Origin of the sequence: Streptomyces naganishii JCM 4654 (assembly GCF_014650575.1) — a bacterium.
GTDB classification, from domain to species: domain Bacteria; phylum Actinomycetota; class Actinomycetes; order Streptomycetales; family Streptomycetaceae; genus Streptomyces; species Streptomyces naganishii.
Genome location: NZ_BMVF01000011.1, coordinates 173015 through 229362, shown reverse-complemented (window position 1 = coordinate 229362; position 56348 = coordinate 173015). Strand labels below are relative to the sequence as shown.

48 protein-coding genes and 2 pseudogenes (2 of these 50 running past the window's edge) are annotated in these 56348 nt (G+C 72.9%); 21 read left to right on the top strand and 29 right to left on the bottom strand.

Annotated elements, in window-relative coordinates; all coding sequences use genetic code 11:
* Window positions 1-999, bottom strand: the 5' portion of a protein-coding gene (locus IE217_RS21585; protein WP_190179542.1) for an acetyl-CoA C-acetyltransferase. Its footprint begins 216 nt before the window's first position; the window shows 999 of its 1215 coding nt (coding positions 1-999); its start codon is at window positions 997-999; its stop codon lies off the left edge, out of view.
* 11 nt (window positions 1000-1010) lie between these two features.
* Entirely contained in the window at window positions 1011-2156 is a 1146-nt protein-coding gene (locus IE217_RS21580; protein ID WP_190179541.1) for a CaiB/BaiF CoA transferase family protein, read from the bottom strand.
* Window positions 2157-2340: 184 nt separating this feature from the next.
* Between IE217_RS21580 and IE217_RS21575 the strand changes: the two genes are divergently transcribed.
* Window positions 2341-3519, top strand: a complete 1179-nt coding sequence (locus tag IE217_RS21575; RefSeq protein ID WP_190179540.1) for a saccharopine dehydrogenase family protein — start codon at window positions 2341-2343, stop codon at window positions 3517-3519.
* A gap of 71 nt (window positions 3520-3590) precedes the next feature.
* On the opposite strand, the gene mmpA is transcribed toward IE217_RS21575, so the two are convergent.
* The 4 genes from mmpA to IE217_RS21555 all read right to left on the bottom strand — a co-directional run bounded on the left by mmpA (window position 3591) and on the right by IE217_RS21555 (window position 6144).
* Complete coding sequence (gene mmpA, locus IE217_RS21570) at window positions 3591-3740, bottom strand: morphogenic membrane protein MmpA (protein WP_190179539.1); 150 nt, start codon at window positions 3738-3740, stop codon at window positions 3591-3593.
* A gap of 68 nt (window positions 3741-3808) precedes the next feature.
* Window positions 3809-4519 (bottom strand): endonuclease V, encoded by a 711-nt coding sequence (locus tag IE217_RS21565; RefSeq protein WP_190179538.1) that lies wholly within the window; start codon window positions 4517-4519, stop codon window positions 3809-3811.
* A gap of 97 nt (window positions 4520-4616) precedes the next feature.
* Window positions 4617-4943, bottom strand: a complete 327-nt coding sequence (locus IE217_RS21560) for a plasmid stabilization protein (protein WP_190179537.1) — start codon at window positions 4941-4943, stop codon at window positions 4617-4619.
* Between the two features lie 70 nt (window positions 4944-5013).
* The gene (locus tag IE217_RS21555) at window positions 5014-6144 is read right to left on the bottom strand and encodes a WD40/YVTN/BNR-like repeat-containing protein (protein WP_190179536.1); all 1131 of its coding nucleotides are present in this window, start codon (window positions 6142-6144) and stop codon (window positions 5014-5016) included.
* A 332-nt stretch (window positions 6145-6476) separates the two neighbouring features.
* Between IE217_RS21555 and ssgD the strand changes: the two genes are divergently transcribed.
* Window positions 6477-6893: a spore wall synthesis regulator SsgD gene (gene ssgD, locus IE217_RS21550; protein ID WP_190179535.1), complete on the top strand. Its 417-nt coding sequence runs from the start codon at window positions 6477-6479 to the stop codon at window positions 6891-6893.
* A gap of 125 nt (window positions 6894-7018) precedes the next feature.
* Here ssgD and IE217_RS21545 read toward each other — a convergent pair whose 3' ends face one another.
* Window positions 7019-7687: a GOLPH3/VPS74 family protein gene (locus tag IE217_RS21545; protein WP_190179534.1), complete on the bottom strand. Its 669-nt coding sequence runs from the start codon at window positions 7685-7687 to the stop codon at window positions 7019-7021.
* 337 nt (window positions 7688-8024) lie between these two features.
* On the opposite strand from IE217_RS21545, the gene IE217_RS21540 reads away from it, so the two are divergent.
* From IE217_RS21540 to IE217_RS21530, 3 genes are all read left to right on the top strand, one after another.
* Complete coding sequence (locus tag IE217_RS21540; RefSeq protein ID WP_190179533.1) at window positions 8025-9650, top strand: ABC-F family ATP-binding cassette domain-containing protein; 1626 nt, start codon at window positions 8025-8027, stop codon at window positions 9648-9650.
* Between the two features lie 158 nt (window positions 9651-9808).
* Window positions 9809-10585, top strand: coding sequence for a dimethylargininase (gene ddaH / locus IE217_RS21535; protein ID WP_190179532.1), 777 nt, complete (start codon window positions 9809-9811; stop codon window positions 10583-10585).
* A 226-nt stretch (window positions 10586-10811) separates the two neighbouring features.
* On the top strand, window positions 10812-11786 hold the full coding sequence (locus IE217_RS21530; protein WP_190179531.1) for an acyl-ACP desaturase: 975 nt from the start codon (window positions 10812-10814) through the stop codon (window positions 11784-11786).
* 17 nt (window positions 11787-11803) lie between these two features.
* On the opposite strand, the gene IE217_RS21525 is transcribed toward IE217_RS21530, so the two are convergent.
* Complete coding sequence (locus IE217_RS21525; RefSeq protein WP_190179530.1) at window positions 11804-12049, bottom strand: WhiB family transcriptional regulator; 246 nt, start codon at window positions 12047-12049, stop codon at window positions 11804-11806.
* Window positions 12050-12253: 204 nt separating this feature from the next.
* Here IE217_RS21525 and IE217_RS21520 point away from each other — a divergent pair, with 204 nt between their 5' ends.
* A complete protein-coding gene (locus IE217_RS21520; RefSeq protein WP_190179529.1) occupies window positions 12254-13045 on the top strand; it encodes a VOC family protein in 792 nt (263 codons plus the stop codon).
* A gap of 6 nt (window positions 13046-13051) precedes the next feature.
* Here IE217_RS21520 and IE217_RS21515 read toward each other — a convergent pair whose 3' ends face one another.
* Window positions 13052-14107 (bottom strand): LacI family DNA-binding transcriptional regulator, encoded by a 1056-nt coding sequence (locus tag IE217_RS21515; protein ID WP_190179528.1) that lies wholly within the window; start codon window positions 14105-14107, stop codon window positions 13052-13054.
* 85 nt (window positions 14108-14192) lie between these two features.
* On the bottom strand, window positions 14193-15206 hold the full coding sequence (ligD, locus tag IE217_RS21510; RefSeq protein ID WP_190179527.1) for a non-homologous end-joining DNA ligase: 1014 nt from the start codon (window positions 15204-15206) through the stop codon (window positions 14193-14195).
* 86 nt (window positions 15207-15292) lie between these two features.
* Between ligD and IE217_RS21505 the strand changes: the two genes are divergently transcribed.
* Entirely contained in the window at window positions 15293-16363 is a 1071-nt protein-coding gene (locus IE217_RS21505) for an ATP-dependent DNA ligase (protein WP_190179526.1), read from the top strand.
* Window positions 16364-16420: 57 nt separating this feature from the next.
* Here the strand turns inward: IE217_RS21505 and IE217_RS21500 are convergent, their stop codons facing one another.
* The gene (locus tag IE217_RS21500; RefSeq protein ID WP_190179525.1) at window positions 16421-17611 is read right to left on the bottom strand and encodes a zinc-dependent alcohol dehydrogenase; all 1191 of its coding nucleotides are present in this window, start codon (window positions 17609-17611) and stop codon (window positions 16421-16423) included.
* Between the two features lie 196 nt (window positions 17612-17807).
* On the opposite strand from IE217_RS21500, the gene IE217_RS21495 reads away from it, so the two are divergent.
* A complete protein-coding gene (locus IE217_RS21495; protein WP_190179524.1) occupies window positions 17808-18842 on the top strand; it encodes a DUF3048 domain-containing protein in 1035 nt (344 codons plus the stop codon).
* 6 nt (window positions 18843-18848) lie between these two features.
* On the opposite strand, the pseudogene IE217_RS21490 reads toward IE217_RS21495, so the two are convergent.
* A pseudogene (locus tag IE217_RS21490) lies at window positions 18849-21527 on the bottom strand (ATP-binding protein).
* Between the two features lie 272 nt (window positions 21528-21799).
* Here IE217_RS21490 and IE217_RS21485 point away from each other — a divergent pair.
* A complete protein-coding gene (locus tag IE217_RS21485; protein WP_190179523.1) occupies window positions 21800-22999 on the top strand; it encodes a DUF2510 domain-containing protein in 1200 nt (399 codons plus the stop codon).
* 145 nt (window positions 23000-23144) lie between these two features.
* On the opposite strand, the gene IE217_RS21480 is transcribed toward IE217_RS21485, so the two are convergent.
* Entirely contained in the window at window positions 23145-23759 is a 615-nt protein-coding gene (locus tag IE217_RS21480; protein ID WP_190179522.1) for a TetR/AcrR family transcriptional regulator, read from the bottom strand.
* Window positions 23760-23953: 194 nt separating this feature from the next.
* On the opposite strand from IE217_RS21480, the gene IE217_RS21475 reads away from it, so the two are divergent.
* Window positions 23954-24751, top strand: coding sequence for a phosphatase PAP2 family protein (locus IE217_RS21475; protein WP_190179521.1), 798 nt, complete (start codon window positions 23954-23956; stop codon window positions 24749-24751).
* Window positions 24748-25695, top strand: a complete 948-nt coding sequence (locus IE217_RS21470; protein WP_190179520.1) for a DMT family protein — start codon at window positions 24748-24750, stop codon at window positions 25693-25695. Before IE217_RS21475 ends, IE217_RS21470 begins: the two co-directional genes overlap by 4 nt.
* A gap of 39 nt (window positions 25696-25734) precedes the next feature.
* Here the strand turns inward: IE217_RS21470 and IE217_RS21465 are convergent, their stop codons facing one another.
* The 12 genes from IE217_RS21465 to IE217_RS21410 form a co-directional block, all read right to left on the bottom strand.
* Entirely contained in the window at window positions 25735-26568 is an 834-nt protein-coding gene (locus IE217_RS21465; protein ID WP_190179519.1) for an LURP-one-related family protein, read from the bottom strand.
* Window positions 26569-26620: 52 nt separating this feature from the next.
* Entirely contained in the window at window positions 26621-28675 is a 2055-nt protein-coding gene (locus tag IE217_RS21460) for a phosphocholine-specific phospholipase C (RefSeq protein WP_190179518.1), read from the bottom strand.
* Between the two features lie 244 nt (window positions 28676-28919).
* Window positions 28920-31118, bottom strand: coding sequence for a discoidin domain-containing protein (locus IE217_RS21455; protein ID WP_190179517.1), 2199 nt, complete (start codon window positions 31116-31118; stop codon window positions 28920-28922).
* A 68-nt stretch (window positions 31119-31186) separates the two neighbouring features.
* Window positions 31187-32803 carry a glycoside hydrolase family 13 protein gene (locus IE217_RS21450; protein WP_190179516.1) on the bottom strand — a complete coding sequence of 539 codons (1617 nt, stop codon included), beginning with the start codon at window positions 32801-32803 and terminating at the stop codon, window positions 31187-31189.
* A gap of 61 nt (window positions 32804-32864) precedes the next feature.
* Complete coding sequence (locus IE217_RS21445; RefSeq protein ID WP_190179515.1) at window positions 32865-33743, bottom strand: carbohydrate ABC transporter permease; 879 nt, start codon at window positions 33741-33743, stop codon at window positions 32865-32867.
* Window positions 33740-34702: a carbohydrate ABC transporter permease gene (locus tag IE217_RS21440; RefSeq protein ID WP_190179514.1), complete on the bottom strand. Its 963-nt coding sequence runs from the start codon at window positions 34700-34702 to the stop codon at window positions 33740-33742. The genes IE217_RS21445 and IE217_RS21440 overlap by 4 nt, the downstream gene beginning before the upstream one ends.
* Before the next feature lie 6 nt (window positions 34703-34708).
* Window positions 34709-36058: an ABC transporter substrate-binding protein gene (locus IE217_RS21435; protein ID WP_190179513.1), complete on the bottom strand. Its 1350-nt coding sequence runs from the start codon at window positions 36056-36058 to the stop codon at window positions 34709-34711.
* A gap of 132 nt (window positions 36059-36190) precedes the next feature.
* Window positions 36191-37192: a LacI family DNA-binding transcriptional regulator gene (locus IE217_RS21430; RefSeq protein ID WP_190179512.1), complete on the bottom strand. Its 1002-nt coding sequence runs from the start codon at window positions 37190-37192 to the stop codon at window positions 36191-36193.
* An 83-nt stretch (window positions 37193-37275) separates the two neighbouring features.
* Window positions 37276-38091 carry an ABC transporter permease gene (locus IE217_RS21425; protein WP_190179511.1) on the bottom strand — a complete coding sequence of 272 codons (816 nt, stop codon included), beginning with the start codon at window positions 38089-38091 and terminating at the stop codon, window positions 37276-37278.
* Between the two features lie 30 nt (window positions 38092-38121).
* On the bottom strand, window positions 38122-39021 hold the full coding sequence (locus IE217_RS21420; protein WP_190179510.1) for an ABC transporter permease: 900 nt from the start codon (window positions 39019-39021) through the stop codon (window positions 38122-38124).
* A 7-nt stretch (window positions 39022-39028) separates the two neighbouring features.
* A complete protein-coding gene (locus tag IE217_RS21415; RefSeq protein ID WP_190179509.1) occupies window positions 39029-40240 on the bottom strand; it encodes an ABC transporter substrate-binding protein in 1212 nt (403 codons plus the stop codon).
* A 22-nt stretch (window positions 40241-40262) separates the two neighbouring features.
* Entirely contained in the window at window positions 40263-41300 is a 1038-nt protein-coding gene (locus tag IE217_RS21410) for an ABC transporter ATP-binding protein (protein WP_190179508.1), read from the bottom strand.
* 111 nt (window positions 41301-41411) lie between these two features.
* On the opposite strand from IE217_RS21410, the gene IE217_RS21405 reads away from it, so the two are divergent.
* Complete coding sequence (locus IE217_RS21405) at window positions 41412-42188, top strand: FadR/GntR family transcriptional regulator (RefSeq protein ID WP_190179507.1); 777 nt, start codon at window positions 41412-41414, stop codon at window positions 42186-42188.
* Window positions 42189-42220: 32 nt separating this feature from the next.
* Window positions 42221-43078 carry a cache domain-containing protein gene (locus tag IE217_RS21400; RefSeq protein WP_229865479.1) on the top strand — a complete coding sequence of 286 codons (858 nt, stop codon included), beginning with the start codon at window positions 42221-42223 and terminating at the stop codon, window positions 43076-43078.
* A 58-nt stretch (window positions 43079-43136) separates the two neighbouring features.
* On the opposite strand, the gene IE217_RS21395 is transcribed toward IE217_RS21400, so the two are convergent.
* Entirely contained in the window at window positions 43137-43808 is a 672-nt protein-coding gene (locus IE217_RS21395) for an MmyB family transcriptional regulator (protein ID WP_190179506.1), read from the bottom strand.
* Window positions 43809-44042: 234 nt separating this feature from the next.
* Between IE217_RS21395 and IE217_RS21390 the strand changes: the two are divergent.
* The 3 genes and pseudogenes from IE217_RS21390 (at window position 44043) to IE217_RS21380 (ending at window position 45683) form a co-directional block, all read left to right on the top strand.
* Window positions 44043-44698, top strand: a pseudogene (locus tag IE217_RS21390) (helix-turn-helix domain-containing protein).
* Between the two features lie 32 nt (window positions 44699-44730).
* Entirely contained in the window at window positions 44731-45291 is a 561-nt protein-coding gene (locus IE217_RS21385; RefSeq protein ID WP_190179587.1) for a toxin-antitoxin system, toxin component, read from the top strand.
* A 164-nt stretch (window positions 45292-45455) separates the two neighbouring features.
* Window positions 45456-45683 carry a hypothetical protein gene (locus tag IE217_RS21380; RefSeq protein WP_190179505.1) on the top strand — a complete coding sequence of 76 codons (228 nt, stop codon included), beginning with the start codon at window positions 45456-45458 and terminating at the stop codon, window positions 45681-45683.
* Between the two features lie 48 nt (window positions 45684-45731).
* On the opposite strand, the gene IE217_RS21375 is transcribed toward IE217_RS21380, so the two are convergent.
* Window positions 45732-46409 carry a 4'-phosphopantetheinyl transferase family protein gene (locus IE217_RS21375; RefSeq protein WP_190179586.1) on the bottom strand — a complete coding sequence of 226 codons (678 nt, stop codon included), beginning with the start codon at window positions 46407-46409 and terminating at the stop codon, window positions 45732-45734.
* A gap of 253 nt (window positions 46410-46662) precedes the next feature.
* Here IE217_RS21375 and IE217_RS21370 point away from each other — a divergent pair, with 253 nt between their 5' ends.
* Together IE217_RS21370 and IE217_RS21365 are read left to right on the top strand one after the other, a co-directional pair.
* A complete protein-coding gene (locus IE217_RS21370) occupies window positions 46663-47790 on the top strand; it encodes an ATP-grasp domain-containing protein (RefSeq protein ID WP_190179504.1) in 1128 nt (375 codons plus the stop codon).
* Between the two features lie 174 nt (window positions 47791-47964).
* Window positions 47965-49656 (top strand): carbohydrate binding domain-containing protein, encoded by a 1692-nt coding sequence (locus IE217_RS21365; RefSeq protein WP_190179503.1) that lies wholly within the window; start codon window positions 47965-47967, stop codon window positions 49654-49656.
* A 300-nt stretch (window positions 49657-49956) separates the two neighbouring features.
* On the opposite strand, the gene IE217_RS21360 is transcribed toward IE217_RS21365, so the two are convergent.
* On the bottom strand, window positions 49957-51303 hold the full coding sequence (locus IE217_RS21360) for a 6-phospho-beta-glucosidase (protein WP_190179502.1): 1347 nt from the start codon (window positions 51301-51303) through the stop codon (window positions 49957-49959).
* Between the two features lie 365 nt (window positions 51304-51668).
* Between IE217_RS21360 and IE217_RS21355 the strand changes: the two genes are divergently transcribed.
* Entirely contained in the window at window positions 51669-53099 is a 1431-nt protein-coding gene (locus tag IE217_RS21355) for a glycoside hydrolase family 16 protein (protein ID WP_190179501.1), read from the top strand.
* A 63-nt stretch (window positions 53100-53162) separates the two neighbouring features.
* Here the strand turns inward: IE217_RS21355 and IE217_RS21350 are convergent, their stop codons facing one another.
* Window positions 53163-54089, bottom strand: a complete 927-nt coding sequence (locus IE217_RS21350; protein WP_190179500.1) for a helix-turn-helix domain-containing protein — start codon at window positions 54087-54089, stop codon at window positions 53163-53165.
* Window positions 54090-54244: 155 nt separating this feature from the next.
* Here IE217_RS21350 and tkt point away from each other — a divergent pair, with 155 nt between their 5' ends.
* Window positions 54245-56320: a transketolase gene (tkt, locus tag IE217_RS21345; RefSeq protein ID WP_190179499.1), complete on the top strand. Its 2076-nt coding sequence runs from the start codon at window positions 54245-54247 to the stop codon at window positions 56318-56320.
* 19 nt (window positions 56321-56339) lie between these two features.
* A protein-coding gene (gene tal / locus IE217_RS21340; protein ID WP_190179498.1) for a transaldolase crosses the window boundary here: on the top strand, window positions 56340-56348 show its 5' end (the start). 1161 nt of this gene lie beyond the right edge of the window; the window shows 9 of its 1170 coding nt (coding positions 1-9); the start codon lies at window positions 56340-56342; its stop codon lies beyond the right edge, outside the window.

Genomic DNA, 56348 nt, shown 5'->3' with positions numbered 1-56348 from the left:
CGCGGCGAACGCCTCGTTGATCTCGACGAGGTCGATGTCGTCGATGGTCAGTCCGGCCTTGGCGAGCGCCTTGCGGGTGGCGGGGGCGGGCCCGGTGAGCATGATGGTGGGCTCGGAGCCGGAGACGGCGGCGGAGACGATCCGCGCGCGCGGCCGCATCCCGTGGCGCTCGCCGGCCTCCTTGGAGCCGATGGCGACGAGCGAGGCGCCGTCGACGATGCCGGAGGAGTTGCCCGCGTGGTGGACGTGGTCGATCTTCTCCACCCAGTGGTACTTCTGGAGGGCGACGGCGTCGAAGCCGCCGAGTTCGCCGATGTCCGCGAAGGACGGCTTGAGCTTGCCGAGGGAGTCGGCGGTGGTGCCGGGGCGCGGGTGCTCGTCGTGGTCGAGGACGACCAGTCCGCTGCGGTCCCTGACCGGGACGACGGAGCGCTCGAAGCGGCCCTCCTTCCAGGCGGTGGCCGCGCGCTCCTGGGACAGGGCTGCGTACTCGTCGACGTCGCGCCGGGTGAAGCCCTCGATGGTGGCGATCAGGTCGGCACCGATGCCCTGGGGCACGAAGTTGACGGCGAGGTTGGTCATCGGGTCGTTGAACCAGGCGCCGCCGTCGGAGGCCATCGGCACGCGGGACATCGACTCGACGCCGCCCGCGAGGACCAGGTCCTCCCAGCCGGAGCGCACCTTGGCGGCGGCCATGTTGACGGCCTCGAGGCCCGAGGCACAGAAGCGGTTCTCCTGCACGCCCGCGACCGTGTCCGGCAGTCCGGCCGCGACGGCGGCGATGCGGGCGATGTCGGAGCCCTGGTCGCCGACCGGGCCGACGACCCCGAGCACGATGTCGTCGATCGCCGCGGGGTCGAGGTCCGGGAAGCGGTCGCGGATCTCGTGGATGAGGCCGACGACGAGGTCGATGGGCTTGGTGCCGTGCAGGGCGCCGCTGGCCTTGCCGCGCCCGCGCGGGGTGCGGATCGCGTCGTAGACGTACGCTTCGGTGCTCACTGACAAGCCTTTCACTGAGGGTTTTCGGGGCGGAGGGCGGGCAGGTCCCAGTCGCGGGCGACGTCGGCCGTGTCCGCGCCGGGCAGGGCCGGTGCGGTGCGCACGGCGGTGGGGGTGGCGGAGAACCGGGGCGCGGGGGCGGGCTGGGTGAGTCCGGCGTGGTCGGCGAAGGTGGCGCGGGCCGCTAGGTGTGGGTGGTGCGGGGCCTCGCGCAGGGACAGCACGGGCGCCACGCAGGCGTCGGAGCCGTCGAAGACGGCCGTCCACTCGTCCCGGGTGCGGGACTTGAAGCGGGCGGCGACCGCCTCGCGCAGTTCACCCCATCGGGTGACGTCCGTACGGGCGTCCGCGTACTGCCCGTCCAGGCCGAGCAGGGTCAGGAACTCGTCGTAGAACTGCGGCTCGAGGGCGCCGACCGCCATGTGGCCGCCGTCGGCCGTCTCGTACGTCCCGTAGTACGGGCAGCCGCCGTCCAGGAGGTTGGCGCCGCGGCGGTCCTGCCAGGCGCCGGCGGCGAGCATGCCGTGGATCATCGCGGAGAGGTGGGCGGTGCCGTCGACGATGGCGGCGTCCACGACCTGGCCGGTGCCGGTCCCGCGCGCGTGATGGAGGGCGGCGAGGACGCCGACGACGAGGTAGAGCGAGCCGCCCGCGTAGTCGCCGAGGAGGTTGGCGGGGACGGCCGGGGGCTCGTCGGGCCGGCCGATCAGGCCGAGGGTGCCGGTGACGGCGATGTAGGCGATGTCGTGTCCCGCGCGGGGCGCGAGGGGGCCGTCCTGCCCCCAGCCGGTCATCCGGCCGTAGACCAGGCGGGGGTTGCGGGCCAGGCAGTCGCCGGGGCCGACCCCGAGGCGCTCGGCGACGCCGGGGCGGTAGCCCTCGATCAGGATGTCGGCGCGCTCGGCGAGGTCGAGGACGCGGGCCGCGCCGTCCGGGGACTTCAGGTCCACGACCACCGAGCGCTTGTTGCGGTTGGTGATGTCGCGGCCGGGGTCGATGCCGAGCGCGGAGCCGCCGGGACGGTCCACGCGCACCACGTCCGCGCCGAGGTCGGCCAGCAGCATGGCGGCGAACGGGCCGGGCCCGATGCCGGCCAGCTCCACCACGCGCACGCCGGTCAGCGGGCCGTGCCCACCGGTCGCCCTGGCCGCTGTCATCCAGACCCCTCGCTGTGACACAACTGATGTAACACCGACGATGCTAAGAACGTGTTCCAGCGGACACAAGCCCTGGACGAGCAAGCGCTTAGCCAAGTGTGCGCACCCTGCGCACGGGCCGCCGCACCTCTCACGCTAGCCTCGGCCACCGACAGCGGCGCGGACTGACGAGGCGAGGGGTGTCATGAGCAGGCTGAAAAGGACGGACCGTCCCTACGACGTCGTGCTCTTCGGAGCCACCGGGTTCGTGGGCACGCTCACCGCGGAGTACCTCGCCACGCACGCTCCCGAGGGGCTGCGCTGGGCGATCGCCGGCCGCGGCGAGGCCCGGCTGCGGGAGCTGCGCGAGCGCCTGCCGGGCGGCGAGTCGGCCGGGGTGCTGCTGGCCGACGTGGCCGACCCGGCCTCCCTGCGCGAGCTCGCCCGGCAGACGCGTGTGCTGGCCACCACCGTGGGGCCCTACGTGACGTACGGGGAGGAGCTCGTCGCCGCCTGCGCGGACAACGGCACCGACTACCTCGACCTGACCGGCGAGCCCGAGTTCGTCGACCTGGTCTACGTGCGGCACGACGCACGCGCGCGGGAGACCGGGGCGCGGCTGCTGCACGCCTGCGGGTTCGACTCCGTGCCGCACGACCTGGGTGCGTACTTCACCGTGCGGCAGCTGCCCGAGGGCGTGCCGCTGAGCGTGGACGGGTTCGTGCGGGTGGACGCGGCCTTCTCCGGCGGCACGTTCGCCTCGGCGCTCAACCAGTTCGCGCGCCCGCTGAGCATGCGGGCGGCCGCGCGGGAGCGCGCCCGGCACGAGCCGCGGCTGATGGGGCGGCGGGCGTCCGCGCCGGTGGGCGCCCCCCGGTTCGCCGGGGAGGTCGGCGCCTGGGCGCTGCCGCTGCCCACGATCGACCCGCAGATCGTGGTGCGCTCCGCGCGCGCCCTGGAGCGTTACGGCCCCGACTTCCGTTACCGCCACTACGCGGCCGTGGAGCGCCTGCCCGTCGCGGTGGGCGGGGTGGCGGCCGTGGGCGCGCTGGCCGCGGCGGCCCAAGTGCCGCCCGCGCGGCGGTGGTTGTCGGGCCGGCTGCAGCCCGGTCAGGGGCCGAGCGCGGGGCGGCGGGCCCGGAGCTGGTTCTCGGTGCGCTTCGTGGGCGAGGGCGGCGGCCGGCGGGTGCTGACGGAGGTGTCCGGCGGCGATCCGGGGTACGGCGAGACGGCGAAGATGTTCGCCGAGTCGGCCCTGTGCCTGGCCCTGGACGACCTGCCGCCCACGGCCGGCCAGGTGACGACGGCCGTCGCCATGGGCGACACGCTCCTCGACCGCCTGAACGCGGCCGGTATCACCTTCAGAGTGGCCGCCCGCCGCTGAGCCGCCCGAACCGGACCAGACCGGACCAGACCGAACCGGACCGGTCCGGACCGCGAAGCCTGCCGCCGGGGCTACCGCGACCAGCCGGTCACCGTGTAGATCATCGCGCCTATCCAGCCGAGCCCGGTCAGCAGGGCGAGGATCAGGGTCGCGTTCACGGCGCGCTCGACCGGGCGGTTCGGGTCGGCCAGCGGCTTCGGGGAGCGGTGCGTCGTCGTCATGCGGCACAGCCTGCCGAGGGCGCCGCGCCCGTCACATCCGTACGGCTACTCAGAACCCGTACGGATACTCAGACGGCGTACTCATCCGCCCCCGTGGCCTCCTTGAGTGCGCGGCGGCACAGCGCGTCGGCCCTGCGGGTGGTCTCGGGCAGGCGGTGGGCCGGGGTGAGGGCGAGGGTGTGGGCGCAGGCGTTGTCCAGGCTCACCCGGTGGCCGACCGAGACGAAGACCGGCTTGACGCCGTCGCGGGTGCGAAGGGCACGGCCGACCTCCTCGGCGCCCGCGAGCAGCGGGGAGGTGCTCCCGCGCGGGGCGGCCGGCTCGTCGTGGGTGAAGGTGAAAGGCTTCTTGGCGACGCCGATGGCGGGCAGTCCGGTGAGGACGCCGAGGTGGGCGGCGAGGCCGAAGCGGCGCGGGTGGGCGAGGCCGTAGCCGTCGCAGACCACCAGGCCGGGCGGGCAGGACAGGTCGCCGAGCGCGGCGAGGACGGCGGGGATCTCGCGGAAGGCCAGCAGCCCGGGGACGTAGGGGAAGGAGATCCGTCCCACGGCGGTTGCCTCGGCGACCACTTCGAGGGTGGCCGCGTCGAGGACGACGGCCGCCGCGGCCACGAGATCGCGGTCGTCGTCGTAGGCCACGTCGACGCCGGTGACGTGGCCCGTGCCGGGCGGCGGTCCGGTCTCGTCGAGCACCACCTGACCGCGCAACTCGTCCTGGACGGCGCGGGCCCGGTCCTCGGTGGCGGGCCAGTCGTCGGGGATGCGCACGGTCGTCGTCATGGTGACCACGAGCGTACGCCCGGTGCGGCGGGCGCCGTTCGGGGTGCGGGCTCGCGGCCGCGTCGAGACGCGGGCCCGCCCCTCCCGGTGGGCCGGGTCAGCCCTTGCCCAGCGCCTGCTGCAACTGCTGCTTGTTCATGTCCGAGCGGCCGTGGATGTTGCGCTTCTTGGCCTCCTCGTAGAGCTGGTCGTAGGTCGGCCCGCCGGAGCCGCCGCCGGAGCGCTGTCCGCCCCGCTTGCCGGAGGACATGTCCTGCGTGGACGTGCGGCTGGCGGTCTTCGACTCGCCGGAGCGGGCGCGCTCCTTGTTCACCGTGCGCGCGGCGATCTCCTTGGCGCGGTCGGTGCTCTCACCCCGGTCCTGCGCGCTGCTCTTGATGTGCTCGTACTGGCGCTCCCGTTTGGAGCTGGAACCGCGTGGCATGCCGTTCACTTCCTCTCTGTCAAGGAACGGATACCCGCATCCTGGAACAGTTCGTCACATCAGGCGATATTCAATCCTCCAGTCGAGCGACGCGGCCCTTCTCACCGGATGCCCAGCAGCCCAGGTCCGACGCGCAGTCGACGGTGTCGTACGAACCGGTGTCGACGGTCCGCCAGGTGCGGCCGGCGTCGAGGGTGAGGTCCGTTCCGGTGGGGCCGACGGCGAGGGCCGCCGCGCGGGTGTGCGGGAGCCAGGTCACGCCGGAGCGGTAGGCGGGCGGCGGCGCGGCGGAGGGCCGCCAGGTGCGGCCGCCGTCCGGCGTCGTGGCGGACGCGCGGGGTGACGACTGGTCGGGCCGGTAGTCGCCGCCGACCGCGATGCCGTGGGCGCGGTCCCGGAAGGCCAGCGCGAAGACGCCTCTGGCCGGATCGCCCGCGGGGACCGGCGTGTCGGCGGCCGTCCAGGTCAGTCCGCGGTCGGCGGAGTGCAGCACGCGCGCGCGTGCGCCTCCCCCGGTGGCCAGCCAGACGTCCCCCGGCCCCGAGGTCACCAGGCACTGGCCGCTCGCCGCGAACCCGGCCTCGCCGTCGAGGGCCTGGGGCATGCCCTGGTCGGGCAGCACCTTCCAGGAGCGGCCGCCGTCACCGGTGGACAGGATGCGGAACCGGCCGTCCACCGGGTCGCTCACCGCCAGCCCGTGCCGGTGGTCGAAGAAGGCCAGGCAGTCGTAGAAGGCGCGCGCGTCGGTGTTGCGGAAGGACTCGGTCCAGGTCGCCCCGCCGTCGTCGGTCCGGTAGATGCGGGAGTCCTCGCCCTCGCCGATGGCGAGCACCACCGCCCGCCGCGCGTCGAACGCCTCGATGTCGCGGAACTGGAGCGCGGACGCGCCCGGCGGCGAGACGTCGCGCCAGTGCGCCCCGCCGTCGGTGGTGCGCAGCACGGTGCCGCCGGTTCCGGCCACCCAGGCGGTGGCGCGGCTGACCGCGGACAGTCCGCGGAAGCGCACGTCCGGCGTGCCGGTGTCCTTCAACTGCCAGTGCGGCGCCGGCGTCCGGTGCTCCCGCGCGTGCGCGCGGTCCGCGCCGGCGGCGGGGCCGGCCGCCAGGGCGGGCGCGGCCGTCGGCACGGCCAGACCCGCCACGGCGGCCAATGCCGTCAGGACGGCCCGCACCGTACGAGCCGCCGATGCCGTGCGGGTCACCGGTGCCGTATGAGTCTCGGATGCCGTCCGGCCCGTTCCCGCCGGCACCTTCCGTCGCGTACTCCCCAAGCGCCTCATGGCGGGGGAAGCTAGCCCACGGCCCCGGCGCCGTCCAGACGGCCTCCGGTCCCAACACGCCCGCCGTGCACGGCACATGGAACCGCGCGTACACGGAGGAACAACGGGAAATGGAATACGTCACGGGTGCGAATGAACGCGGTGACAGAGGTCACTCGTTCCTCGTGTGCACGGATTGGCTGATTCCGTCGTCTCTTCCAGTGCCCCGCCCGTCCGCCCGGATGTTCGTCCAGCCGTCCCAAGGGAGCAAGGTTTTGTCCACCCTCATCGAGCAGCCCGTGGAGGCGCGCCTGGTCGCCGCGGCCCCCCGGATGCCCAGCATCCCCGCCACACTGCGCTACGACCGGAGCGACCCGTTCGCCGTGCGCATGACCTTCCCCGCGCCGGCCACTCTGGAGGGCGTCGAGGTCTGCTGGACCTTCGCGCGCGAGCTGCTCACCGAGGGGCTCAGCGAACCGCGGGGCCACGGCGACGTTCGCGTGCGGCCGTACGGCTACGACCGTACGGTCCTGGAGTTCCACGCCCCCGAGGGCACCGCCGTGGTGCATGTGCGCAGCGGCGAGATCCGCACGTTCCTCCAGGCCACGAGCGAGCTGGTGCCGGTGGGGCTGGAGCACCTGCAACTCGACCTGGACCACGACCTGGCCGAGCTGATGCGGGACGCCTACTGAGCCTTCCGCCCCCCGCCGCGCGCCCCGGGTCGACGGCCCCGGGACACGCGGCAGCCACGCGCCGAGCCGGGCGGCGGCGCAGCCGGGCGTGGCCGAGGGTGACCGGGCCCGGCCGGGCGGCGGGCTCAGCCGGCCGGGGCGGAGGCCGCGGTGGCGGCCACGACGACGGCGGTGCGGACCTCGCGGACGACCCGGCGCAGGGCGGGCGCGGCCGCTCCGCTGCGCTCGGTCAGCTCCTCGATGCGCCGCCGGTGGCGTCTTCGGTCCTTGCCCGGCACCAGCGTCCGCAGTTCTGCGGCGGCCGCGAGCGCCACGACGGCCGCGTCGCGCTCGGACACCTCGACGGCCGGGCGGTCGCCCTCCAGCACCCCGCGCGCCTCCCGCTGCAGCGCGTCCACGGCGGCGACGCGCTGGAGGGCGTGCTCCACGGAGGGGAAGATCCCAAGGACGCGCCGCTTCTCCGCCCGCAGATACCCCTCGGCGGCGAGTTGCTCCCGCACGGCCACGAGCGTGTACCGGGCCCGCAGGGTCACCCAGGCGCGCCAGCGGCGCGGGCGTGACTCCCGTACGAGTTCCAGCAGGCCGTCCAGGACCGGGTCGCCGGTGTGGGCGTCCAGGTCGACCGGCGTGGTGATGCCGTCGTCGTCGACGAGCAGCCCGCGCTGGGCGAGTTCGGTGAGGGCGCCGGCCCTCACCAGGTGGTGCAGGTGCGCGGTGCCGGTGAGTCGCGGGCGCTCGGTGTCCCAGGCGAGCAGGTACAGCCGGGCCGGCAGCGAGAGCGATCCGTCGGACACGGTGCCTCCTTGGTGCCGCGGGCCGCTCGGCCCACGTCTCGTTCCATGGGTTGCTCTTAATTCCTTTGACAGCCGCTTGGCCGCCTCGTAGCGTCTGGAGCGGTCCTGTTGCCGCCGATTGGAGAAGGACGTTGCTCGTCTGAGGTCCTGAGACACCGCCGCACACCCGTCCGGGTGTGTGTGCCGCGTGCGACCTCGGCGTCCGAGCCGTCCTGAAGGAAGTCCGGCCCAGGGCTCTTCTGATGCCCCGTGCCCTCCCGCCTACACGGACCGTCGCCCCCCGCGGTGTCTCGACACGCGTTTGCCCTGACCGCACCAAGCAACCGCGAGGCCGCCCATGTCCGCATCCGTCACCTGCACCTCCCTGTCCTTCGCCTGGCCGGACGGCACCTCCGTCCTCACCGGCCTCGACATCGCCTTCGGCCCCGGCCGCACCGGGCTCGTCGGCGTCAACGGATCGGGGAAGTCCACTCTGCTGAAACTCGTCGCCGGGGAGCTGACCCCCTCCGACGGCACCGTCCGGGTCACGGGCGGGGTCGGCCTGCTGCCGCAGAACGTCACCCTGGACACCTCCCTGCGCGTCGACGAGGCGCTCGGGATCGCCGCGCGCCGGGCCGCGCTGCACGCCATCGAGTCCGGCGAGGTGTCCGAGGAGCACTTCGAGACCCTGGGCGACGACTGGGACGTGGAGGAGCGCGCCCTGGCCACCCTGGGCGAGCTCGGCCTCGGCCACATCGGCCTGGACCGCACGGTCGGCGAGGTCTCGGGCGGCGAGTCGGTGCTGCTGCGGCTGGCCGCGCTGCTGCTGCGCCGGCCCGACGTGCTGCTGCTGGACGAGCCGACCAACAACCTCGACCTGTACGCGCGCCGGCGGCTGTACGCGGCCGTCGCGGCCTGGCCGGGCGTGCTGGTGGTGGTCAGCCACGACCGGGAACTGCTCGAACTGGTCGACCGGATCGCGGACCTGCGCTCCGGGGAGGTCACCTGGTACGGCGGCAACTTCTCGGCGTACGAGGAGGCCCTGGCCACCGAGCAGGACGCGGCCGAGCGCATGGTCCGCGTCGCCGAGGCCGACCTGCGCAGGCAGAAGCGCGAGCTCGCCGACGCGCAGGTGAAGCTGGCCCGCCGCAAGCGGTACGGGCAGAAGATGTGGGACAGCAAGCGCGAGCCGAAGATCGTCATGGGCGCCCGCAAGCGCGCGGCCCAGGAGTCCGCGGGCAAGCACCGCGTCATGCACGAGGAGCGGCTCGCCGAGGCGCGGGAACGGCTCGACGAGGCGGTGGAGGCCGTACGGGACGACGAGGAGATCCGCGTCGACCTGCCGTACACGGCCGTACCGCCCGGGCGCGGTGTCCTCACCCTGGAGAACCTGGAACTCGCGTACGGCACGCGCGTCCCGGGCACGCACGAGCTGCGCGGCCCGGAGCGGGTCGCGCTGGTCGGCCGCAACGGCTCGGGCAAGACGACGCTGCTGCGTACGATCACCGGCGAGCTGGAGCCGGTGTCGGGGCACGTGACGGCGCACGTGCCGCTGCGGTTCCTGCCGCAGCGGCTCGACGTGCTCGACGGGGAGCTGACCGTCGCGGAGAACGTGGCACGGCACGCGCCGGGCGCCACGAACAACCGGATCCGGGCGCGGCTGGCCCGCTTCCTGTTCCGGGGCGGACGGGCCGACCGCAAGGCGGCCACGCTGTCCGGCGGCGAGCGGTTCCGGGCGGCGCTGGCCGCGCTGCTGCTCGCCGAGCCCGCGCCGCAGCTGCTCATGCTCGACGAGCCGACCAACAACCTGGACATGGCGAGCGTGCGCCAGCTGACGACGGCGCTCGAGTCCTACCAGGGCGCACTGATCGTGGCGAGCCACGACCTGCCGTTCCTGGAGTCCGTCGGCATCACCCGCTGGCTGGTCGTGGAGGAGGGAGAACTCAGGGAGACCACCCGGGAGGCGGTCATGGACCCGGCGTAGGCCGCGACCGCCCCTCCTGAGATCCGCGCACGGGTCTCAGGAGGGGCACAGGGCGGCAACGAGGGTTTTGTGGGCGGGGACGATTGGCGCATGATGGCCAACCGGTGCGGACACGCCCGCACCGGTCAGAACCGCCCCGCCGATCCGGAAGGTCACTCGTGCCCAGCCAGAAGGCCCTCGTCCGCCGCCCCGGCCCCCGCCTCGCCGAAGGGCTGGTCACGCACATCGAGCGGGAGCCGGTCGACGTCGAGGTGGCGCTGCGGCAGTGGGAGGAGTACGTCGAGGCGCTGCGCACCCACGGCTGGGAGACGATCGAGGTCGAGGAGGCCGGCGACTGCCCGGACTCGGTGTTCGTCGAGGACACCGTCGTCATGTACCGGAACGTGGCCCTGATCACCCGGCCCGGCGCGGAGTCCCGGCGCGCGGAGACCGCGGGCGTCGAGGAGGCCGTGGCGCGGCTCGGCTGCTCGGTCAACTGGGTCTGGGAGCCCGGCACCCTGGACGGCGGGGACGTGCTGAAGGTCGGCGACACGATCTACGTGGGCCGGGGCGGGCGCACCAACGCGGCCGGGGTCCAGCAGCTGCGCGCCGCGTTCGAGCCGCTCGGGGCGCGGGTCGTGGCCGTGCCCGTGAGCAAGGTGCTGCATCTGAAGTCGGCGGTGACCGCGCTGCCGGACGGCACCGTCATCGGCCACATCCCGAAGGTCGACACGCCGTCGCTCTACCCGCGCTTCCTGCCGGTGCCCGAGGAGTCCGGCGGGCACGTGGTGCTGCTCGGCGGCGGCAAGCTGCTGATGGCGGCGAGCGCGCCGAAGACCGCCGAACTCCTCGGCGATCTGGGCTTCGAGCCGGTCCTGGTGGACATCGGCGAGTTCGAGAAGCTCGAGGGCTGTGTGACGTGCCTCTCCGTCCGACTGCGGGAGCTGTATGCCTGATTGGGTGATCCGCTCACCTCCTCAGCCCCTGGACCTGCGGGTCCCGGGGCTGTACGGCGTCCGCTTCAACTCCCCCGCGGACACGCGCTGATCAGCGATCTTTACAGCGTTCTTAACCTACGGCTTCGTAACCTACGGATTCGTAGCCTACGATCCCGTAAGTTCCCGGCACCGCTCGCCGGGTCCTGCCCCGCCCCGCACGTCCGCGCGTCCCCCTGGAGTCACCGTGACGATCACTTCTCCTCACCTCGGCAGCACGTCAGTCTGGACCGACGCGCGGCTGCTGTACGCCCTGGAGGAAGTGGTCGAGAAGGAGCTGAACCGGCATCTGCAGGTCGCCAAGGACTGGATGCCGCACGAGTACGTGCCCTGGAGCGACGGCCGCAACTTCCCCGGGCAGTTCGCGGACGGCGAGGCCTGGGACAAGGAGCAGTCCAAGGTCACCGAGGTCGGCCGGACCGCCCTCGTCGTCAACCTGCTGACCGAGGACAACCTTCCGAGCTACCACCACGAGATCGCCACGCTCTTCGGCCGTGACGGCGCCTGGGGCACCTGGGTGCACCGCTGGACGGCCGAGGAGGGCCGGCACGGCATCGTCATGCGCGACTACCTGCTCGCCTCGCGCGCGGTGGACCCGGACAAGCTGGAGCGTTTCCGGATGGCGCACATGAGCGAGGGCTTCGAGTCGGACAACCGGCACTCGATGCTGCACTCCGTGGCCTACGTGGCCTTCCAGGAGCTCGCCACCCGCATCTCGCACCGCAACACCGGGCACCAGTCCGGCGACCCGGTCTGCGACCGCATGCTGGCGCGGATCGCGACCGACGAGAACCTGCACATGGTCTTCTACCGCAACCTGCTCAAGGCGGCCTTCGAGCTCGCGCCCGACCTCACCATGCGGGCGGTGCGGGACGTGGTGGTCGACTTCCGGATGCCCGGGCACGGCATCCCCGGTTTCGAGCGGGCGGCGGCCCAGATGGCCATCGGCGAGGTCTACAACCTGCGCATCCACCACGACGACGTGCTCCAGCCGGTGCTGCGGTTCCTGAAGGTCATGGAGATCGGCGGGCTGGGCCCGGAGGGGCTGAAGGCGCAGGAGGAACTGGGGCTGTTCCTGCACGGCCTGGACGCGGAGGCCGCGAAGTTCGACGAGAAGCTGGCCGCGCGCAAGGCGCGGATGGCGGCCCGCGCGAGCGGCTGACCGGCGCTGGGCCGCGCCTAGGGGGTGACCTTCCTGAGGGCCAGCCGCTCCTTCTCGGACAGGCCGCCCCAGACGCCGAAGCGTTCGTCGTTGGCCAGGGCGTACTCCAGGCAGGCCGGGCGCATCTCGCACATCCCGCAGATGCGCTTGGCCTCGCGCACCGAGCTGCCCGGCTCGGGAAAGAAGAAGTCGGCCCCGGTCTGGGCGCACAGGGCCCGGTCCTGCCAGGCGGTGTCGGCCGGGGTGATCGTCTCGGAGTGCATGCGCGAGATCCTGCCGCGCGGCGAAAAACGTTCGATCAACGCCGCATCAACGCGAGCCCTGGGCCCCCGGCCACCCCATGATGGCCGGGGTACGGCGGCCACCGCACGGCGGCTCGCCGCGGCCGCGGTCGGGGCGCGGTTGTCAGTGGGGGGTGCCAGACTCGGCTGTGCGGACCATCTGGTTCCCTTCGAAGGAGGGCAAGGATGCTCACCACCCGTTTCGTCAACGGCGCCCCGAACTGGATCGACGTAAGTACTTCCGACCTCGACGGCGCCCGCTCCTTCTACCGGGGGCTCTTCGGCTGGGAGTTCCGGTCGGCGGGCCCCGAGGCCGGCGGTTACGGCTTCTTCCAGCTGGACGGCCGGACGGTAGCCGGCGGCATGCAGACCACGGCCGGGCAGGGGCCGCCCTCCTGGACCGTGTACTTCCAGAGCGCCGACGCCGAGGCCACCGCCAAGGCGGCCGAGCAGGCGCACGGCGGTGTGCTGGCGCAGCCCATGGACGTGATGGGCCAGGGCCGCATGGCGGTCCTCTCCGACAAGGCCGGCGTGCCCTTCGGCATCTGGCAGCCCGGGCAGACCAAGGGCGTCGACGTGGCGGGCGACCCCGGTTCGCTGTGCTGGGTGGAGCTCTACACCCCGGACATCGCCGCGGCCGCCGCGTTCTACAACAAGGTGCTGGGCCTGGAGACTTCGGCCGTGCCCTTCCCCGGCGGCACCTACACCTGCGTGAACCCCGCCGAGGTCGGGGAGGACGCCATGTTCGGCGGCATCGTGCCGCTCTCCGACGACCCCGTCGAGGCGGAGGGCGGCCCGCACTGGCTGCCGTACTTCGAGGTGACCGACGCCGACGCCACGGCCGCCAAGGCGGAGCAACTGGGCGGCACGGTCCGCAAGCCCGCCGCCGACGTCCCCGGAGTCGGCCGGATCGCCCGCCTCACGGACCCCTCCGGCGCCCGCTTCGCAGTGATCAGGAGCGCCGCGCCGCAGACGTAGGTCTGCTTACGCGGAGGCGCGTCGGATCAGTGTCGTCGGCAGGACCACGCTGCGCGGTGCGCCTCCCACCGCGGCCTCGCCGGACTGGCCCGTCCCGCCGTCCCCCCGGTCGAGGCCGCGCAGGAGCAGGCGGGTCATCAGGCGGCCCATCTCCTCTATGTCCTGGCGGACCGTTGTCAGTGGGGGGTCGGTCTGCTCGGCCACGGGGAGCATGTCGTCGAAGCCGACGACGGCGACGTCCTCCGGCACCCGCAGCCCACGCTCGCGCAGCACCCGCAGCGCGCCGGACGCGGTGAGATCGTTGGCGGCGAACACCGCGTCGAGGTCCGGGCAGCGGTCGAGGAGTTCGCGCATGGCGCGCTCGCCGTCGGCGGGAGTGAAGTCGCTCTCCACGAGGAGCCGGGGATCGGCGTCCACCATGACGTCCCGGTAACCGTCCAGCCGGTCCACCGCCGAGGTCTGGTCGAGCGGTCCGGTGATGTGCCCGATCCGGCGGCGGCCGAGCCCGGCCAGGTGCCGTACGGCCTCGCGGGCCCCGCCCCGGTTGTCGCTGTCGACGTACACCACCCGCCGCGAACCGTCGCTCCAGCCGGGCCGTCCGCCGAACACGGTCGGCACTCCGGCGCGCTGGATCAGCCCGGGCAGCGGGTCGTCGAGGTGGAGGGAGAAGACGAGCGCGCCGTCGACATGGCCGCCCGCCAGGTAGCGCCCCACCCGGGCGTGGTCGTCGCGGCCCTCGGTCAGCAGCAGCACGAGCTGGGCGTCATGTGCCGTCAGCTCCTTGCTGATTCCGCGCAGTTGCAGCGCGAAGAAGGGGTCGGCGAAGACCCGGGTCTCCGGTTCGGCGATGACGACGGCGACGGCGTCGTGCCGTTTGGTCACCAGGCTGCGGGCCGCCTGGTTGGGCACGTACCCGAGTTCCTCCACGGCCCGCCGGACCCGCTCGGCCAGTGCCTCCCTGACCCCGTCGGCACCGTTGACCACACGGGACACGGTGGCCCGCGAGACCCCCGCCCGGGCGGCCACGGCCTCCAGCGTGGGACGCGACACTGCCTCGGACACTTCGGCACTCCTCACCGGCGGTTGCGGATCAGGATAACCGCGAAGCCGCGCCCCGGCGGGGGCGGATGGTCCGGCCCCGTGCCCGCTACGCGTCCTTCCTGGCCCTGCTCGGCTGCACCCGCTTCGGCTCACCCGGCATCTTCGGGTACTCCGGCGGATAGGGCAGGTCCGCGAGGCCGTGGTCGCGCTCGTCCCGCGCCGCGAGCTCCAGCAGCGCCTCCAGGGAGTACGCGTGCTCGTCCATGTCCGCGTGGACGTCCCCGAGTTCGGCGAACCGCGCCGGCATGGTCGCCAGGTCGAAGTCCTCGGGCTGGGCGTCGCCCACCTCCTCCCAGCGCAGCGGCGCCGAGACGGGGGCGTGCGGGCGGGGCCGTACCGAGTAGGCGGAGGCGATGGTGCGGTCGCGCGCCGTCTGGTTGTAGTCGACGAAGATGCGGGCGCCGCGCTCCTCCTTCCACCACTTGATCGTGACCCGCTCGGGCATCCGCCGCTCCATCTCGCGCCCCACCGCGATGGCCGCGCGCCGCACCTGGGTGAAGGTCCAGCGCGGTTCGATGGGCACGAACACGTGCAGGCCGCGCCCGCCGGAGGTCTTGGGCCAGCCGCGCAGCCCGCCGAACTCCTCCAGCACGGCGCGCAGTTCGTGGGCGGCCCGGACCGCGTCGGCGTAGTCGGTGCCGGGCTGGGGGTCCAGGTCGACGCGCAGTTCGTCGGGGTGGTCGACGTCGCCGCGCCGTACCGGCCAGGGGTGGAAGGTGAGCGTGCCGTACTGCGCGGCCCACACCACGGCGGCCTCCTCGGTGGGACACATCTCGTCGGCGCTGCGTCCGCTGGGGAAGGTGATGTGCGCGGTCGGGATCCAGTCGGGCATGCCCTTGGGCGCCCGCTTCTGGAAGAACCACTCGCCGGTGATGCCGTCCGGGTAGCGCTCCAGGGTGGTGGGGCGGTCGCGCAGGGCGCGCAGGATGCCCGGGGCCACGGACTGGTAGTAGCGGGCCACGTCCAGCTTGGTGAAGCCGCGCTCCGGGAAGAACACCTTGTCCGGGCTGGACAGCCGTACGGTCCGGCCGGCCACCTCCAGTTCCACCGCATCGCCCATGCGAGCCACGGTAGGCGTACCGCGCACGCCTCGCACACCGGGCGCGGGCGGCCCGGTGCGCGCAGAATCGGTGCCATGGAGGTGCCATGGACCTGCCGGTGATGCCGCCCGTGAAGCCGATGCTCGCCAAGTCGGTGGCCAGGATCCCGCCGGACATGCAGTACGAGGCGAAGTGGGACGGCTTCCGGGCGATCGTGTTCCGCGACGGGGACGAGGTCGAGCTGGGCAGCCGTACCGGCAGGCCCCTGACCCGGTACTTCCCCGAGCTGGTGGAGGCGCTCAAGGAGCGGGTGCCCGAGCGGTGCGTGCTGGACGGGGAGATCGTGATCGCCCGTGAGGGGCGGCTGGACTTCGACGCGCTCACCGAGCGGATCCATCCGGCCGACTCGCGGGTGCGGATGCTGGCGGAGCGGACCCCGTCCTCCTTCGTGGCGTTCGACCTGCTCGCGCTGGACGGCGAGTCGCTGCTCGACGTGCCGCTGTCCGACCGGCGGCCGCTGCTGGTCAGAGCGCTGGAGTGGGCGACGGCGCCGGTGCATGTGGCGCCCGCGACCACCGACATCGAGGTGGCGCGGCAGTGGTTCGAGCAGTACGAGGGGGCCGGTCTCGACGGTGTGGTCGCCAAGCCGCTCGGGCTTCGCTACCTCCAGGACGAGCGGGCCATGTTCAAGGTCAAGCACGAGCGCACCGCGGACGTGGTCGTGGCCGGCTACCGGCACCACAAGAGCGGTCCCGTCGTGGGCTCCCTGCTGCTGGGGCTCTACGACGACCGGGGCGCCCTCCAGCACGTCGGCGTGTCGGCCGCCTTCCCGATGAAGCGGCGCGCGGAGCTGATCGACGAACTCGAGCCGCTGCGGATGGACGACGTGACCGGGCACCCGTGGGCGGCCTGGTCCGAGGAGGCGGCCCACGAGTCGGCCCGGCTGCCGGGCGCGCCGAGCCGCTGGTCGGGCAAGAAGGACCTGTCCTGGGTGCCGCTCAGACCGGAGCGGGTGGCCGAGGTGGCGTACGACCACATGGAGAACGGGGCGCGGTTCCGGCACACCGCGCGTTTCCGCCGCTGGCGCCCGGACCGCACCCCGGAGAGCTGCACCTACGCCCAGTTGGAGGAACCGGTCCGCTACGACCTGTCGGAGATCCTCGGCTCCGGGGCCTGAGCCGGCCCCCGCCTCAGTGTCGCGTGCTCAGGGCCTCAGAGCCGCCTGCTCAGTGCCTCATGGCCGCATGACCACCTTGACCGCGCCGTCCTGCTTGCGCTGGAACATCTCGTACGCGTGCGGCGCGTCGGACAGCGGCACGTGGTGCGTGGCGAACTCGTCGACGCCCAGCGGGTCCTCGTCGGTCAGGTAGGGCATGATCGCGTCGCTCCAGCGGCGGACGTTGGCCTGTCCCATGCGCATCTGGATCTGCTTGTCGAACAGGGTGAGCATCGGCAGGGGGTCCGCCATGCCGCCGTAGACGCCGGACAGGGAGATCGTGCCGCCGCGGCGCACGAGTTCGATGGCGGTGTGCAGGGCGGCCAGCCGGTCCACGCTGAAGCGTTCGGCGATCGGCCCGCTGAGCACGCGCGGCATCACGGCGGCGGCCTGCTGGACCATGCGGGCGGCGGCGCTGCCGTGCGCCTCGGTGCCGACGGCGTCGATGACCGCGTCGGGGCCGCGGCCGTCGGTCTCGTCCCGGATCGCGGCGACGAGTTCCTTCTCGCTGTCGAAGCTGCGCAGGTCGAACGTCTCCACGCCCCGGCCGCGCGCCCGGGCCAGCCGCTCGGTGACCAGGTCCACGCCGAACACCCGCTCGGCGCCGCGCGCCCGCGCGATCCGGCAGGCCATGTCGCCGATCGGCCCGAGGCCCAGCACGGCCACGGTGCCGCCCCGCGGCACGTCGGCGTAGGCGACGGCCTGCCAGGCGGTGGGCAGCACGTCGGAGAGGTAGAGGAAGCGGTCGTCGGAGGGGCCCTCGGGAATCTTCATCGGGCCGTACTGCGCCTGCGGGACCCGCAGGTACTCGGCCTGGGCGCCCGGGACCGCGCCGTACAGACGGGTGTAGCCGAACAGGGGGGCGCCCATGCCCTCGCTGGTGACCTGGGTGGTCTCGCACTGCGTCTGCAGGCCCGCGGAGCACATGAAGCAGTGGCCGCAGGAGATCTGGAAGGGGACGACCACGCGGTCGCCGGGCCGGAGGTTGGTGACCTCCGCGCCGACCTCCTCGACGATGCCCATCGGCTCGTGGCCCAGGATGTCGCCGGGCGTCATGAACGGCGTGAGCACCTCGTACAGGTGAAGGTCGGAGCCGCACAGGCCGCTCGAGGTGATCCGGATGATCGCGTCCGTCGGTTCCTGGATCTTCGGATCGGGGACCTCTTCCACTCGAACGTCCCGCTTGCCCTGCCAGGTAACTGCCTTCATCGCGGCGCGCTCCCTCCGTCGCCTTTGTCACCGTCTGCGCCGCCGGGTACCCGGGGCCCGGTCACCGAACCGGAACGGCCGGATCGGAAGTGAGCGTCTATCGCCATGAATGAACATTCAAACGCACAATCGCAGGACTTGGACGGACACGCGTCCCGAGCGTGCCCGGCATACGCGAAGACGGGGGCTTGAGGCCATGGCGACGACCGAGGGCGGGACGGCGGGCATATGGCCGGGCGCGGAACCGGGCCCGGGACGAAGAGCGCGGACACGGCGGGCGGTGACCGCGGCCGCCCTGCTGGCCGCCGTGGCGGCCCTGTCCCTGGCGGCGGGCTGCTCCTCGGGGCGCGGCGGCCCCGGCGATGTGCCGGGGCACTCCGCCGGGCGGTCCCCGTCCCCCACCGCGAGCCCGCGGCACACCGGCCCGGTGCTCGCGGTCAAGATCGACAATGTGGTCCCGGCCCGCCCGCAGACGGGCCTGAACGCCGCCGACATCGTGTACGCGGAGCAGGTCGAGGGAGGGCTGAGCCGGCTGATGGCCGTGTACGCCACCAAGCTGCCCCCGGTCGTCGGGCCGGTGCGCAGCGCCCGCGAGTCCGACCTCGAACTGCTGCGCCAGTTCGACCACCCCGTCCTCGCCTTCTCCGGCGCCCAGTCCAAGCTGCTGCCGCTGATCGACGCGGCCCCCGTCAAGGCCGAGTCGGCCGACAGCGACCCCGGCGCGTACTTCCGCGGCGGCGACAAGGTGCCCCCGCACGACCTCTTCCTGCGCCCCGCCCGCCTCCTCGCCTCCCCGCCGGGCGCCGAGGCGCTGACCACCGGCTTCCGCTACGGTCCGGCCCCGGCGGGCGGCCGCGCCGAGACCTCGCGCACGGTGCGCTACCCGTCGGCCCGGTTCACCTTCACCTGGTCGGCGCAGCGGCACGGCTGGCAGGTGGCCATGGACGGCACGCCCACGGTGACCACCGACGGCGGCCGCGTGACCCCGGCGACCGTGGTGGTGCAGCACGTGAAGGTGCGCAGGTCGAGCCTGCACGACGTGCTCGGCAACTACACGCCGTACACCGAGACCGTGGGGTCGGGGAAGGCGGAGGTGCTGCGCGACGGACGGGTCTACGACGTCACCTGGAAGCGCCCCGGGGCGGCGGACGGCACCTCGCTCACCGCCGCGAACGGCACGCCCGTGAACCTGGCGCGCGGCCAGGTGTGGGTGGTCCTCACGGGCGACTAGTGCGGGCTAACGCAGGCCGCGGCCCGACTCCAGCACCTGCCGGGCCTGGGCCACCAGGCCGTCGGCGCCGCAGGAGCGGGCCAGGGTCAGGCCCCGGTCGAGTTCGGCGACCGAGCGGGACAGGATGCCGTACTCGACGCGGGCGGCCGCGTGCTCGTACTGGCACGGCGAGGCCTCGAGGTAGGTGACGGCCTGGGCGGCCAGGCGTACCGCGCGCTGGCCGGTCTCCAGCGCCGCCGCGCACCGCAGGGCCTCCCCTATGGCCGTGTCGGTGCCGAACCGCTCGGCCTGGCGGCGCACGTCGGCGGCGAGCCGGGCGGCTCTGGCCGGGTCCTCGGTGGCCAGGGCGTGGGCCAGGTCGGCGGCCCACGGCACCATCACGGGGTTGTGGTGGCCGCGGACGGCGGCGGCCTTCTCGGCGGCCTCCAGTTCGTTGACGCCCTCCTTGGTGCGGCCCACGGCGAGCAGCAGCCGGCCGCGCACGGAGCGCGGGTCGGGGATGACGATGGTGGACGGGTAGGGCGGTGCGAAGCCGTAGCGCTCGGCGACCTCCCAGGCCTCCCCGACGTGGCCGCGGGCGAGCAGGGTGTCGACGAGGTTGCAGGAGGCGGTCCAGTACAACGGCAGTCCGCGGCCCACCCGTTCGGCCAGGCGCAGGGACTCGCGCAGGGAGGTCTCGGCCTCTCTGAGCCGGCCGCGCCTGCGCTGGCCGAGCCCGACATAGGCGTGCGCGAGGGCGAGGTGGCCGCCGCTCCAGCCGGCGCTCTCGTAGGCGCGCAGCCCCTCGGCGTAGAGGGCCTCGGCGCGGTCGAGGCGGTCGCTGTAGGCGTAGGCCCCGGCGAGCATCAGCAGCAGTTCGATGCCCCACTCGGGATCGGTCCAGCCGAGGCCCGGGGCGAGGCGGCCGTTGACCAGGGCGCGGTCGCACACCTCGACGACCTCCTCGGCGTTCTCGCCCCGGGTCATGGCGTCGAAGCCGCGCAGGATCAGCAGGGCGCGCTCGGAGTTGTCGCGGCCGGTGCAGCCGGCGGCGAGCGCGGCGAGCCGTTCGGAGCGGTCCGGGGAGCCGGTCTCGCCCGCGTACAGGCCCTCCCACATGTACTGCACGGCCTGGAGTCGCAGCCGTACGGGACCGGGTTCGTGGCGGGCGGCCTCCGCCTCGACGGTGCGGACGGCCTCCTCGAGCTGGTTGTTGTGCAGCAGGGCCTGGGAGAGCCGGCACACGGCGTCCACGCGGGCGGCGCCGTCGAGGCCGCGCATGCCCAGGGCGCTTCGCAGGTGCTCGACGGTGGTGGCGGGCGCGGTCAGCAGTGTGGCGCAGCCCAGTTCTTACAGGACGCGGGCGTGCACCTCGGGGGCGGGCGGCTCCAGCAGGGCGCGCTCCAGACAGCGGCGGGCCGCGTCCGGGGCGCCGACGGCGAGGTGTTCGCGGGCGGCGGCGCGCAGCTGTTCGACGAGTTCATCGTCGTCGTCCGGGTGGACCTGGAGCAGGTGCCGGGAGGCCGCGGCGGCGCCGAGGCCGGAGTCGGTGACGACCTGGGCGGCGATGCCGTGCATGGCGGTGCGCAGGGCGTCGGGTATGGAGTCGTAGACGGCGGTGGCGATGAGCGGGTGCACGAACTCCAGGTCGCCGTCGCCGCCGCGCCCGGTGGCCGGGTCGGGGTCGGTCAGGATGCGGGCGCCGCGCAGCAGTTCGGCGCAGCTCACGGCGTCCTCGCGGCCCATGGTGGCCAACCGCGCCACCAGGTCTACGGAGATGTCGGTGCCCAGGATGGCGGCGGCCCAGGCGAACCGGGTGGCGTCGATGCCGAGTTCCTCCAGGCGGGCGACGAGTCCGCCGCCGCGGGCCGAGCGGTTCAGGGCGCGCAGTTCACCGGCGTGGGCCTCGGCCGGTTCGAGTTCGCTGTCCTGAACCTTGGCGAGGAGTTCGACGGTCTCGTACGGGTTGCCGCCGGTGACCGCCCACACCTCGCGGCAGAACGCGGCGTCGGCCTGCGGGCCGAGCGTGGCGCGGGTGAGCCCGGCGGTGGCGTCGGGGGTGAGGGCGCTCAGGTCGCTGACGCCGGCCGCGGCGGCGACCGCGTCCAGGCAGCGGGCGCTGTCGCCGTCGGACTCGCCGGGCCTGCGGGCGACGGCGACCAGCACGGAGAGGTCGTCGAGGCGTTCGACGAAGGCGGCGAGCCAGCGCAGGGTCTCCTCGTCGGCCCAGTGGGCGTCGTCGATGAGCAGCACCAGCGGCCACTCGCGCCCGGCGAGCCTGCGCACCGCGGCGACCAGCCCGTCGCACACGCCCTGCGGGTCGGCCTGCCGGTCGCCGGGCTCGGCGATGCCGAGGGCTGGGCCGGCGATGTCGTACCAGTCGCCGAGGTACTCGCGGGCCTCCTCGGGCCTCATGGACACCAGCGCGGGCTGGAGCAACTGCCGTACCACGTTGAACGGTACGGAGCGCAGGGTCTCGCCGCCGCGCGCCGACCACACGGTGCAGCCGCGCTGCCGGGCCAGGCGCCGGGTCTCGGCCAGGAGCGCGGTCTTGCCGAGTCCCGCGTCGCCCTGGAAGACCAGCAGGCCTCCGGAGGACGAGCGGTCGGCGCACAGCGTCTCCACCGCGTCCGAGACGGCGGTGATCTCCTCGTCGCGCTCCCACAGGGAGGCCGAGGCGGCCGCACCCGGCCGTACCTCCGTCATCCCGCTACCTCCCCAAGTCGCCCGAACGACGTACGGAACCCGAGCGTAGTCCCCGTGCCCGCGAAGTGGAGCAGGGTCCGGTCACCTGTTGCCGCGACGGGTGAAACCGGTCGCGCGCGGGCGACGCCGGACGCCCGCGACCTGCGCCGGTGACGGGAGTGACGTGTCAACTCCCGGTCAAGGAAGGCCCGGTGACCGGTCAAGGGCACCGGGATCGCCGGCCGGGCGGGGTCTCTCATCCGGCTTTCACCGACGCCTCATACGGTGGGGGCATGACGCAGGTGACTCCACCCGGGTGGTACCCCGACCCCGGGCAGACAAGTGACGGTCCCGCCACCGAGCGCTGGTGGGACGGCAAGGCATGGACGGACCGGACCCGCCCCCTCGGTTCGCCCGCCGCGTGGGGTCCCCCGGCGCAGCCGTCCGCCGGGGAGACGGGACTCCAGGATCAGCCCGGGTCCGCAGGGCAGTTCGGATCCCCGGGGCAGTTCGGGGTTCCCGGCCAGCCCGGGTCCCAGGCTCAGCCCGGGTTTCCGGGTCAGCCCGAGATTCCGGGTCAGCCCGGGATCGCGGCTCAGCCCGGTTACTACGGGCACCCCGGCTGGCCGGGGTATCCGGCGCCGCCGCCGGCCGCTCCGCGGCGCGGGCTGCGCACGGGCATCGCGGTCGCGGTGGCCGCCGCGGTGCTGGCGAGCATCGGGGCCGGCGTGTACGCGCTGGCCGGGGACGGCTCGGGAAGCCGGGACCGCGCCGGGTCGCAGGGGCCGGCCGGGCGCGGCGGTTCCGGCGGGCAGGAAGGTTCCGGCGGCCTCGGCGGGCCGTTCGGCGGCGGCCCCGGCGGCAACGGCGGAAGTGGCGGGAACGGCGGCCCGGGTGGTTCGGGGGGCTCCGGTGGTTCCGGTGGTCCCGGTGGTTCCGGTGGGCAGTCCGCCGCGCCGAAGATCCGCAGCGGTTCGGTGACCGACCAGGTGAGCGGCATCAGCCTGCCCATACCCGGCGGCTGGTACGGCCAGCAGCTCACCGCGGGCGCCCAGGTCACCTCGGACGACTCCTACAAGTGCCCCGGGGACACCTCCCAGGAGTGCACCAAGGGCGGCGCCTACTCCGCGCCCGCCCTGCTGCTCGGCACCCAGGGCGGAACGGCGGAAGAGGTCGCGAAGGCCGACATCGCCGCCAACGCCAAGGAGTCCTACGGCGGGAAGACGTACGGCGGGATCACCTCGCACCAGGTGCTCCAGTCCAAGGCGGTGACCGTGGCGGGCCAGGAGGGCTACCTGGTCCGCTGGAAGGCGGTGACCGGCAAGGGCGCCGACGGCTATGTCGAGTCGCTCGCCTTCCCCTCGCCGGCCGACTCCCGGCGGATCGTGGTCGTCCGCTTCGGCGTGGACGTGGGGCAGCGGCAGTCGGTGATCGACGACATCACCAAGGGCATAAAGGTGTCCTCGGGCGGCGGCGACGGCCAGAACGTCTGACCGGCCCCGCACACGCTCCGGCCGGGTGAGGCGCCCCTCCGCTCCAGAGGAACCCCACCCGGCCGGTGGTGCGCGCCGCCCCCGTCCCCACGGTGCGGCGCCGGCAGGTCACCGTCCGGTCATCCCTGGACGGCGGCCTGGGTCTTCACTCGAGGCCGAGCGCCGGCAGCACGGCGGCCTCCACGAACCTGACCATGTAGTCCGGGTCGGCGTACGCCCCCTCCAGCACGGGCCGGATGCGCAGCACCCCGAACATCTGCGCCGGGACGTACTCCAGCGCGGGCGTGTCCGGCGGGACCTCGCCGCGCTCGACCCCGCGCCGCAGGATCTCGCGCAGCGCGGCGATCTCGGGCTCCACGAGGGTCTCGCGCAGCGCCCGCTTCAGGTCGGGGTCCTGCATGATCGCGTGCCCGAGGGCCTGGAGGAGGCGGGTGTCCTTGCCGGACCACTCGCCCGCGGCACGCGCCGCCTCGCGCAGGTCCCCGGCGAGGGTGCCGGTGTCGATGCCGGCGAACCGCGAGCGGCTGCTGGAGCGCAGCGCGGCCACCACGAACTGCGGCTTGGTCTTCCACTGCCGGTAGAGCGTGGACTTGCTGCAACGGGTGCTGGCGGCGACGCCCTCCATGGTGACGGCGTCGTACCCGCACTCGCGGATCTGTTCGAGGACGGCGTCGAAGAACTCCCGCTCACGCTCAGGCGTGAGCTTGGAGCGGCGCGAGGCGACGACGGGCTCCGGTCCGTCCGCGGCCTGCGACGTCATCACTCTTCTCCTTCGCTCGTCCGGGGGCTGCGCCGCCCAGTGTGGCGCATCTCCATCGATACGTCAGTGTACCGGTACTCAAGCGTATCGATACACTGTCGTACCGGTACGCTAGCGTATCGATGTCAGTCGGATCAGCGGGCGGCGCGCACGGCGCCGCGCGCACGCACCACCGTCAGCGAGGGGGCCGGGGCATGCATTCCCGTGAGCAGGAGGCGCCGGCGCGGCCCGCCCGGCCCGCGCGACCCCCGCTCCTGCGCGAGCTGCTGCTGGTCGCCGGGCTCTTCCTGATCTACAAGTTCGGCCGGCAGCTGGTCGCCGGGCACACCGGCGAGGCGTTCCGCGACGCGGACCGCGTCTGGGACCTGGAGAGGGCCGTGCGCCTGCCCGGCGAGGGCGGGGTGCAGTCTTTGCTGCTGCACGGCGACACGGCGGTCCACCTGGCGAACACCTACTACGCCACCGTGCACTTCCCGGTCACCGCGGGCTTCCTGATATGGCTCTACCTGCGGCGCCCGGCGCACTACGTCTGGGCCCGCCGCGTGCTGGCCGCGGTGACCGCCGCCGCCCTGGTGGTGCATCTGGCGTTCCCCCTGGCCCCGCCGCGGATGCTCGCCGAGGCGGGCCTGGTCGACACCGCCCGCGTGTACGGGCCGTCGGTGTACGGGCCGCCGCAGACGGACCACCTGTCCAACCAGTTCGCGGCGATGCCCTCGCTGCACTTCGGCTGGGCTCTGATGGTGGCCGTCGGCCTGATCGCCGCGACCCGTTCGCGCCTGCGATGGCTGTGGCTGCTGCACCCGCTGCTGACCCTGGTGGTGATCGTGGGCACCGCGAACCACTACTGGCTGGACGCGCTCGTGGCGGCCGCGCTGCTCGGCCTCGCCCTGACGGTCGTACCCCGGCCGCACCGCGCCCCGCACACCGCGGGCGGCGGCCACGCACGGCCGGTGCCCGCGGAGGACGACTCCCTGGTGGGGGCGGCCCGATGAGCGCCGCCGTCCTCGCCGTCGTCCTCTCGCTGTTCTCGGCCGTCGCCTACGCCGCCGCCGCGGTCGCCCAGGAGCGGCTCGCCGCGCGGGACGCCGGAGCGGGCCTGGTGCGGCTGCTGCGTTCCGGCGCCTGGTGGTGGGCCGTCTCGCTGAACGGGTCGGCGGCCCTGCTGCACGTGGTCGCCCTCCGGTACGGACCGCTCACCGTGGTCCAGCCGCTCGGCGCGCTGACGCTGGTGGCGGCGGTGCCGATGGGGGCGCGGATGGCGGGGCGGCGGGTGGCGGCCGCCGAGTGGCGGGGCACCGCGTGCACCCTGCTCGGGCTTTCCGCCCTGCTCGTCGCCGCGTCGGGACCCGCGCCCCGGCAGGCGCTGAGCCCGGCCGAGGCGCTCGCGGTCGCGGGCGGCACGGCCGTCCTCGTCGGGGCGCTGTCACGGCCCGGGGCGCGGCCGGGTCTCAGGCACGCGACCGCGTCCGGCCTGGCCTCCGGTGTCGCCTCCGCGCTCACCCAGACGGTGACGGTCGCCGCGACGGACCACTCCGGACCGCTGCTCAGCGCGCGGGTGATCACGGTGGCGCTGCTGGTGGCCGCGTTCGCCACGGGCGGCCTGCTGCTGTCGCAGACCGCCTACCGGGGCGGCCTCGGCGCCCCGCTGGCCGTGGTGACGCTGGCCAACCCGGTGGCAGCCGCGGTCGTCGGGATCACCCTGCTCGGCCAGGGCCTCCAAGGCGGCGCGCGGGGTGTGCTCCTCGCGCTGGCGGGCGCGGCGCTGGCCGGCTGGGGCGTGGTGGAGCTGTCGCGCTCGGGCCCGCGCCCGGCCGGCGAGGGCGGTCACGGGGCGCACCCCGTGGCCGCCGTCCTGGCCCTGGAGCCGGAGTCGGCCTCCCAGGAACCGGTGTTGCTGCCCGAGCGTTCCGGACCGGGCCGTCTCACTCCCCTGTGACCACCGCCGTCACGCGGCTCTCACCGTGAGGGCCGTCCGTCAGCCCAGGCCCCGCGAGTCCTGCTTGAGCGCGGTGTCGACGGTCAGCGCCGTCGCGACCACCAGGCTCAGCAGCGGCTCGGGCAGCTGGTAGTGGATCTGCAGGACGTAGTTGTCGGCCGTGGTGAACATCGTCTTGGCCAGGCCCTCCCAGGTCTTGGTGATCCGGGCGACCTCGTTGTCGGCGTGGTCGACGATGGCGAAGTTCCAGGCCCGCCAGTTCTCCGCCTTGATGGCGCCGACCTGCCGGCCGTCGGCGTTCATCGCGAAGTTGATCTTACCGAAGACGTTGTTCTGGACGATCTCGCCGACCTGCGAGCCGTCCGGGCGGGACACGATCACGCGCGACTTGAATATCTTCGCGGGCCGGGTCAGCACCAGCAGCGGCTGCCCGTGGTTGTCGCGGATCTCCAGCTTGTGCGTCATGAACTGGTCGAGGCTGGAGACGAAGCGCAGGATCTTCTTCAGCGCGCTCTGCCCGACCTCGGTGACCGCGCCGATCAGGCTGCCGTTCTGGTCGAAGACCTTGTACTCGTTGGTCAGCTCGATCAGCTTGGCCTTCTGGTTCACCACCAGCACCGGCTCGCTGAACAGCGTGCCGCCGCCGGGGCCGCTGGGGGCGACCCCGGCCTGCTGCTGCACCTGACGCTGCACCCGGGCGTCGGGGCCCGTCGGCTGCGCCGGGACCTGCGGCGCCATCTGCTGCGCACTCTGGGGCTGTTGGCCGGCGTGGGTGTGTTCCGTCCACTGGGAGCCGTCCCAGTAACGCAGCGTCTCGGCCGCCCCGTGCGGATCGGGGTACCAGCCTGCAGGTGTGTTCGAATGCGTGGTCACCGGGGCACACTACCGCGAGCCGGCCGGAAGGCAACCGCTTCCTGTCCGCTGATCAGCGGGTCAGGATGGCCGGATCGCTCACCCCGGGACGGCCGTTCTCCACATGTCCGGCGAAACGCCGCACAAACCCCGCCTCTCCTTCGTCGGTGACGGTGAGGTCGTACCAACGCGCGCTGGCCGCCAGCGAGTAGCGCTCCTTCACGGTGGCGCCGGGCCGCACCCGGACCGTCCTCGGCTTCCCGCCGTATCCGCTGCTCACCTTCAGCGACGCGGTCTTCGCGCCCTTGTTGGTGAAGGCGAGCTCGACGTCGTCGCCCACGTGCCGTGCGGTGACCTCCGGGCCGGCCGTCTTCCCGGGGCCCTTGAAGACGCGCAGGAATCCGTTGGGTCCGTGCACGGTGAGGTCGTGGGAGCCGCCGGAGTAGGCGGAGTTCCAGGTGTCGGCGACCTTCCGGCCGGCCTCGGTGGTGTAGGTCCAGGGGCCGTCGGCGCGGTTGCCGGAGGTGACGAGGAAGGCGGCGCCCGCGTGCGCGCCGGAGGCGAAGGTCAGGGTGAGCTTTCCGGTCGCCGTGTCGGCCGAGGCGTCCACCAGGGGCGCGTACTTGAGCGGCCGGGTGGGACGGCGGCCGCGCTCCTGCCGGGGCAGCGTGCCCTTCGCGGGCGGGGTGGGGACGTAGTCCGGGTGGCGGTTGTGGTCCGGGGGGAGGTAGCCGGCCGTGCCGGGCAGCGGGACGTGCCCGGTGTCCTTGCGGGAGAAGTCGAAGGCGGCGGTGAGGTCGCCGCACACGGCCCGCCGCCAGGGCGAGATGTTCGGCTCGCGCACCCCGAAGCGGCGCTCCATGAAACGGATGATGGAGGTGTGGTCGAAGGTCTCGGAGCAGACGAAGCCGCCCTTGCTCCAGGGTGAGACGACGAGCATGGGCACGCGCTGTCCGAGGCCGTAGGGGCCGGCGACGTGGCCGCCGCCGCCCTTGAACAGGTCCGGTTCCGCGTCGGCCGTGGAGCGGCCCTGGCTCGCGGAGGCCGGCGGGAAGGGCGGGATCAGGTGGTCGAAGAAGCCGTCGTTCTCGTCGTAGGTGATGAACAGGGCGGTCCTCGCCCACACCTCGGGGTCGGCGGTCAGCGCGTCGATGACCTGGGAGACGTACCAGGCACCGTAGTTGGCGGGCCAGTTGGGGTGCTCGGTGAAGGCCTCGGGGGCGACGATCCAGGAGATCTGCGGGAGTTTCCCGCCCTTGACGTCGGCCTTGAGCCGGTCGAAGAAGCCCTCGCCCTTGCGGGCGTCGGTTCCGGTACGGGCCTTGTCGTAGAGCGGGTCGCCGGGCGCCGCGTTACGGTACTGGTTGAAGTACAGCAGCGAGTTGTCGCCGTAGTTGCCCCGGTAGGCGTCCTGGATCCAGCCCCAGCCGCCGGCCGCGTCGAGGCCGTCGCCGACGTCCTGGTAGATCCTCCAGGACACGCCCGCCTTCTCCAGCCGCTCGGGGTACGTCGTCCAGCCGTAGCCGGCCTCGTCGTTGCCGAGGACGGGGCCGCCGCCCTTGCCGTCGTTGCCGGTGTAACCGGTCCACATGTAGTAGCGGTTGGGGTCGGTGGAGCCGATCAGGGAGCAGTGGTAGGCGTCGCAGATGGTGAAGGTGTCGGCGAGCGCGTAGTGGAAGGGGATGTCCTCGCGGGTCAGGTACGCCATCGTCGTGGTGCCCTTGGACGGGACCCACTTGTCGTACCTGCCGTCGTCGAAGGCGGCGTGCCCGTCGTTCCAGCCGTGCGGGAGGTCCTGGATGAAGGCGAGGCCCAGGTCGTCGGCGTCGGGGTGGAAGGGCAGGATCTCCTTGCCCGCGGCGTCCTTCTGGTGCCAGACGGACTGGCCGCCGCGCAGGGTGACCGGGCGCGGGTCGCCGAATCCGCGTACGCCGCGCAGGGTGCCGAAGTAGTGGTCGAAGGAGCGGTTCTCCTGCATCAGGACGACGATGTGCTCGACGTCCTCGAGCGACCCCGTGCGGTGGTTCGCGGGCAGCGCGGCGGCGCGCTCGACGCTGTTGGACAGCGCGGTGAACGCCGTGGTGGCCCCCGCGAGTTGGAGGAATCGGCGCCGGTTGACCTCGGGCATGGGCAAGGACCTCTCGTCCTGGGTACGGGCGGTACGGGCGCTGCACGCGCGCTGCGAGTGTTCCAAGTCCGCCGGACGAGTGGGAAGGGTGCGATGGCGCCAATGTGAAAAGCGGCGGTACGCGAGGTGCTCGAACGGGTGCGCAGACGGGCGGCCCCGCGCTTCGCCGAGCCGCGGACCCGCGTGCACGAGCGCATCCGGACGGTGAGGCGCGGGGCGTCCTGGCAGCGGGACGGCCGCCGGATCACGGGGTCAGGTACGCCTCCACCTCGCTGAACTGTCCCGCCGGCCAGCCGGTGTTGGCGCTCACCGACAGCCGCAGCCAGCGCAGGTTCGTACCGTCGGGCAGGGCGACGGTGGCGGTGTTGCCGGTCGCCGGGTCGAAGCGGTAGTCCCGCGCCCCCACCACGGTCGAGTAGTTCGAGCCGTCGGTGCTGCCCAGCACGGTGATGGTCTGGGTGCGGGCGCCCCAGGCGGCCGACGGCGGCAGTTTAAGCACCAGGCGGCGCACGGCCTGGCCGGAACCGAGGTCGACGGTCCAGGACTGCGGGAAGGCGTTGTTGGCCGACTCCCAGTAGCTGCTCCCGTCGCCGTCGACCGCCTTGCCGGGCGTGTAGACGTCCTGCGAGCCGGTCGCGGTGGCCGGGCGGCCCTTGGCGAGGTTGCGGTTCGGGTCGGGGTCGGGATTTCCCTGGCCCGGCTGCGGCCAGGTCGAGCAGTCCTCCCAGGTGCCGGGCCAGCCGGAGTTGCCGCCGCCGTCGGTGAGCGTGAAGCTGCCCGAGCCGGACGGGTAGGGACAGTCGTAGACGCCGGCCGCGCCCACGGAGGTGGCGGTGACGTCGCGGAAGACCGCCGCGCCCTGCGCCTCGGCCTGCACGACGACCGTGCCGGTGTTCCTCACGGTCGCGCCGTCCACGGTGACGCCCTTGACTGGGTAGCCGTGCCCGCCACCGGAGACGAACTCGAAGGCGCTGTAAGGGCTGTCGGTGATCGTGGTGCCGGTGATGTTCACCGTGGCGTTGATCGCGCTGTCGTAGGAGTCGACGCGCAGCGCGCCCATCGGGTGGTTCCAGTTGGGGTTCATCGCGCCGGCGCGCACCAGGGTGTTGCCGTCGACGGTGATGGTCCCGGCGAGCGGGCTGAAGGGGTCGAGGAACTTCTGGTTGGAGATGGCGATGCCGCTGCCGAGGGCGTTGGTGTCGGAGACCAGGTTGCCGCGCACGGTGATGTCGGTGCCGCCGTAGATCGCTATGCCGTTGGCGAGGTTGGGCTGCGAGACGGTGTTGTTCTCGAAGCTGCTGCCGGTGTCCGGGGCGTTCAGGGACCACATGGCGAGGGAGTCGTCGCCCTGGTTGCGCAGGAAGTTGCCGCGGACCCGCACGCCCCTGGCGTTGCCGTTGAGGTTGAGTCCGTCGGCGGTGGTGTCGAGGATCCGGTTGTTCTCCACGACGAGGTTGTCGTTGTTCCCCATGAGCCAGAAGCCGCACTTGAGGTGCTGGATCCACATCCCGGAGACGGAGGAGTTCGGCCCGAGCGAGCCGTTGACGAAGTTGTCGGGGTTGGAGTCGACGCGCTCGGTGACCTCGCCGATGACGGCGAAGTCCTTGATGTGGACGTTGCCCGAGGAGTTCGACTGGTCGATGAAGCGCGAGGTGTGCACCACCGAGTACCAGTCGCCGGCGCCCTGGAGAGTGACGTTCTGCACCCCGTTCAGCGAGGAGGTCAGCCGGTAGTCGCCCGGCGGGATCCACACCACTCCCCCCTGCGCGGCGGCGATGGCGTCGCGGAAGGCCTGGGTGGAGTCGCCCTGGCCGCTGGGGTCGGCGCCCTTGGCGGTGACGGACACCGACCCGGCGGGCTGCGGCGCGGCCTGGGCGACCTGCTCGAAGTCGGCCACGTCCACGGTGACCTGCACGTTGGTGGCGACCAGGGCGACCTTGTCGCCGGCCTGGACGTCCCGGCCGAGCAGCAGCCGGGAGTTGTCGTAGAAGTGGTGCGTCCTGGAGCCGGTGATCCAGCCGGTGTCGACGTAGGAGTACTTGGAGGTGACGGGGAGGGTCTGCGCGAGCCTGGTTCCGTTGACGTACACGTCGAGCGTGCCCGACTGGCCGTCGGGGACGCTGTAGGAGACGTTCACCGCGTTGGCGGCGCGGGGCACGGTGAACTCGACGCGCTGCCCGGCGGCCAGGCGTACGGCCTGGCGGCCCGAGGCCTCGGAGGCGAGGGTGCCCTGGGTGTAGTCCGGGCCGATCTTCGTGCCGGTGGTGGCGGCGGACTCGGCCTCGACCGGGGTGAAGGGCAGGGAGGCGCCCGCGGCCGCGTGCGCGGCCGGCGAGCCGAGGGCGACGAGCATGCCGGCCGCGAGGGCGACGGCGGCGCCGGCGGCGGCCGCCCGCCGGGCGGAACCGGTGGTGCTGCGGGTCGTGCTTGTGCTGCCGTGCATGTGCTGATCCCTTCGTGGTGGGGGTGCGGGGATAGCGCGGTGCGCGACGGCGGTCGGGGTGCGCGGGGTCAGGCGCGCAGCCAGACCGCCGTGTCCTGCGGGAGCCGGCCCCGGTCGTCCAGGGGGCCGCTGGCCAGCAGGAGTTCGGTGTGGCCGGGCAGTGGCGCGGGTGCGTCCGAGAGGTTGACCACGCAGGTGGCCCCGTCGGCGCGGGCGAAGGCGAGGACGCCCTCGGGCGCGGGCAGCCAGGTGAGCGGGGCGTCGCCGAACACCGGGCGCAGGCGGATCGCCCGGCGGTAGAGGGCGAGCATCGAGCCGGGATCCCCCTCCTGCCGGTCGACGGCGTACTCCGTCCAGCCGGCCGGCTGCGGCAGCCACGGCTCCTCGCGCGAGCCGAAACCCGCGTACGGCGCCCCGGCCGTCCACGGCAGCGGGACCCGGCAGCCGTCCCGGCCGGGGTCGGTGCCGCCGGAGCGGAAGTGCATGGGGTCCTGGATGCGGTCGACCGGGATGCCGGCCTCGGGCAGGCCGAGCTCCTCGCCCTGGTAGAGGTAGACGGCGCCGGGCAGGGCGAGGGAGAGCAGGGCCGCGGCGCGGGCCCGGCGGGTGCCGAGGGCGAGGTCGGTGGGGGTGCCGAAGGCCTTGGTGGCGAAGTCGAAGCCGGTGTCCTCGCGGCCGTAGCGGGTGACGGTGCGGGTGACGTCGTGGTTGCACAGCACCCAGGTCGCGGGCGCGCCGACGGGGGCGTGCTCGGCGAGGGTGTCGTCGATCGCCGTACGGAGCCGGTCCGCGTCCCAGGGGCAGGCCATGAACGCGAAGTTGAAGGCGCTGTGCAGTTCGTCGGGGCGCAGGTAGCGGGCGAAGCGCTCGCTGTCGGGCAGCCACACCTCGCCGACGAAGACGCCGCCGTACTCGTCGGCGACCCTGCGCCAGGAGCGGTAGACGTCGTGCAGTTCGTCGCGGTCGACGTAGGGGTGCGGGTCGCGGCCCTCGGTGAAGTCGGGCAGGCGGGGGTCCTTGATCAGCAGGGCGGCGGAGTCGATGCGGACGCCCGCCACGCCGCGTTCGAACCAGAAGCGGAGGATGTCCTCGTGCTCCTGGCGCACCGCCGGGTGGGCCCAGTCGAGGTCGGGCTGTTCGGGGGCGAAGAGGTGGAGGTACCAGTCGCCGTCCGGCAGCCGGGTCCAGGCCGGGCCGCCGAACTGGGACGTCCAGTCGTTGGGCGGCAGTTCGCCCCGCTCGCCGCGTCCGGGCCGGAAGTGGAACAGCTCCCGTTCGGGTGCGCCCGGGGCGGCGGCGCGGGCGGCGCGGAACCAGGGGTGCTGGTCGGAGACGTGGTTGGGCACGATGTCGACGATGGTCCGGATGCCCAGCTCGCGGGCCTCCGCGATGAGCTTCTCGGCCTCGGCGAGGGTGCCGAAGGCCGGGTCGACGGCACGGTAGTCGGCGACGTCGTAGCCGCCGTCCTTCATCGGGGAGAGGTACCAGGGGTTGAACCACAGGGCGTCCACGCCGAGTTCGGCGAGATACGGCAGCCGGGAGCGGACGCCCGCGAGGTCGCCGGTGCCGTCCCCGTCGCCGTCGGCGAAGCTGCGGACGTACACCTGGTAGATGACGGCGGAGCGCCACCAGGCGTCGCCGCGGCGGGCGTCGGGGGCGTTGCGGGCAGGGCTGGGCTGTCCCACTGTGCGGGCCTTTCTGTCTCGGTGAGCGAGGGCGGGTCGCCGGCGCGGAGGGGCGGGGCCGTCAGCCCTTGGTGCTGCCCGCGCTGATCCCGGCGATGATGTGCCGCTGGAAGACGAGGAAGAGCGCGACCATCGGGATGCTGGCGATCACCATCGCGGCGATGAGCACGGTCAGCTGGATGTTCTGCGACAGCTGGACCAGGGCCACGCTGATCGGCTGCTGGTCCGTGTCGGAGAAGACCATCAGCGGCCACAGGAAGTCCTGCCAGACGGCGACCAGCGCGAAGATCGACACCACGCCGAGCACCGGCCGTGACATCGGCAGCACGACGGACCACAGGACGCGCAGCTTGCCGGCGCCGTCGATCTCGGCGGCCTCCAGCACGTCACGCGGTATCCGGTCGAAGAACCGCTTGAGCAGGTACAGGTTGAAGGCGTTGGCGGCGGCGGGCAGCCAGATCGCGAGGGGGTCGTTGAGCAGGCTGGTGTGGATCAGCGGCAGGTCGGCGACCGTCAGGTACTTCGGTACGACGAGTGCCTGGGCCGGGACCATCAGGGTGGCGAGGATGCCGCCGAGGATCACCTTGCCGAACGCGGGCCTGAGCTTGGACAGGGCGTATGCGGCGGCCGTGCAGAACACCAGCTGGCAGGCCCAGGCGCCGGCGGCCTGGACGGCCGTGTTCCACAGGTGCTGCGGGAGCTGCATGAGGTCCCAGGCGTCGGTGTAGGCGCCGGGGTGCCAGTGCTCGGGGACGAGGGTGGGCGGCGTCCGCGCCACCTCGTCCGGCGACTTCATCGCACCGGTGACCATCCAGTAGACGGGGAAGAGGAAGGCGAGGGTGAACAGCACCACCACGCCGGTGAACACGGTCCAGTAGGCGGCCTTTCCGCGCGGGCGGGCCAGGGCCGCCGGGGAGAGCAGGGTGCGGGTGGCGCTCATGCGTCCTCCTCGCCGGAGCCGGAGCGGGTCAGGCGCAGATAGCCGGCGGAGAACACGCCGAGCAGCACGAGCAGCATGACGCTGAGGGCGCAGGCGCCGCCGAAGTCGTTGTAGAGGAAGGCGTACTTGTAGATGAGGTAGAGGACGGTGACGGTGGCGTTCTCGGGGCCGCCGCCGGTGATCACGAAGGGTTCGGTGAACACCTGCATGGTGGCGATGATCTGAAGGAGCATCAGCATCAGAATCACGAACCGGGTCTGCGGGATCGTGACGTGCCTGACACGCTGGAGGAGGTTCGCGCCGTCGAGTTCGGCGGCCTCGTACAGCTCGCCGGGGATGGACTGCAGGGCGGCGAGGTAGATCAGGACGGTGCCGCCCATGTTGGCCCAGGTGGCGACGAGGACCAGGGAGACCAGCGCGGTGTCGGCGCCGTTGGTCCAGTTCGAGGTGGGCAGGTGCAGGGCGCGCAGCGCCTCGTTGGCGAGGCCGGCGCCGGGGTCGTAGAACCACTTCCACAGCAGGGCGCTGACCACGGGCGGGATCATCACCGGCAGGTAGACCACGACTCGGAAGAACGCCTTGGCGTGGCGGAGTTCGTTGAGGACGAGGGCCAGGACGAAGGGGACGGCGAAGCCGATCAGCAGGGCCAGCACCGTGAAGGTGAGGGTGTTGCGCCAGGCGGCGCCGAACTCGGGGTCGTGCAGGACGCGGGTGAAGTTGGCGGTGCCGGCCCACTCGGGCGTCTGGCCGGGGGTGTACTTCTGGAAGGCGATCACGACCGCGCGGATCGCCGGGTACCAGGAGAACAGGGCGAAGCAGATCAGGCCGCCGAGGAGGAAGGCGTAGGCGCGGGCCTGTTCGGCGAGGCGGCGCCGCCTGCTCCTGCCTGCCGGGGGCGGCTCCGGTACGGGGTGGACGGCGGCCGTCCGGGTGGGCCGCCGCTCGGCCGTGCTGGTCATCACCGGTCAGCTCCGGGCCAGGATGCCGTCGATCTTGCCGGAGGCGTCCTTGAGCAGCCCGTCGATGTCGGCGTCCTTCTTGGTGAGGACGGCGGAGACCACGCCGTCGAGGACGGAGTAGATCTGCTGGGCGCTGGGCGGCTCGACCTTGAGCTGGAGCTTGTGGTTGCCCTCGAGGAAGGAACGGTAGTTCTCCACGGGCACGTTGGCGTCGGCCTTCTTGGCCTGCTGGTCCTCGGCGTCGGCGGCGCCGGTGAACAGGCGCGGCTCGGGCAGGCCGACGGGCGCGTTGTGGGCCTTGGCGCGGGCGTAGTCGCCGAGGAACCCCTTGCCGGGGGTGAGGAACATGTGGTCGAGCCACTTCAGGCCGGCGCGGATCTGGGCGGGCGTGTCCTTCCTGCTGAACATGTAGCCGTCGCCGCCGACGAGCGTGCCCTTGCCGCCGGGCATGGGGCCGAGCGCCAGGTCCTGGTAGTTGCCGCCCTTCTCCTTGACCAGGATGGGGATGTTGTCGGGCGCGGAGAGGTACATGCCGAGCTTGCCCGAACCCATCATCTGCTGCACGTCGTTGATGACCAGGAGCTGCTTGCTGCCCATGGAGTCGTCCGTCCAGCGCATGTCGTGCAGGTTCCGCAGGACGGCGTGGCCCTCGGGGGTGTCGACGGTGGCCTTCTTGCCGTCGGCGGAGACCACGTCGCCGCCCTGGGAGTACAGCTCGGCGGTGAAGTGCCAGCCGCCCTGGTTCTGGGCGCTGTAGTCGGCGTAGCCCACCGTGCCGCCTCCGAGCGCGGCGATCCTCCTGGCGTCCGTGCGGACCTCTTCCCACGTGGTGGGCGGCTTGTCGGGGTCGAGGCCGGCCTTCTCGAAGAGCTTCTTGTTGTAGACCAGGCCCATCGAGTAGCCGGTGCGCGGGATTCCGTAGACCTTGCCGTCCACGGTGTAGATGTCGCGCAACTGCTCCTGGATGGTGCCGTAGCTCTTCAACTCCTTGACGTACGGGGTGAGATCGGCGGCCTGGCCGGTGGCGACGACGTGTTTGACGTCGGTGAAGTAGGTGTAGAAGACGTCCTCCATCTGGCCGCCGGCGAGCTTGGCGTCGAACGTCTTGGGGTCCTCGCAGGGGAACGCGTCGTGCGCGACGACGTCGATGTCCGAGTGCTGTCTTTCGAAGGCGGCGACGTCCTGGTCGAAGAACTGCCGGTCGACCTTGGCGCTCGCGGGCGGGCGGCAGTTGACCGTGATGCGGGTCTTGCCGCTCGCCGAGTCGTCGTCGTTCGAGCCGCACGACGTCACGGCGAGGGCGAGGGAGCAGGCGCCGATCGCGGCGACGGCATGGCGGAACCCGGTGCTTCTCATCGGTGGACCCCTTCGGGCAGGAGCGGTGGGCGCCGCACACTCAAGCACCGACGACGACGGTGCGCAATATCCCGCGCAGAATCTGAAATTATTCGACAGGTGACCGGATCTCCTGGACTGCTCGCCGACGGCTCAGTCGCGGGGCGCCTGGGCGGTGGAGCCGCGCACCACCAGCTCCGGCTCGAACAGCAGCTCGTCGGCGGGCACGGAACCGCCCCCGATCTGCGCGTTCAGCAGCTCCACGGCGGCCTTGCCCATCGACTCGATGGGCTGGCGGACGGTGGTGAGCGGCGGTTCGGTGCAGTTCATCAGCGCGGAGTCGTCGTAGCCCACGACCGATATCCGGGACGGGACGTCGAGTCCGCGGCGGCGCGCGGCCCGTACCACCCCGAGGGCCAGCGGGTCGCTGGCGCAGATGAAGCCGGTGACGCCCCGGTCGATCAGCTTGGACCCGGCGGCGTGGCCGCCCTCGATGGAGAAGATGGCCCGCGCCACGAACTCCTCCGGCAGCCCCTCCCCCGCCACCGCGCGCGCCGCGGCCAGCTTGCGCGCCGAGGGCACGTGGTCGCCGGGGCCGAGTACGAGGCCGATCCGCTCGTGGCCGAGGGAGGCCAGGTGCCGCCAGGCCTGCTCGACGGCGACCGCGTCGTCGCAGGACACGCCGGGGAAGCCGAGGTGCTCTATCCCCGCGTTGACCAGCACCACCGGGATGTTGCGCTCGGCCAGCAGCCGGTAGTGGTCGTGGGGCGCGTCGGCCTGCGCGTACAGCCCGCCGGCGAAGACGACCCCGGAGACCTGCTGCTGGAGCAGCAGCTCCACGTAGTCGGCCTCGGAGACCCCGCCCTTGGTCTGCGTGCACAGCACGGGGGTCAGGCCGAGCTGGGCGAGCGCCCCGCCGATGACCTCGGCGAAGGCGGGGAAGATGGGGTTCTGCAGCTCGGGCAGGACCAGGCCGACCAGCCGGGCGCGCTCGCCGCGCAGCTGGGTGGGCCGCTCGTAGCCGAGGACGTCCAGCGCGCTGAGCACCGCCTGCCGGGTGGGCTCGGAGACCCCGGGCTTGCCGTTGAGCACCCGGCTGACGGTGGCCTGGCTGACCCCGACCTTCTTCGCCACTTCCGCAAGTCGTCGCGTCATGCACGCAACTCTAGCGCAAGTTACGCAAGTCGTTTGCGTAAAGGGGCGGCGCCGGATGCCGGCGTCAGACCGGGCTGCAGGCGTCAGACCCGGCTGCCGCCGGCGGTGTCGGCCGACAGCCGCTGGGCGATGTAGATCGGCACGACGGAGAGCAGGACGAGCACGGCCGCCACGACGTTGACGACCGGGGCCTGCTGCGGCCGGGTCATGTTGTCGAAGATCCAGATGGGGAGGGTCTCGATGCCGGGCCCGGCGGTGAAGGTGGTCACCACGATCTCGTCGAAGGACAGGGCGAAGGCCAGCAGACCGCCCGCGAACAGCGCCGAGCGCACCAGCGGGAAGGTGACATCGGCGAAGGCGCGGAAGGTGTGCGCGCCGAGGTCCGCCGCCGCCTCCTCGTAGGAGCCGGAGGTGCGGCGCAGCCGGGCGGCGACGTTGTTGAAGACCACGACGATGCAGAAGGTGGCGTGGCCGACGACGACCGTGAAGAGGCCGAGGCCCACCCCGAGCGGCTCGAGCACCGTGGAGAACGCGGAGTTGAGCGCGATGCCGGTGACGATGCCGGGCAGCGCGATGGGCAGCACGACGACGAAGGAGACCGCGTCGCGGCCGAAGAAGCGGTGCCGGGCCACCGCGAAGGCGATCAGTGTGCCCAGCACGAGGGCGATCGCGGTCGCTCCGAGGCCGGCCTTGACCGAGGTCCACAGGGCCGCGCGGGCGCCGGAGTTGTGCCAGGCGACCGACCACCAGTGCGTGGTCAGGCCCGGCGGCGGCCAGCTCGCGCTGCGGTCCGGGTTCAGCGAGTTGACGAGGACCAGCAGCAGCGGCACGTAGATCACCGCGAAGCCGAGGGCGGCGGCGGCGCGCAGCGCGATGCGCGCGGTCCGCGAGAGCTGCATGACCAGAACACCCCTTCAGATGCCGGTGGTTCAGATGCTGCTGAGCGCGCCCGTGCGGCGCATCGCGAGCAGGTAGAGCACGATCACGACGACGGGGACCGTGCCGAGCGCGGCGGCCATGGGCAGGTCGAGCTCGATGTTGGAGTAGACGAGGTTGCCGATGAGCTGGGTCTTCCCACCGACGATCTGCACGGTGATGTAGTCGCCGAGGCTGAGCGAGAAGGTGAAGATCGAGCCGGCCGCGACCGACGGCAGCACCATCGGCACCACCACCGAGCCGAAGGTGCGGCCGGGGCGGGCGCCCAGGTCGGCGGAGGCGTCGAGCAGGTTGTCGGGCAACTGCGCGAGCGCGGTGTGCACGGGCAGGATCATGTACGGCAGCCAGAGGTAGGTCAGGGTGAGCACGGCGGCCGGGAGCCCGAAGCCGGGGCCGCTCAGCCCGAGCGGCTTCAGCATCCAGTCGGCGAGGCCGCCCTGGGAGAGGATCAGCCGCCAGGCGTACACCTTGACCAGGTAACTGGCCCACAGCGGGGTGAGGATGGCGACCACGAGCAGTGGCCGCCACCGCGGCCGGGCCACGCGGGCGGTGTAGAAGGCGACCGGGAAGGCGATCACCACGCACAGGGCGGTGACCGCGAGGGCCACGCCGATGCTGCGCCCGATCACCTGGCGGTAGACGGGCGTGGTGAACAGGGCGTGGAAGTTGTCGGCCGACCAGACCTTCACCACCTGGGAGGTGAAGGAGTCCGTCGTCCAGAACGCGGAGACGAACAGCACGGAGAGCGAGCCGAGGTAGAGCACGGCCAGCCACAGCAGCGGAGCGGCGAGCAGCAGGGCGAGGCGGAGCCGGGGGCGGCGGTGCAGCGCCCCGGCGAGCCGCCGGGCGGCGGCCCTGGGGCCCTGCCCGGCGGTCTGCGCGGCGACGGTCATCGGCGGTTCAGCCCTTGATCTCGGTCCAGGCCTGGACCCACTTGGCGTACGGCACGCACTTGACGTCGGTGCGGCCGTCCAGGCACTGCTCGATGGGCGTGTTCCAGAAGGCGACGCGCTTCCAGTAAGCGGTGTCGGCCGCGTGGTAGGTGGCGCAGAAGTTCTTGTCGCTGGTCAGCGCGCAGGCCTTGGCGTTGGCGGGCGCCTCGCCGAAGTACTCGGCGACCTGGGCGTTCACCTTCGGGGAGACGATCCAGTCCAGCCACTTGTAGGCGCAGTTCGGGTGCTTGGCCTTGGCGGAGACCATCCAGGTGTCCGACCAGCCGGTCGCGCCCTCCTTCGGGACGAAGGCCTTGATCTTCGCGCCCTCGGAGGCGGCGAGGTTGGCGATGACCTGCCAGGTGGTGCCGATCACGGAGTCGCCGCTCTTGAAGGCGGAGACCTCCTTGAGGTAGTCGCTCCAGTACTCGCCGACGTCCGCGTTCTGCTTCTTCAGCAGGGCGACGGCCGCGTCGAACTGCTTCTGGTCGAGCGCGTAGGGGTCCTTGATCTTCAGCTCGGGCCTGGTGGCCTTCAGGTACAGGGCGGCGTCGGCGATGTAGATGGGCGAGTCGTAGGCGGTGACGTGGCCCTTGTACCGCGCGGCGTCGTCGAAGACGGCGGACCAGGACGTCGGCGCGGGGTTCACCTTCTGCGTGTTGTACATCAGCAGGTTGGCGCCGCGGCCGTGCGGGATGCCGTAGGCCTTGCCCTTGACGGAGTTCCAGGCCTGCATCTTCAGGTCGGGGAAGACGTCCTTGTAGTTCGGTACGAGCGCGGTGTTGACCGGGGCCGCGTCGCCGGAGGCGATCAGGCGCAGGGAGGCGTCGCCGGAGGCGGACACGGCGTCGTACTCGCCGGTCTTCATCAGCTTGACCATCTCGTCGGAGCTGGCGGCGACCTTGGAGTGGACCTGGCAGCCCGTCTGCTTCTGGAAGTCGTGCACCCAGTCGGTCTTGGGGTCGTTGGAGCCGTCCTCGACGTAGCCGGCCCAGGCGACGAGGTTGACCTGGCCCTCGGGCTTGCCGAGCGCGGACGGGGCCTTGAGGTCGGGCGGGTTGAGGCCGCCCGGGGACGCGGTGCCGCCGGAGCCGGAGGAGCCGCAGGCGGCGGCGGTGAGCAGCAGCGCGGCGGCGGCCGCCGCCCGCAGGGTTCGGGTGATGCGCACGACGTTCTCCATGGGGTGTGGGCGGGCGTGGTGCTCAGCGGGCGTCGGGGACCCGCACGGCGTGGCGGCGGTGCCACGTCAGGCGGACGCGGGTGCCGCGGTAGGCGGCGACGTCCTCGGCGGAGGTCTCCAGGTTCTGCTGGAGCGCGGTGAGGCGGCCGCCTGCGTCGAGGTCGACCAGGAAGCGGGTGGCGTCGCCGAGGTAGACGACCTCGGCGACGGTGCCCGTGGCGGTGGCGACGTCGGGCTCGTCGGCGAGGGCCGACTCCTTCAGGACACGGATCTTCTCCGGCCGCACGCTGTAGGTGCCGGGCGAGCCGAGGATCCGCTGCGCCGACTCCGCGCGCAGCAGGTTGGAGGTGCCGACGAAGGAGGCGACGAACTCGGTCTCGGGGCGCTCGTAGATCTCGGCGGGGGCGCCGACCTGTTCGATGCGGCCCTGGTGGAAGACGGCGATGCGGTCGCTCATCGTCAGGGCCTCCTCCTGGTCGTGGGTGACGAAGACGAAGGTGATGCCGACCTCGCGCTGGATCGCCTTGAGCTCGATCTGCATCTGCTCGCGCAGCTTGAGGTCGAGGGCGCCCAGCGGCTCGTCCAGCAGCAGCACGCGGGGCCGGCCGACGAGGGCGCGGGCGAGGGCGACACGCTGGCGCTGGCCGCCGGAGAGCTCGGAAGGGCGCCGCCTGCCGTATCCCTCCAGGCGCACCTCGGCGAGCGCCCTGCGGGCCCGCACCAGCCGCTCGGCCTTGGGCACCCGGCGGACCTTCAGCCCGTAGGCGACGTTCTGCTCGACGGTCATGTGCGGGAAGAGGGCGTAGTCCTGGAAGACGGTGTGGACGTCCCGCTCGAACGGGGCGAGCCGGGTCACGTCCCGTCCGGCGAGCTCGACGCTGCCGCCGGACGGGGTCTCGAAGCCGGCGATCAGGCGCAGCACCGTGGTCTTGCCGGACCCGGAGGGCCCGAGCATCGAGAAGAACTCCCCGTCCCGTATCTCCAGGTCGACCCCGGCCACCGCGGCCGTCTGCCCGAACGACTTGCGCAGGCCCTGCAGCCGGATCGCAGTCCCTTCCATGCGGGAACCTTTCTGGCGCTCATGAACGTTGAACGGAAAGATATGAAGTCATAGTTCAAAGCTCAAGACCGCCTCAAGGCAAAGCTTGGGTCAACCGGCAAGGTGGTGGCCGTGAAACAGCGACACGTCGAGAGCGACGCCAGGGACACGAGCGGCCGGGGCGGCGCGGAGGGCGCCCGGCGGGCCGTCTTCGCGCCGGTGGAGAGCCGGGCGCGGGTGGAGGCGGTGGTCCGCCGCATCGGCGACGCCATCGAGCTCGGACTGCTCGCCGACGGTGAGCAGCTGCCCGGCGAGAGCGAGCTGGCCGGCCTGCTCGGGGTGTCCACGGTGACGCTGCGGGAGGCGCTGATGGCGCTGCGGCAGCGGGGCCTGGTCACCACCCGGCGCGGCCGCGGCGGCGGCAGCTTCGTCTCGCTGCCCGAGCGGCCCGGCCAGGAGCGGCTGCGGGCCCGGCTGCGCGGCTGGAGCAGCGAGGAGCTGCGCGACCTCGGCGACCACTGGGCCGCCCTGTCCGGCACCGCGGCCGCGCTCGCCGCCGAGCGCACCGGGCCGGACGACCTGCGTCCGCTCCTGCGGTCGGTGGAGGAGCTGGCCACGGCCCCCGACGCGGCGGCGCGCAGCAGGGTGTACGGCCGCTTCCACGTGGAGCTCGCGGCGGCCGCGCAGTCCGCACGGCTCACCCGGGAGCAGGTGACGCTCCAGACGGAGGTGGGGGCGCTGCTCTGCCTCGTGCTCGCCACCGACGAATATCGTGAAGAAGTGGCAGATCGTCACCGCGCCGTGATCCGCGCCGTGCAGGATGAAGCCCCGGATTCGGCCCGTACGCTGGCCGAGCGGTGCGTCCGGGAGTCGGCGGCGCGGCTCATCGCCCTGCGGCTGACCCTCTAGCGCACCGTGCGGCCCCGTCGCTGGAGGGCACCATGAGCACGATTCCCGCACTCGTCGGGACGGCGGACACCGCGCGCGCCCCGGCCGGTGGGCGGCACGGCGCGGACGAGGAACACGTGCGGCGCCCCGGCCGCGGCGGGCTCCTCGAGGCCGAGGAGCGTGTCGCCGCCGGGGTGGGACGCGCGCTGGAGGCGGTGTTCGCGGCGGTCGCCGAGACCCGCGCCGAGACCGCCGCGCTGCTGGCCCGGGTGACGGACGCGGGCAGGGGGGCGGTGAGCGCCGATCTCGCCGCGCTGCGGCCGGGGCTGCATCTGCGGCTCGAGCGCGAGGAACTGGTCTCGGGCGTCGGTTTCGTCGCGGCCCCCGGACTGCTGACCGACGTGCCGGCCTGGCTGGAGTGGTGGCAGTCCACCGCCGAAGGAGACGTACGGCCGCTGCTGCTCGACCTGGACCCCCGGCAGTCGGCGTACACCGACTACACGCACTGGGACTGGTTCGCGCTGCCGCGCGACACCGGGCTGCGGGCGGTGGCCGGTCCCTACGTGGACTACCTCTGCTCCGACGAGTACAGCCTGACCTTGTCCGCCCCGGTGGAGCTGGCCGGCCGCTTCGCCGGGGTCGCCGCCGCGGACGTCTACCTGCGGCACTTCGAGGACGCGGCGCTGCCCCTGCTGCGCGAACTGCCGGGCCCCGCCCACCTGGTGAACGCACGCGGCCGCGTCGCCGCCTCCGCCGACCCCGCGCACCTGGCCGGCTCACTGACCAAGGGCCACGACTTCGCGGCGGTGCTGCGGGAGGCGCGTGCCACCGACGTGGCCGGTTCCGGGGTACGGCTGGTGCCGTGCCGGGGGCTGCCGCTGGTGCTCGTGTGGCGGGCGGCGACGGCGTGAGGGCCGCGGGCGGGGTGGGCCCGGCGCCGTCGGCGACCTGAACGCCGACGGTGCCGGGTCAGGCCTCCGGGGCCGGCACCACGCTGAGGTGGCCGGAGGCGCGGCGGGCGCGGCGGGCGGCGCGCGGGACCGGGGCGGTGCGCCGCGTCTCGCGCAGCACCAGGGTCAGCCGGGTGTACCCGAGGTCCCGCAGCGTGGCCGGGGTCTCCTCGACGATCCGGCAGTCGGTGGCGCCCCAGCGCGGGTCGGGGTGCAGCAGCGGGCGGACCGCGCCGTCGGACTCGGCGGCCGACTCGCCGACGCTGCGGATCCAGTGCGGCAGGCCGTGCCGGTAGGCGGCCTCCATGATGGGGTCCTGGGCGATGTCGCGGCGGACCGCCTGGAGCGCGGGGTCGTGGCCGCGGCGCTCCAGGGCGGCGGCGAACTGCGCCAGCATCGGCAGGCACCAGCGCGACTCGTGGTCTCCGAGGACCGTGCCCGCCTCCGGGTGGAACAGCACGAAACGCAGGAAGTTGACGTCCGGCATGGCCGTCGGGTGCGGGGCGAGCGAGCCGAAGAGCGAGGAGAAGGCGCTGTTGGCCAGGACGACGTCCCAGCGCTGGTCGACGACGAAGGAGGGAAACGAAACGGCGTGCAGGAGCGTGGCGTAGTCGCGCAGGTAGGCCTGCGCCTCGCCACTGTCGGGGACGGGCCGCGGCACCGGCCGTTGCCCTCCTGCCTGAAATGCCATCGGGAGGTCACCCCTCTTGCCTATGCGGCCTTCACGCGGCGCCTTGATCCTGCGGCTCAGGTAGGAGCGGTGTCAACTATCGTGGCATTTCATGCCGGTTGACGGCTGAAATTGGCCACAGTTGTGGCGAGACCTGGATGTGAGTTCGAACGACGGGCTACTCTCCGGGAAGTTCACGGCGCCCCGCTCTGTGAAAAGCCTGTGAGACTTGTGAGAGACGTAGGAGATCTGTCGGTGACCGATGGCATCGAGGATCCGGGCACCACGGCGCCGGCCGTGCTGCCGGCCGTCGTCGCACGCGTCACCGCGCTCGCCGACCGGCTCGGCGTTCCGCAGGCGGAGGTCTTCGACGTCGGCCGCCTGTCGGTGGCCTGCGGTGTGCCGAGCCCGTGGTCAGGGCCCTGCTGAGCGGGCGGCCCGCGGGCGAGCCGGACGTGCAGGCGCGGTTCCTGCAGCGGCTGGACCTGCTGCGCCGCACCCGGCTCAAGCCCAACGGCCGGCGCTACACGCAGCAGGAGATAGCCGACGGCGCGGGCATGTCGCGGCAGCAGGCGGGCGCGCTCATCAACGGCGACCGGCGGCCCACGATGGAGCACTGCGACGCCATCCAGCGGTTCTTCCGGGTCCACGCCGGCTTCCTGACCGCCGAGGACCCCGAGGCACTCGCGGGCGCCCTCCAGCGCACCGAGCAGGAGCTGCTCCAGCGCCTGGCCGACCGCGAGCGCCGGGCCGCCGAGGCCGCCGACGACCCGCTGGAGCGGCTGCTCCAGGACCACGGCGTGCGCGGGATAGCGTGGCGGGCCGCACAACTGCCCACCGACCAGCACCGGGACAAGGTCGCCGAGTGGCTGGACATGCTTCTGGAGAGCGTCAAGCGGCCCGAGTCGTGATGCAGGGGAGAACCGTGGGCATCGCCAAGGACATGCGCCGGCTGTGCGGCGAGCTGGTCGCCGAGCTGACGCTGCCGGCGCCCGCCCGGCCGACCGATCTGTACGCCGCGCTGTGCGCGGGGATGAGCCGCCGCCGCGGGCGCCCGGTCCTCTTCCGTACGGCCGCCTTCCCGCCCGGCACGGCCAGCGGGCTGTGGCTCGACATGGTCGAGCAGGACCTCGTCCTGGTCGAGGAACGCACCGCGCCCGACCACCAGTTGGTGATCCTCGGGCACGAGCTGTGGCACATGAAGGCCGGCCACTGCGGACACCACGTGGACGGCGTCCAGGTCGCCGCACGCCTGCTCGAGGACGGCGCCGACCTGCGCGCGACCGTCCACCGGGCCGCCGCGCGCAGCGGGTTCGACCAGGCCGAGGAAGAGGAAGCCGAGAGCTTCGGCCTGCTCCTGGCCAGCAAGTGCCGTACGTGGCTCGCGGGTTCCTCGTTACGCGGCCCGGTGCACCGGGACCGGCTCGCGGGGCGCATCGAGGCGTCCCTGGGGTACCTGGGCCACCGGGTGGAGGGGGAGGGCCCGGCCAGGGGCCGGCTCTGAAGGCGCGCGCCTGGGCCGAGTGGGGGGAAGCGGGGCCGGGCGCGGGGGGATTGTCAGTGGTGGGCGGCAAGCTGGAGGGGCAGCCACCGCCGGCCTGATCCGTCGAAGAGGCCCTGGGTGGCGGCGTGTGACCGTGTGACGCCGAAACCGGGGAGAGCCGACCCATGCCGACCGCCGTACTGACCGACCGCGAGCGAACCGCCGTCCAGGCCTACCTGCGCCTGCTGCACACGGTGCGCGCCGCCTTCGACGGCCCGCCGGACTCCGCCCGCCCGCCCCTCGTACCCCCCGCCGTCCTCGCGGAGGCCGAACAGGCCCTCGCCCGCGCGGGCCTGGCGGGCAACGAGGAGGCCTTCTTCGGGCTCCTGCGCGAGTGGCTGCCCGACCGGTAGACCCCCGCCGCCACGCCCCGCCCGCCGCGTTCCGTCAGGCGCGTTCCGTCAGGCGGGCGGGACCGTGACCGCGGTGGCCAGCAGGCCGCCGGTGGTGATCCAGCGGCCCTCGAAGTGGCCGAGGCGCTGTCCGCCGACCACGGGACCGGGGACGAGCAACCGCGCCCGGAAGCCGCCGCGCCGGGGCGTGCCAGGGGCGGGGTGGAAGTCGATGTCGGCCTCGGAGAAGTCCAGCCACTTGCCGGTGAGCGGGAACCACGCCTTGTAGACGGACTCCTTCGCGCTGAACAGCAGCCGGTCGAAGTGCACGTCCGGGTGGCGGGCGGTGAGCGCGCCGATCCGCCGCTCCTCGGCGGCCAGCGCGACGGCCGTCAGGACGCCCTCGGGCAGCGGGGCGTGCGGCTCGGCGTCGATGCCGAGGGAGGCCAGCTCGCCGGCGCGGGCCAGGGCGGCCGCGCGGTAGCCCTCGCAGTGGGTCATGCTGCCGACCAGCCCCTCCGGCCAGCACGGCGCGCCCCGCTCGCCGGTCGGCACGGCCCTGGGCCGCACGCCCAGTTGGGCCATGGCCCGGCGGGCGCAGGCGCGCACCGCCGCGAACTCCCGCCGCCGCTTGGCGACCGCCCGCGCCACGGCCGCCTGCTCCTCGGGGTACAGCGGGGCCTCGTCACCGTCGTCGCCGTGACTCTCCACGGCCGCCACCGAAGCCGGGAGCAGTTCCTCGATCAACCGGGTCACGTCCTTGGTCGGGGCAGTGGTCCCGACGACCGTAGACCATGGCGCGGGCGGGCCGCCCCGGGGAATTCGGCCACGCCCGATCCGTGACCTGCGCGTTGCACGCGGGACTTGTCCCAAGCCGTATGATCGCCCCGACACCACGCCCGCAACTCCCCCTCGCGCAGGGCGGTCCGGTGTCCCTTCCTTCCCTCTGGCCGGGCACGGCCCGCATCGCCCTGCCCGCGAACCGTGAAAGGCGGCCTGCATGGTCTCTCGCGTACGCGTCTGGCTCAACCGCACGTACGCGGAGAACGTGTTCTTCATGGATCAGCTGCGCCGGAATCCCGCCGACCGGGCGGTCGAGATCCATGCCACGCACGGCGACGCCGACTCGCCCGTGCTGGCCGCCGCCGACACCGCCGAACTCGAACCCGAGGGCCTGTCCCCGGCGGCGTACGCCGAGTACGCGCTGGACCAGTGCGCGCGGCGCGGCATCGACGTGTTCGTGCCGCGACTGCACCAGGACGCGATCGTGGGGCACCGCGCCGAATTCGCCTCGGTGGGCACCGCGCTGCTCGCGCCGACCCCGCAGGCGGTGGCGGTCTTCGCGGACAAGGCGACCGCGTACGAGGCGGTCCGGTCGATCGGGGTGCCGGTGCCGCCGTGGTGGCGGGTGGGCACGGCGGCCGAACTGCTCGCCGCTGTCGAGGAACTGGAGGCGGCCGGGCACCGGGCCTGCTTCAAGCCGGCCTCCGGTGCGGGCGGGACCGGCTTCCGGGTGATCACGCGCGAGCCCTTCTCCCTCGCGGATCTCGACGGCTTCCCCGGCCCCCGGGTCCCGCTGGACGTGGTCCTGCGCGCACTGGAACAGTCGGAGGAGGCCGTCGACTGGCTCGTGATGCCGCGCCTGGAGCAGCCCGAGGTGTCGGTGGACTGCCTGACCGGGCCGGACAACCGGATCCGGCTCGCCGTGGGCCGCACGAAGAACGGCCGCCGCCGCGGTTTCACCCTGCACGAGCAGTGGCTGGAGCCGGCCCGCCGCATCGCGGAGGGCTTCGGGCTGCACTACCTCTCCAACATCCAGTTCCGCGTGTTCGGCGAACGGCCGGTCCTGCTCGACGTCAACACGCGCCCCGCGGGCGGCCTGCACCAGCTGTCGCTGTGCGGGATCAACGCCCCGTGGGCGGCCGTGCAACTGGCGCTCGGCGAGGACCCCGGTCCCGTGCTGCCGCCCTTCCTCGGGCAGGACTACACGGTGGTCGCGGGCCCGCGGCCGCTGCTGCCGGTGTCGGTGCCGCGGCAGCGCGCGTACGCGACGGAGCCGTCCCTTCCGGTCGCGCCGGCCCCGGCCCCCGCGCAGCCGGCGGCCCCGGTCACGCCCACCCACGCCTGAGCCGGACACCTCCGGCTTCCCCCGGCATCCCAACTCCCCGCCGGTCCGGACCAATTGCGACGCCACACCTTGACATCGCGATTGGTCCATACCAACTTGGTGGCGCACCCCCGCACGGTCGTGTTCTTCCCGGCCGTGCCCTCCCCGACACCCCCACTCCCCCTGGGAGATCGCGTGCGCGACACACTCAGACGTCCCAGACGAGGACTGCTCGCCCTGCTCGGCTCCGCGGCCCTGGCCTTCGCCGGGGCCATCGCCCTGCCCGGCACCGCCGAGGCGGCCAACATCCTCACCAACGCCGGCTTCGAGTCCGGCGGCCTCTCCCCCTGGACCTGCACCGGCAACCTCGGCTCGGTCGTCTCCTCCCCCGTGCACGGCGGCTCCAAGGCCCTGGCCGGCGCCGTGACTTCGAGCGACAACGCCCAGTGCAGCCAGACCGTCCCGGTCCAGCCCGGCACCACGTACAAGCTGAGCGGCTGGGTGCGCGGCTCCTACGTCTACCTCGGCGTCGACGGCGGCGCCTCGACCTGGACCACCTCCCCGTCGGCGTACAGCCAGCTGTCGGTGTCCTTCACCACCGGCGCCTCCCAGACCAGCGCGACGATCTACGTGCACGGCTGGTACGCCCAGGGCACCTACTACGCCGACGACATCAGCCTCGACGGCCCGGGCGGCGGCGGGGGCGGCGGCGACACCCAGGCCCCGACCGCGCCGACGGGACTGACCTCGACCGGCAAGTCCTCCTCCAGCGTCTCGCTGAAGTGGAACGCCTCGACCGACAACGTCGGTGTGACGGCGTACGACGTCTACAGCGGCTCCGCCCAGGTGCTGAGCGTGCCGGGGACGAGCGCCACGGTCGGCGGGCTGTCGGCCGGCACGAACTACACCTTCACCGTGAAGGCGCGGGACGCGGCCGGCAACGTGTCGGGCGCCTCCAACTCGGTCAGCGTCACGACGGACACCGGGGGCGGCGGAGGCGGCGGCGGCTTCAAGCAGGCGGCGCCGTACCTCTACGAGGGCTGGGGCGACCCGCCGAGCCCGTCCACGGTGATGAGCGCGACCGGCGTCAAGTGGTTCACGATGGCCTTCGTGCTGGACTCCGGCGGCTGCAACCCGGCGTGGGACGGCAGCCGTCCGCTGACCGGCGGCGCGGACCAGAGCGCCATCAACCAGATCCGTTCGGCGGGCGGTGACGTCGTACCGTCCTTCGGCGGCTGGCAGGGCAGCAAGCTCGGCGCCAACTGCTCCTCCGCGAGCGCGCTCGCGGGCGCCCTGCAGAAGGTGATCGACGCCTATGGCCTCAAGGCGATCGACATGGACATCGAGAACACGGACGAGTTCGAGAACGAGGCCGTGCAGGCGAAGATCCTCACCGCGCTGAAGACCGTCAAGGCCGGCAACCCGGGCCTGCGGACGATCGTCACCTTCGGCACCTCGACGACCGGTCCGACGTACTACGGCAACCGGCTGATCGAGCAGGCGCAGTCGCTGAACGCGAACATCGACGTCTTCACCATCATGCCCTTCGACTTCGGCGGCGGCTCGGACATGTACGGCAACACCGTCAACGCGGCCGAGGGCCTCAAGGCCAAGCTGAAGTCGACCTTCGGCTGGGACGACGCCACCGCCTACTCCCACATCGGCATCTCCGGCATGAACGGCCTGTCCGACCAGCAGGAGAACACGACTCCCGCGATCTGGACCCAGATCCGCGACTGGGCCAACAGCCACCACATCGCGCGGCTCGCCTTCTGGTCGGTCAACCGCGACCGGCCCTGCCCGGGCGGCGGCGTGGTGAGCAACTGCTCCGGCATCAGCCAGAACAACTGGCAGTTCACCTCCATCACGGCCGGCTTCACCGGCTGAGCGCGCCACCCCGGCGCCCCCCGGCGTCCCCCGGCCCCTGGGCCGGGGGACGTCCTTTTCCACTCGTCCAAGGTTTTTCGCCCGGGGGTGTATCAGGACCCGGGCTACCGGCTCTCAAGAGTGGAACGGGGGAGCCACGGGGGAACGGGGGAACGGGGGACGGGGAGAACGGGGGAAGCACGGGGGAAGCACGGGGGGTTGGGGCGGCCGGTCGCCGTACGGGGGAGCGACCGGCCGCCCCGGCGTGCGTCCCGGGGCGCTGCCGGGACCGGACCGGGACCGGACCGGCCAGGGGTGGGATCAGCCGAGATACGACAGCCCGGGATGGACCCGGACGTACTCCTCGACCAGCCGGCGGGCCACGTTCACCGAGTCGACGAGCGGGTGCAGCGCGAACGCGGCCACCGCCCTCGCGCGCGAGCCCGACTCGGCCGCCGCGAGCACCTCGCGCTCGACCGCCTTGACCGCGCAGACCAGCCCGGTGGCATGCCCGGGCAGCGGGTCGGCGGCGACCGGGTGCGCGCCGCTCGCGTCGACCAGGCAGGGCACCTCCACGACCGCCTCGGCGTCCAGCGCCGAAAGGGTGCCGCGATTGCGGACGTTGAGGATCAGCGTCGTACGCTCGTCACGCGCGATGGCCCGCATGAGGGCGAGGGCCACCTTCTCGTAGCCGCCGGAGAGGTCGTCGGCCTCGCGTTCGCCGGCGCCGGCCGCCTCGCGGTTCTCGGCCATGTAGGTGGCCTCGCGCTCGGCGCGGGTGCGCTCCCAGGCCGCGAGCGCCGGCGCGTCCGGGTCGCGCACCTCCTCGTAGAACCGGGCCTGCTGGTCGCGCAGGAAGGCGCCGCGGGTGAGCTCGGCGCGCTGGTAGGCCCGCACGGTCTCGCGGTTGAAGTAGTAGTAGTGCAGGTACTCGTTGGGGATCGCGCCCAGCGACCGCAGCCAGTCGGCGCCGAAGAGCCGGCCCTCCTCGAAGGAGCCGAGCAGCTCGGGGTCGGCCAGCAGGCGCGGGAGTTCGTCGCGGCCGTCGACGCGCAGGGCGCGCACCCAGCCGAGGTGGTTGAGGCCGGCGTAGTCGATCCACACCCGGCCGGGGTCCGCGCCCAGCACCCGGGCGATACGGCGGCCGAGGCCGACCGGCGAGTCGCAGATGCCGATGACGCGGTCGCCGAGGTGCCGGGACATGGCCTCGGTGACCAGTCCGGCGGGGTTGGTGAAGTTGATGACCCAGGCGCCGGGGGCCAGGCGGGCCACGCGCCGGGCGATGTCGACGGCGACGGGTACGGTCCGCAGACCGTAGGCGATGCCGCCCGCGCCGACCGTCTCCTGGCCGAGGACGCCCTGGGCGAGCGCCACGCGTTCGTCGTCCGCCCGCCCCTGGAGGCCGCCGACGCGGATGGCGGAGAAGACGAAGTCGGCGCCGCGCAGCGCCTCGTCGAGGTCGGTGGTGGCCCGCACCGCGGGGGCGGCGCCCGGCGCTTCGGCCGCCCGTGCCTGCTCGGCGAGCACCCGGCTCACGGCGTGCAGCCGGTCCGCGTCCAGGTCGTGCAGGACGACCTCGGTGACCCGCCCCTCGGCGCGGTCGCCCAACAGGGCCCCGTACACGAGCGGCACCCGGAAACCGCCGCCTCCCACAATCGCCAGCCTCATCCCTGCACCCCTTCCGCACCGGAACCCCGGACCGCGGTCCCTCCCCCGATCATGACGCGTGCCCCCGCCCCCGGTGGGTGAGGGGGCGGGGACACGCGGGAAGGCGCCCGGGAACCGCGGGGCCGGCGGACCGGCGGGACGCCCGCGGGCCGCGGGGGACAACCGGGAAATCTCCGCCTTCATCAGGTGAACTCCCGTACCCCCAAAGGACTTTCTTTGTTTTAACTCTTGACGGTTCTGGCGGCCGAGAGCACATTGGCGGCGCACCCGTTGCTTGAGAGCGCTCTCAAGACCACCCCTCCCCCGCGCTCTCGAGCCACGGGACCACTCGCGCACCCACTCCCCGTACCCGAGAGGCACCCCCCATGAGTGAACCCTCCGGCATACCCGCCGGCGCCCCGCCGGCCACCCACCGCAGACGGCGGTCCGTACGGCGGGCGCTCGTCGCCGTGCTCGGCACCCTCGGTCTGGCCGCGGCCGCCGCCACCGCCGCGACCCTGCCCGCCAACGCCTCCGCGCCCACGCCCCCCTCGGGCTGGACACAGGTCTTCCTCGACGACTTCGACGGCCCCGCGGGATCCGGCGTCAACACGTCCAACTGGCTGTACGACACCGGCACTTCGTACCCGGGCGGCGCCGGCAACTGGGGCACCGGCGAGGTCGAGTCGATGACCTCGAGCACCAGCAACGTCGCCCTCGACGGCAACGGCAACCTGCTCATCACCCCGCGCCGGGACGCCTCCGGCCACTGGACCTCGGGCCGGATCGAGACCACCCGCACCGACTTCCAGCCCCCGGCCGGCGGCAAGCTGCGCGTGCAGGCCCGCATCCAGATGCCCAACGTCACCGGCGCGGCCGCCAAGGGCTACTGGCCCGCCTTCTGGATGCTGGGCTCGCCCTTCCGCGGCAACTACCAGAACTGGCCCGGCGTCGGCGAGCTGGACATCATGGAGAACGTCCAGGGCCTCAACACCGACTGGGCCACGATGCACTGCGGCACCAACCCGGGCGGCCCGTGCAACGAGACGTCCGGCATCGGCAACTCGACGCCCTGCGCCGGCACCACCTGCCAGGCCGGCTTCCACACCTACGCGATGGAGTGGGACAGGTCGACCAGCCCCGAGGAGATCCGCTTCTACCTCGACGGCGTCAACTTCCACACCGTGAAGGCCAACCAGGTCGACGCGGCGACCTGGGCGAACGCCACCAACCACGGCTACTTCGTCATCCTGAACGTGGCGATGGGCGGCGGCTTCCCCGGCGCCTTCGGCGGCGGCCCCGACGGCGGCACCGAGCCGGGTCACCCGATGGCCGTGGACTACGTGCAGGTGCTCCAGTCCTCGGGCGGAGGCGGCGGCGGCACCACTCCCCCGCCGTCCGGCAACCGCGACGCCTACAGCCCCGTCCAGGCCGAGTCCTACGACAGCCAGTCCGGCGTGATCCCCGAGTCCACCACGGACTCCGGCGGCGGCCAGGACATCGGCTCCCTGGCCAACGGCGACTGGGCGCTCTACAAGGGCGTCAACTTCGGCTCCACGGCTGCCACCCAGTTCTACGCCCGGGTGGCGAGCGGGGCGGCCTCCGGGGTGAGCGGACTGGTGGAGGTGCGCCTCGACAGCCGCTCCAACGCGCCCATCGGCAGCTTCGCGCTGGCCAATACCGGCGGCTGGCAGTCATGGCGTACGGTGCCGGCGAACATCTCCTCCGTCACCGGCACCCATGACGTCTACCTCACCTTCACCAGCGGCCAGCCGGCGGACTTCGTGAACGTCAACTGGTTCGACTTCGGCCACTGAGCATTCGCAGGCCGTCCGGCAAGACCAGGGGTCCCGCGCGGGTCGCGCGGGGCCCCTGCGCGTTCACCGCAGTTCGGCCCGGAAGGCCACCGGTGTCACGCCGGTGCGCAGCTGGAAGAACTTGGAGAAGTTCGCCGCGTCCGGGAAGCCCACGGCGGCGCCCACCCGGCCGATGGGCAGGCCCGTGTGGGCGAGGAGGCGCTTGGCCTCCAGGACGACCCGCTTGTCGATGAACCCCTTGGGCGTCTCGCCGGTCGCGGCGCGCACCGCGCGCACCAGGGTGCGGCGGGAGTAGCCGAGCGCGTCGGCGTAGGCGCTGACGCTGTGGTTGGTGGTGAAGCCACGCTCGACCGCGTCGCGGAAGAGGGTGAACGTGGTGTCCGTCTGCCCGTGCGCCGCCTCGGCGGAGCTGGCCGCCAGATGGGCCAGGCGCAGCAGGAACGCGGTGAGCGAGTGGCGCAGCACCGCGGTGTGCAGGCTCAGCGGGAGGGTGGCGGTGTCCTCGTACTCGCGCCGCAGCTGGGCGAGACCGGCCGCCAGGGCGTCGCGCTGGGCGTCGGTGGGGTGCAGCAGCGGGGGCAGGTCGTAGCGGTAGAGGCCGGTGGCCTCGACGGTGGCGCGGGGCAGGAAGCCGGGCTGCATGGTCAGCACGGTTCCGCGGTACTCGCTGCTCTTCGAGAAGCGGTGGACCTGTCCCGGGCGGATCCACAACACATCGCCGGCCGCGGCCTCGTACTCGGCGAAGTCGACCATGTGCCGCACGGGACCGGCGCCGAAGAGCATGACCACGTGGAAGTCGATGCGGTGGACGCGGTGCAGGGGGGCCTCGGAGTGCCAGGCGCGGTCGGCGTCCATGGGGCCTATCCGCAGTCCGACACCGCGCAGGCTGAGGTCGACCGGGAAGGGGAAGGTTCTGATCCCGTCACCGTCACCGGCGTCCCCGCCGGCGCCGCCGTCGCGGTCACCGTCTTCGGTGCGTGTGTCCGCCATGTCCTTCTCGTGCCGCCTCGATCACGTCCGGGGGTACCCGGGTGTCCCAGTTTCACCACAGGCTGACACACGGAGACCTTCCGGCGAAAAAGTCAGACTTTTAAGTTCGAACGCGTCCGGCCTCACATCCCGCTTCCACCGAGGACTTCTTGAAGATGAGCGAGCAGACAACTGACCGCTTGGAGTGGACCGACCTCGACCGGCGGGCCGTGGACACCGCCCGGGTTCTGGCGGCCGACGCCGTGCAGAAGGTGGGCAACGGCCATCCGGGCACGGCGATGAGCCTGGCTCCCGCCGCGTACACGATCTTTCAGAAGGTGATGCGTCACGACCCCGCCGACCCCGAGTGGACCGGCCGTGACCGCTTCGTCCTCTCCCCCGGCCACACGTCGCTGACCCTCTACACCCAGCTGTACCTGGCCGGGTACGAGCTGGAGCTGGACGACCTGAAGGCCTTCCGCACCCACGGCTCGAAGACCCCGGGCCACCCGGAGTACGGGCACACCGCGGGCGTGGAGACCACCACCGGGCCGCTCGGCCAGGGCGCCGCGATGGCCGTGGGCATGGCGATGGCGGCCCGCTACGAGCGCGGCCTGTTCGACCTGCACGCCCCCGAGGGCGCCTCCCCCTTCGACCACACCGTCTGGGCGATCGTCTCCGACGGCGACCTCGAGGAGGGCGTCTCCGCCGAGGCCTCCTCGCTCGCCGGGCACCAGAAGCTCGGCAACCTGGTCTTCCTCTACGACGACAACCACATCTCCATCGAGGGCGACACCGCCACCGCCTTCTCCGAGGACGTGCTGGCGCGCTACGCGGCCTACGGCTGGCACACCCAGCGCGTCGAGCCCGCCGAGAACGGCGACATCGACGTACACGCCCTGTACGCGGCGCTGACCGCCGCCAGGGCCGAGACGGGCCGCCCCTCCATCATCGCCATGCGCACGATCATCGCCTGGCCGGCGCCGCACGCGCGGAACACCGAGGCCGCGCACGGCTCGGCGCTCGGCGAGGACGAGGTGGCCGCCACCAAGCGCGTCCTCGGCTTCGACCCCGAGCGCTCCTTCCAGGTGGACGAGGACGTCCTCGCCCACACCCGGCGCGCCCTGGACCGGGGCGCCGAGGCGCACGCCGCCTGGGACAAGCGGCTCCAGGACTGGCGCGCGGGCCAGGTCGAGCGGGCCGAGCTGTTCGACCGGGTCGTGGCCGGGAAGCTGCCCGAGGGCTGGGAGGACGCCCTGCCGGTGTTCGAGGAGGGCAAGGCGGTCGCCACCCGCGCCGCCTCCGGCAAGGTGCTCCAGTCGCTCGGCGCGGTCCTGCCCGAGCTGTGGGGCGGCTCCGCCGACCTCGCCGGCTCGAACAACACGACCATCGACAAGACGTCGTCGTTCCTGCCGGAGGGCAACCCGCTGCCCGGGGCCGACCCGTACGGCCGTACGGTCCACTTCGGCATCCGCGAGTTCTCCATGGCCGCGGAGATGAACGGCATCGCCCTGCACGGCAACACCCGGATCTACGGCGGCACGTTCCTGGTGTTCTCCGACTACATGCGCAACGCGGTGCGCATGTCGGCGCTGATGCAGCTGCCGGTGACGTACGTGTGGACGCACGACTCCATCGGCCTCGGCGAGGACGGCCCCACCCACCAGCCGGTGGAGCACCTGGCCTCGTTGCGCGCCATCCCCGGGCTGAACGTCGTCCGGCCCGCCGACGCCAACGAGACCGCGATCGCCTGGGCGGAGATCCTGCGCCGGCACTCCGGCCGCCCGGCTCCGCACGGCCTCGCCCTCACCCGCCAGGGCGTGCCGACGTACGCGCCGAACCCGGACGCGGCCAGGGGCGGCTACGTCCTCGCGGAGTCGTCCACCCCGGCGCCGGACGTGGTGCTGATCGCCACCGGTTCCGAGGTGCGGCTCGCCGTGGCCGCGCGGGAGCTGCTGGAGGCCGAGGGGACCGGGACCCGTGTGGTGTCGATGCCGTCGGTGGAGTGGTTCGAGGAGCAGCCCCGCGAGTACCGCGAGCGCGTGCTGCCGCCGTCCGTGCGGGCGCGGGTCGCCGTCGAGGCCGGCATCGGCCTGACGTGGTACCGCTACGTCGGTGACGCCGGGCGCGTCGTCTCGCTCGAGCACTTCGGCGCCTCCGCCGACGCCGCGACCCTCTTCGCCGAGTACGGCTTCACCCCCGAGAACGTCGCCGACGCGGCCCGCGCATCGCTGGCCGCCGCGCGCGCATGATCCGAACGCGACAAGGAAGATGATCGCT

What these genes read in the sequence shown, in the direction of transcription:
- IE217_RS21575 (WP_190179540.1), top strand. Translation starts at nt 2,341, where the DNA reads ATGAGCAGGCTGAAAAGGACGGACCGTCCCTACGACGTCGTGCTCTTC.
- ligD (WP_190179527.1), bottom strand. Translation starts at nt 15,206, where the DNA reads ATGGGCGATGCGGTGGAACTGGAGGTGGCCGGCCGGACCGTACGGCTG.
- IE217_RS21475 (WP_190179521.1), top strand. Translation starts at nt 23,954, where the DNA reads ATGCATTCCCGTGAGCAGGAGGCGCCGGCGCGGCCCGCCCGGCCCGCG.
- IE217_RS21385 (WP_190179587.1), top strand. Translation starts at nt 44,731, where the DNA reads ATGCGCCGGCTGTGCGGCGAGCTGGTCGCCGAGCTGACGCTGCCGGCG.
- IE217_RS21370 (WP_190179504.1), top strand. Translation starts at nt 46,663, where the DNA reads ATGGTCTCTCGCGTACGCGTCTGGCTCAACCGCACGTACGCGGAGAAC.
- IE217_RS21445 (WP_190179515.1), bottom strand. Translation starts at nt 33,743, where the DNA reads ATGAGCGCCACCCGCACCCTGCTCTCCCCGGCGGCCCTGGCCCGCCCG.
- IE217_RS21565 (WP_190179538.1), bottom strand. Translation starts at nt 4,519, where the DNA reads ATGACGACGACCGTGCGCATCCCCGACGACTGGCCCGCCACCGAGGAC.
- IE217_RS21430 (WP_190179512.1), bottom strand. Translation starts at nt 37,192, where the DNA reads ATGACGCGACGACTTGCGGAAGTGGCGAAGAAGGTCGGGGTCAGCCAG.
- IE217_RS21505 (WP_190179526.1), top strand. Translation starts at nt 15,293, where the DNA reads ATGGACCTGCCGGTGATGCCGCCCGTGAAGCCGATGCTCGCCAAGTCG.
- IE217_RS21380 (WP_190179505.1), top strand. Translation starts at nt 45,456, where the DNA reads ATGCCGACCGCCGTACTGACCGACCGCGAGCGAACCGCCGTCCAGGCC.
- tkt (WP_190179499.1), top strand. Translation starts at nt 54,245, where the DNA reads ATGAGCGAGCAGACAACTGACCGCTTGGAGTGGACCGACCTCGACCGG.
- IE217_RS21410 (WP_190179508.1), bottom strand. Translation starts at nt 41,300, where the DNA reads ATGGAAGGGACTGCGATCCGGCTGCAGGGCCTGCGCAAGTCGTTCGGG.
- IE217_RS21540 (WP_190179533.1), top strand. Translation starts at nt 8,025, where the DNA reads ATGTCCGCATCCGTCACCTGCACCTCCCTGTCCTTCGCCTGGCCGGAC.
- IE217_RS21500 (WP_190179525.1), bottom strand. Translation starts at nt 17,611, where the DNA reads ATGAAGGCAGTTACCTGGCAGGGCAAGCGGGACGTTCGAGTGGAAGAG.
- IE217_RS21455 (WP_190179517.1), bottom strand. Translation starts at nt 31,118, where the DNA reads ATGCACGGCAGCACAAGCACGACCCGCAGCACCACCGGTTCCGCCCGG.
- IE217_RS21440 (WP_190179514.1), bottom strand. Translation starts at nt 34,702, where the DNA reads ATGACCAGCACGGCCGAGCGGCGGCCCACCCGGACGGCCGCCGTCCAC.
- mmpA (WP_190179539.1), bottom strand. Translation starts at nt 3,740, where the DNA reads ATGACGACGACGCACCGCTCCCCGAAGCCGCTGGCCGACCCGAACCGC.
- IE217_RS21420 (WP_190179510.1), bottom strand. Translation starts at nt 39,021, where the DNA reads ATGACCGTCGCCGCGCAGACCGCCGGGCAGGGCCCCAGGGCCGCCGCC.
- IE217_RS21415 (WP_190179509.1), bottom strand. Translation starts at nt 40,240, where the DNA reads ATGGAGAACGTCGTGCGCATCACCCGAACCCTGCGGGCGGCGGCCGCC.
- IE217_RS21525 (WP_190179530.1), bottom strand. Translation starts at nt 12,049, where the DNA reads ATGCACTCCGAGACGATCACCCCGGCCGACACCGCCTGGCAGGACCGG.
- IE217_RS21425 (WP_190179511.1), bottom strand. Translation starts at nt 38,091, where the DNA reads ATGCAGCTCTCGCGGACCGCGCGCATCGCGCTGCGCGCCGCCGCCGCC.
- IE217_RS21495 (WP_190179524.1), top strand. Translation starts at nt 17,808, where the DNA reads ATGGCGACGACCGAGGGCGGGACGGCGGGCATATGGCCGGGCGCGGAA.
- IE217_RS21435 (WP_190179513.1), bottom strand. Translation starts at nt 36,058, where the DNA reads ATGAGAAGCACCGGGTTCCGCCATGCCGTCGCCGCGATCGGCGCCTGC.
- IE217_RS21395 (WP_190179506.1), bottom strand. Translation starts at nt 43,808, where the DNA reads ATGGCATTTCAGGCAGGAGGGCAACGGCCGGTGCCGCGGCCCGTCCCC.
- IE217_RS21480 (WP_190179522.1), bottom strand. Translation starts at nt 23,759, where the DNA reads ATGACGTCGCAGGCCGCGGACGGACCGGAGCCCGTCGTCGCCTCGCGC.
- IE217_RS21355 (WP_190179501.1), top strand. Translation starts at nt 51,669, where the DNA reads ATGAGTGAACCCTCCGGCATACCCGCCGGCGCCCCGCCGGCCACCCAC.
- IE217_RS21520 (WP_190179529.1), top strand. Translation starts at nt 12,254, where the DNA reads ATGCTCACCACCCGTTTCGTCAACGGCGCCCCGAACTGGATCGACGTA.
- IE217_RS21580 (WP_190179541.1), bottom strand. Translation starts at nt 2,156, where the DNA reads ATGACAGCGGCCAGGGCGACCGGTGGGCACGGCCCGCTGACCGGCGTG.
- IE217_RS21460 (WP_190179518.1), bottom strand. Translation starts at nt 28,675, where the DNA reads ATGCCCGAGGTCAACCGGCGCCGATTCCTCCAACTCGCGGGGGCCACC.
- IE217_RS21360 (WP_190179502.1), bottom strand. Translation starts at nt 51,303, where the DNA reads ATGAGGCTGGCGATTGTGGGAGGCGGCGGTTTCCGGGTGCCGCTCGTG.
- IE217_RS21485 (WP_190179523.1), top strand. Translation starts at nt 21,800, where the DNA reads ATGACGCAGGTGACTCCACCCGGGTGGTACCCCGACCCCGGGCAGACA.
- IE217_RS21470 (WP_190179520.1), top strand. Translation starts at nt 24,748, where the DNA reads ATGAGCGCCGCCGTCCTCGCCGTCGTCCTCTCGCTGTTCTCGGCCGTC.
- IE217_RS21400 (WP_229865479.1), top strand. Translation starts at nt 42,221, where the DNA reads ATGAGCACGATTCCCGCACTCGTCGGGACGGCGGACACCGCGCGCGCC.
- IE217_RS21350 (WP_190179500.1), bottom strand. Translation starts at nt 54,089, where the DNA reads ATGGCGGACACACGCACCGAAGACGGTGACCGCGACGGCGGCGCCGGC.
- IE217_RS21560 (WP_190179537.1), bottom strand. Translation starts at nt 4,943, where the DNA reads ATGCCACGCGGTTCCAGCTCCAAACGGGAGCGCCAGTACGAGCACATC.